Below are 57,671 nucleotides of genomic sequence, written 5' to 3' on the forward strand. Positions count from 1 at the left end.
ACTTGTTTGAATTTTCATTTGAGATGAATTCGGCGGACATCCTGGAATATATCGGAGAAAAAAAGATGAAGGCCAATACCTATGATCTTGTGTTTGCCAGTTGGGAAACGATCAAACCCTCAGCAGACTATGACCAATACATTATCTGGATCAACCAGGAAACCGGACTAATCGATAGATTTGATGCTACAGGTCGTGGAATCATGCCTTTTGCAAAAGCCAAAGTAGACTTTGAATATCCTGATGTCAAAGGAGCGGTGATTTTTCCAAATCTGGTGAGGGTAAATTCTGCAGGTTTTGATGAAAAAGAGATTATGAGACTCCGCTTGCTCTCAGTCGAGCAAAATTGATGAATGAAATCAATCTCTGCCCAGATATTGAAACATCCGTACAGACAGGATTTTATTCCCCCGAAAGCTTATTCAATTCAGATCTCGCCTGATTGGAAAACTTTCCTCCAGCTGTAGCGATCTTCATAAGAAGCTTTTTAGCAGCTGAGGATTTCCTACGTGCCAAATATACCAAAGCCAATTCCCACTGCGCATACTCATAAGTAGGAGAGTCTATATGTTTGATCGCTTCTTTCAGGTAGTCGGTAGCTGTTTTCATTTGGGAGAAATTGCGGTAAATGCTACCTGCATAATAATTGGCGGCCGGATGCTCAGGTGAGCTTTGCATAACTTCCTTTAGATAAACCAGCGATTTATCGAACTGAGCGGACTCATATAGCTTGACAGCTTCCAGCATCAAATCAGCGAGGTGCTGGCCTTTAGAAATTTTGCCAAATACACGGTCTTCTTCCGACTGCTCTGGAAATTCAGGGCCGTTGTCGTCCAGTCTTTTTTTGCGGGGTGCTGCATTTGCTTTCTGCTCACGCCCCTCATTAAAAGCTTCTGTATCAATGGCTTTTTCCTCCAAAGGAATGCTACTCAACTCTTCTTCACTGAGAACTTTGAGCTTTTCCTCATCTTTTAGCAGGCTTTCTTTTGCTTCAGCAATTTCTGATTTATTAATAGGCTTTGCAGCTTCTATTTCAAGGCTCTCTTCTTGTTTGCTTCTTCCCTTGGCGAGGACTTCTTCTTTCGCTATTTCAGAAGCAGATGCTCCCAAGTCATTCTCTTCATCATCCTTATTCCTCAGTTCGACTGGATTTTCAACAATAAAATCATCTGCCGATGGAGGCGGAGTGGCGGTAGCAGTATTGGCATCTCTCAGGATACTTGAGGCAGGAGCGTCTTCTACTCGAGCGTTAAATTGAGGACTATTATTCGCGTCAAAAACTACGATCTTCTCATCCTGAGCTTCTTCTTCTTTTGCTTCTTTCTCTTCACCTGCTGATAGGGGAGGAGCGATGATTACGTCTGGATTATTGGGAGCCTGAACCTGTGTTTCTTCTACAGTATTTGCATCAGCAAGAGAAGAGCTTTCCTGAGCAGGTTCACTCATTCTAATTACCCAGACCGTACTGATAAGTACGGCCACAGCAGCTGCCGCCGCAACATAGTAATTGGTAAAGCGAAAATTGTTGTGCTCAACACGTGAACGTCTTTTGGAAAGCTGATCCCGCTTCTTGATGTATTTGTTGAGCTTTGTTTGAGAACCTTCTGTGATCCTTCCCAAAGCCACTTTCATCGCCTCTTTGTCCTCTATCAGAGAAAGCCCTTCCATCGCATCAGCCAGGATGGGATCATTGGCAAGGTTCTCTTCCATCTCCTTGCGCTCCTCTTCACTCAAACTCCCCTCAAGGTAGCGTTCCATCAATTCAAGATTGACGACTTCTGTATCTATATGTGGAGTATAATCACTCATTTCATTTGTTCTAAGAGCTACTGGCCATGTTCTCCAGATGCTTCTTTAAATTTCTTTTACCATTCTGAATGTAGCTCTTCACTTTTTTCAGGTCATAGCCTGTCATTTCAGCAACTTCTACATAGCTCTTCTTCTGCAGGTAAAACAGCTTGATACATTCCTGCTGCCCCTCATTGAGCATGGTAATTGCTTCTTCCAGATTGCTTAGCTGAATCTCTTTTTCATCTATAAGATCAAATTCAACCCCATTTTCCACAATTCCCTGCTGCATATCCTGATAATTATCTTCCTTGTGTCGCTTGCGCTTTTGTTTATCAAGAAAGACCAGACACTGATTTTTACTTACGGTATGCAGCCAGTACTTAAAATTCCTGACTTCGTACTTAGGTAAGTCCTTCATCAGCTTCTCAAAGATCACCATAGACATATCTTCCGCCTCCATAGGATCTTTCAGATATTTCATGCATACCAGGTATACCATATGGGTGTAACGCTCAAATAATTCCCCTACATACTCAGCCTCCCCGGAATCTTTATATCCCTGGACCAACTCATCATCGGAGCGCTCTTTTATATGCTTCTTTTTGCGGAAAAACATGAATGAATCTGCTCTAATATACGAGAATCAAATGGAAAAAGCAGCTTCTCAAAATGCAAGAAGCCGGGTTCAAATAGAATCCCGGCTCCTTATATTCTCTTCAAATATCTTATTTGCGGAAAAGACCTTTACGGTAGAAACGGAACTGGCCTCCTTCGTCTCCTACACTTTTCAGTGGACTCCCTTTTGGTGTTTGAGCTGTGTTGCGCTCTACTACAGAACGAACATTGTCAATCAACTCCTGCGCACCGAAACTATCTTTACGATTGTTGGTGAGGTAACGGAGCAGGTAGCGGGCGAAAGGACTGTTTTCTCCAGGCTGTCCATCCCATACTTTCTCAATGTCTCCAGAAGTGAAGGCCCATCTTGAACGAGCTTCTTCATTGATTACGCCTCTCGTATTGGCGAAGAGAGAACCTGCATAACAAGCATCAGCGATCAAGAGGGTGTTCTTGGAGTTGATGGTGCGTAGGTAATCGTGGATGGTTGAGTTGCGGATGAAATCAGGAATCTTATTCAGTCTCGCATTTACTGGTACCCAATATCCCAACTCAGACTGAGGATCGTAGAAACCATGTCCTGCATAATAGATGAGGAGGTTGTCATGCGGTCCCACTTTGTCCTGAAGGGTTTCGAAAGTTTCGAGGATATTTTCACGAGTTGCTTCGCGATTGTAAAGGGTAATTACATCCGTAGCATTGAACTGATATTCGGCAGTCAATACTTGCGTGATATCATCACAATCTTTTACTGCATTGTGAAGACGGTTCCAATATTTGTATTCATTTACTCCGATCAGCAGGAGGTAGCTTTTTCCTTGCTTGGTGCTATTACCAATTCCGGAATTGTAGTAACTACTAGCATAGCTGTCTTTATGAGGAGTATATTTTCCAGGTCTTGTTTCCGGCTGATACGCAACTGGAGCTTGCGGCTCCGTGTATTGCATGCGGAATTTTTTGCGAGAGATATTTTCGAAACGATCTTTCGCAACGATCTCGATAGAAGAAACTCCACCTCCCATAGGAAGTTTAACTCTTGCTGAGAATTCTCCATCTTCAGAAACCGTGATATTTTGTTTGTTGATGGTCAGGGCAGAAACACCTGATACATCATATACAGTTCCTCTGATTACCTGGCTGGGATTTTCAAATTCCAGAATTCTATCATCCGTAATGTTGATCGGCTGATTCAGGGTGATTTGAGGACCATTTCTGTCTGTAGTGCGGATTTCAGAAACGCGGATGTTATCTACTTCAACTGCTGTATTTCCACCAACCGTAAAGCCAAAGCTATTTCCAAACAGCTCCTGCGCTTCCATTTCATATACTTTTTCCTGATTGATGAAGAAGTACCATTTGTCGGATACCTTTCTTACCATCAGGGTATTGTAAGCATGTTTGCTGTATCGAGACCCAAAGTATTGCCAACGCTGGAAGTCGAATGGACGATTTCCTGTAAACTTGGATACTTTGAAACGATTGCGGGGATTAGTAGGATTGAAGAAGAAACCAAATTCGTTTCCTCTTACATCGCGACCGAAGGTTAGCCCTGTTACACTTCTGTCATCTCCTTTTACAAAACGAATGCGAATTTCAATCTCATAGTTACCCGTTTGGTTCATGGTAACTGGACGATGCTTTACATACGTAAAAGAAGTCAGAGAGGCACAGTAGTATTCTCCGTCCTGAATTCTTTCCTCTAAATACATAGAGCCCAGATCCCAACGGTTCCGGTTATCGTCGAATTCATCATAAAATACATTTACCTTATCGGCTTTAGGTATACCGAAATAATCTTTAGGTTTCCAATTTCTCTGAGAGAAAAGAGAACCATTAAAGACAAGTAACAAGGAAAAGAGCAAGTAATAGATGTTGGTGAAAGGGCTTGAAATGAGTCTCATGTTACAATTTCGTTCTTCGGTCTTTGCTGCATCTATTTCCTTCAAGAATAACCATTCATTTTTGGAAGAAAAGCAATTTCCGGGTTTTATCCCTGAACTGCAAGTTCCCGTTATTTTTGATTCAATAAATAATGAAAAAAATGCGTCGAAAGCAGATGAACCTACTCCCAAAGCTTACACACTTTTCATCAAATAACTATACCGGCGGGTTCGATAGGGTAGAAAGTAGTTTTAAAGTATCTACATTATCCGCAAAATCACTCAAAGCTGGATTTTGTGCGTATCCGTATGCGGTTTTTTGACCCACGATAATTTGGATATCATCACGGTGCTTCGCCAACAGTTCTTTATCTTCTCCTTCTTGCTGAATATGTACCCCGAACATCAATCCCATACTGGCAAAAGAGAGGTGGGAGGAATTATCGACCAGTATTTTAGGAAAAGCCTTAAAATTTCCACCCAACTGCTCTAGTCTACTTCTTTCATACAAAACCCGTTCCAAATAAAATGGATTGAGTAAGTTTTGTGGATAATCATTTAATATTTCGTAGAAAGTTTGCAGATCAGCTTCGGGAAAGATCAACAAATTGCTTACGTTTCTGCAACCCAGGCCATTATATAGAAAAATATCCTTCGCCAGGCCCTTCATTTCATCTTCACTCATTTCCGCCTTTAATAAACCTACACTAAATCGATTTTTGCGAATAAGCTTGGGAGTCTGTGGGTATTTTGCTTCAATGTATCGTGCAGTATTGTTGCTTCCGGTAGAAATAAGAAAATCACATTCTTCCACTTTCTCCACTAACAGGAGATAATCCTGGATTTCCGGAAAGATCTCAATCCACAATTTGCGAACATGGCTAATGAGGACGCTATCCCGGTGAGAGCTTTTCAACAGACATCTATGTCCTGCCAGTAGCGTCATCAATATATCATGAAAGCAAACCAGTGGGAGGTTGCCCGCAGCAATTACAGCTACCTTTTTAGGGGGATATTCGTAAATGGGATAATTTGCCAAAAATTTCTCAAGCCTCTCCTTTTGCAGCCAAATTCGAATTCCTTCCAGGGAAGATTGTATATAATAAAGCGTGAACCAGGGATTCTCTTCCACTGCTTTTTGTATGATTTCTTCCGGAAATTTTTCAATATGGAGCTCTTCTCCCAGCTTTAGTAAGCTGTTCAGTATTTCTTCTCTCGATATAGATGGACGATTATTCAATTGTCAACAAAGATATCAATCGGCCAACAATATCGCATGCATGCCGTAAAGCAATTGGATAATTAGCAAAACATTCAAGAAAACAGATTGTTAATTAATCGAATAAGCTTATTTTTGCCCTTCAAATTCAAATTAGAATAAAACGGAATTATGGCCATCATTATAACAGATGAGTGCATCAATTGCGGTGCTTGCGAACCGGAATGCCCAAACAACGCCATTTATGAGCCTGGGGTACCCTGGAAATTCTCTGATGGTACAGATTTGAGCGGTTCTATCGACTTTGGCGACGGAACTTCTATTGAAGCTGACGACGAACAGGAAGCTGTATCAGATGAGGTGTATTATATCACTCCTTTTAAATGTACCGAATGTATCGGTTTTCATGAGGAACCTCAGTGTGCAGCCGTTTGTCCGGTTGATTGTTGTGTTCCTGATCCCGATTACGAAGAATCAGAAGAAGAATTATTGCAGAAAAAAGATTGGCTTCATATAGAGTAGTCTCTCTATAGGTGAAAGTCCAAAGAATATGTAATTTGCCTTCCCGAGTACTACGGGAAGGCAATTGTTTTTCAGAGCTATGTCTAATTCGGAACTATCGTCCAAATACGAGACGGTTATTGGACTGGAAGTCCACATTCAGCTAAAAACTAATCGAAAAGTTTTCGCACCGGAGAATTTCGTTTTCGGAAGTCCTCCCAATCAGCATGTATCTCCGGTAAGTATGGCCCATCCGGGAGCCCTTCCTTCCCCCAACCTCAGATGTATCGAACATATCGTAAAGTTGGGACTGGCAATCGGATGTGAAATAGCCCAAAATTCCTATTTCGCCAGAAAGAATTACTTCTATCCCGATCTTCCCAAAGGCTATCAATTGTCTCAGGATACCCTGCCAGTAGTGGGAGAAGGAAAAATGGATATATATGTGGATGGGAAAGAGAAGAAAAGTATCGAGATTGAGCGAATCCACCTGGAAGAAGATGCGGGAAAATCTATCCATGATATTCATCCTAGCCAAAGTTTGATCGATCTCAATCGCGCCGGCGTTGGCTTAGCCGAATTGGTTACAAAACCGGATTTACGCTCTGCACAGGAAGCTGGTGCCTTTTTGGCCGAAATCAGACGAATAGTTCGCTATTTGCAAATCAGTGATGGTAATATGGAGGAGGGCTCCTTACGCTGCGATGCCAATGTTTCTGTCATGCCTAAAGGATCCGATACCTATGGAACCCGGGTAGAGATCAAAAATATCAATTCTATCAGCCAGGTAATCAAAGCCATCAATTATGAAAGTGGCCGGCAAATGCAATGCGTGGATAGGGGAGAAGCTTTGGTACAGGAAACGAGGACCTGGGATGTGGCCAAAGGAAAAACGGCTCCGATGCGTGACAAGGAGACAGCGGATGATTATCGCTATTTCCCTGAGCCAGATTTACAACCCCTCAAAATCAGTCAAGCCAAGATTCTAGATATAAAAGCAGAAATCCCCCGTTTACCTCAAAGCAGATTTCTCCAATACATAGAGGAGTATAAAATCGCAAAAAATGAGGCCCAAAGCCTGGCCGATCAGCGTGAAGTCTCCGATTATTTCGAAGCTCTAATCCCCTTTACTGATAGCCCAAAAACTGCTGCCAACTGGGTACTGGGTCCGGTAAAAACCTGGCTCAATGAACATAATGAAGACATAATCAATTTCCCCATACAGGCAAAAAAACTGGGTGACCTAAGTCAATTGGTCAAGTCAGGAAAAGTGAACCTTAATGCTGCCAAGGAAGTCATTTTCCCCAGACTATGTGAAAATCCGGAAGGAATTCCTGAAACGATCGCTCAGGAAAATGATCTTATCATGGAGTCCGCAGAGAATGAATTGCAGAATGCAATGGAGAGTTTGATAGAAAAATTTCCTGCGGAAGTAAAAAAATATAGAGGAGGAAAAAAGAATCTGGCAGGCTTTTTTGTAGGACAATTGATGAGGCAGTTTAAAGGAAAAGCAAATCCAAAAGAAGTGAATGAAGTAGTACGAAAGTTGCTGGAAGGCTGAGAAAAATCAGCATTTACTTGACAATTTCGCAGTTTCTGCTTTATTCTGACTTGAGGAAAAATTTTACTCTTAGTATTATTGTAAACTCAAACATCGACTTAATATAGAAACGCATGGAAGATATTAAACTAATTCTTGACATGGTCAATGAAGGGATGGAGAAGGCTATTGATCACTTTAGAAATTCACTCGTGAAAATTCGCGCAGGGAAAGCAAGTACCAGTATGGTCGATGGTGTATCGGTAGATTACTATGGGACCTCGACCCCATTAAATCAGGTTGCGAATGTGTCTGTTTCTGATGCAAGGACACTCGCCATCACTCCCTGGGAAAAGCATATGATTCCAATCATTGAGAAAGCTATCCGGGATGCAAATCTGGGATTCAATCCTCAAAGTGATGGAGAAATGGTAAGAATTCCTATTCCCATGTTGACCGAAGAAAGAAGAAAAGATTTGGTGAAACAAGCAAAATCAGAAGCTGAGAATGCCAGAATTGCTTTGAGAAAAGCCAGACAAGATGCAAATAGTGAGCTAAAAGATCTCTTGAAAGGCGGTACTTCTGAGGATGCTGTAAAAGAAGGAGAAAAGAAAGTTCAGGACATCACCAATGATTATAATAATAAGGTCGAAGCCATTATGAAAGAAAAAGAAAACCAGATCATGACTGTATAGTTCAAGCCATCTGATTTTCTGCTTATTCGTCGCAAAGACCGATAATCAATTAAAAAGATTCACTTCAAACAAAAAGCTTAGGGATTTCCTAAGCTTTTTTTCTACTTTTGCCCGCATGAAATCATACGTTTTCGTTTTTCTGAAAGGGCTTGCTATGGGTGCTGCGAATGTAATCCCCGGGGTATCGGGTGGTACTATCGCACTAATCACCGGAATCTACGAAAAGCTGATAAACTCCTTAAAAGCCATAGATTTAGAGGTAATCAAAATGGTTTTTACTGGAAAAATCAAGCAAGCCTGGGAACACGTAAACGCTACGTTTTTGGTGCTTCTCTTCGCCGGAGTAGGAGTAAGCCTCGTCAGTCTCGCAAAACTTTTCAAGTTTTTCCTGGAGCATGAGAACCCTGCATATGAGATTGGTCTGATGGCCTTTTTCTTTGGATTGATTCTCGCTTCTCTTTTTTCGGTTGGGAAAACAGTTGAAAAATGGAATCCAGTAGTGATTCTCTCCTTTATTATAGGCGTAGCAGCAGCAGTAGGGATCGCATTGCTAACACCCGCCAGTGAAAATGGAAATTGGTGGTACCTTATTATTTGCGGAATTGTGGGGATGTGTAGTATGATCCTTCCCGGCCTGTCGGGTTCTTTCGTCCTCATCATCATGGGCAACTATAAACTCATCATGCTGGATGCAGTAAGTGAGTTTAACCTCAAAGTTTTGATGCCCGTAATGATCGGAGTGGTCGTGGGGATGGTTGCTCTATCGAGAGTTCTTTCCTGGATATTTAAACACTACCGGGATATCACAATTTCTTTGATGACTGGATTTATCCTGGGTTCACTTCTGATTATTTGGCCCTGGAAAAATGAGCTTTACTATACAGATGCTGCTGGTGAGTTTATCCTGAAGAAAGGGGAAAAGCTTGTAAGCGGATACGACTGGTACATGCCTGACTTTGGAACTAATGCCACCTGGGTAGCTATTCTGATGGCTGTACTGGGAGCCGCAAGTATTTGGGGAACTGAATATTTTGCCGCTAAACTGGGAGGAAAAGAAGAAGTCTGATTCTCAAATACTTATCGGATCAAATGGATGACACCCTGTTCCCACCAGGGAGTGGGTCCGTAGTCTATCAAAGGATTATCACTTTTGTAAATAAGGTTTAGGAAATAGGTATAAACTCCAGCCGCAGCTTCTCTCCCTCTGAATTTCCCATCCCAGGCCTGATGGATATCTTTCGATTGGAAAACGATATTCCCCCACTGATCAAATATTTTCAAATCATATTCCAGGACTCCTACTCCAAAAATCTGAAAGAAGTCATTGATATTATCTCCATTTGGAGTAAAAGAATTGGGAATATAAATGCGAGGCTTTTCGGGCAAGACGCATATCACTTGCTCTGTTGTATCCCAACAACCCGCTTCATTTTCTATATAAAGACTTACAGCATATTCTCCTATTTTCTGATAGCTATGGGTGGGATTTTCATTGGGGTAAAAGTCTGCCGAACTCCCATCTCCGAACTCCCATTTACCCTGCGAAGCTCCTTTACTCTGGTTTAAAAAGGTAATACCTGGATCTTCCATAGTTACACACTCTCCATTGGGATTGGGAGAAAAAGCTGCGAATACAAATTCATAGGAAGGTATTTCCGTTTGATCTTCTAATAAACAGCCTGAATTTAGATCTTCTACTTCCAGCTCATATTCAAAATGACTGGGAGCCCAAAGGGTATCTCCCTGAAGCGGTGGATTTGTTCTCCAGCGTACCTCATAATTTCCGGGAGGATCCATATTAGCCATAACAAATCCCAGGTCTCCTTCACAAACGGTATCTCCATGTACAAATTCAATTGAAAAACCGTCTTTGACAGCCAAAAATGCTTCCGCTGTATCCGGCATGCTACAACCATCCTCCAATAGAACCTGATATGTAGTCGAATGCTGAGGTCTGACTACGAGAGAATCTGCCTTTCCACCCGAATGCAACCAAGTATACTGATACGAATTTTCCATCCCTCCAGAAGCAAGTGCAAAAACTCCGGCAAATCCTCCTGAGCAAATGGTGTCTGTTGAAGTGAATGCCCAGACTTCCAGGCCTTCTTTCACCTGTGTTATAGATCGAGCTTTCAGGAAACAGGCACCTGATCCAAATTCGTAATTGATTATGTGCTCTCCAGGTCCTGCTATGAGGGGATTAAACATATTCCCTACAATTCCCGGCCCACTAAAAGTGCCTCCATTTCTTGTAGCGGAAAGTTCGATGAAGCTATCCTGATAACAATAGGTATCCCCTAAATTGAGGATGACAGGTGTCTCAGGAACAAAAACTTCCAGCTCAATAGAGTCCAGACATCCCTGGGGCGATTCATAATATATCTGGTGAAAACCTCTTCCTGCCAGTCCCGGATCAAAAATTCCATTTAGGCTATCCGTTATCCCAGTACCAAACCAGTTTCCTCCTGGTCGATCGGATTGCAATTGGATGGGATCAGAAAACTCACATAAGGCAGTATCTGTTGCAATAGGATTTCCATAAACCACAAAGACAATGCTATCCATGCAGCCATTTGCTTCATAGTAAAGCGTATGCGCTCCCGGGCCCGCAAATTCTGCTTGAAAAATGCCGGGATTATCGGCAACCGTTACTCCATTTCCTGTCCATTTTCCATTGTAGGGACTACGACGGGTTCGATCAAAGTCGAGCGGAATTCGTCCATCATTCATGCAAAACCAGGCCGTGTCGATGGGCACCCGGGTTTCCCTCACCTGCAATATTTTCTCGGCATAGCATCCATTTACTGTATATCGCAATGTTTGATTATAATCACGTAAACCCGCTAATCCCGGATCAAATATACCCGAGTCTGCATCAATTATGCCCATTCCTGACCAAAGACCTCCATCCGGATCTACATCTCCAAGCCAAATAGGATCAGCATCTGTGCATACACTCAAAAAGCCTCCGATATTGATATTTCTCACATGAACAAAAACAGAGTCTTTACAACCTTGCATTTGGTAGATCAATTTATGTGTACCTCCTCTCGCTAATCTGGGAGAGAAGATACCCAATAGGGTATCGAAGATTCCATTGCCTTTCCATACGCCACCTATGGGGCTGAAATCCAGGGTAAAATCCGGATCAGATTCGCAGAGGGTATCTTTAGGTACTGCTGAAGTAAGATCAATCGTTCCTACGACCACATCTTTTGTATCCGTACATCCATTTACAAAATAGCTAAGGCTAAAAATCCCACTTTGCTGGGGCGTAAACACCCCCGAATCAGCCACAAAATCTCCACTCCAAATACCTCCTTTAGGCTCAAAGTCCACAAATGCAAAAGGCGGAGCGCCTGTACAAGCAGCTTCATCCCGACCTGCATAAATGCCATTTACCTGGATTTTCATTCGATTTCGACAAGCAAACTCATCTTCATACTCAATGGTATGAATCCCATCTCCTGCACTATCAGGATGAAAAGTCCCCGATGCTCCATCAATAATTCCTTGTCCTGACCAAAATCCTCCATCGGGTATTGCTGATAAATCAAAAGGGGGAGCCGTTTGGCAGACAATGGAATCCTCTGGCAGCTGTGGGTTTTCCCTTACAAAAATATGCACACTATCCTCCGCAGTGGGCGAGCCATTTTCATCATAAACTCGGACATGATAGGTCTTGCTTTCGGAAGGACAAACTAAAATGGGATCACCAGAATCAGGAAAACCTTCCAGCCAATCAAAGTGATAGGTCTGTAAATCTCCTCCGCTTACCTCAAGCAAAATCCGATTACATTCACCCGGACATACGCTATCTCTGTCCACATAGACCTCGATCTCTATTGGACAATCTCTTACTTTCAGGGTATCACTGGAATATAATTCCCATATATCGCCGCATGCATCTACATAAGGCGAAAGAAAGGAAACATAATAATCTCCACTTTTAAAAAGGCCTTCCTCCAATACGATTTCAGCTTTCCTTGTACTATCTCCCTGACAATTAATGGGATAGGCCTGAAGTATCCTGACTGGTACAGGTCCGTTTAATACGAAAGCATTTGTATCAATATTCGCGCAGGCTATATTTCTTTCGAAATCAACCTGAAGGACTTTTGTACTACAGGAAGGTGATTTGGGGTTCACATCAATGAGAGCAGCAATTGGATCTTCTATTTCAACCGACCACTGTGCGCGCCATCCCGTACAGGTAATATTTTCATCTGATTTCCAATGAATCGTCAGACAGGATCCACTAGAAAAAACCAGGCCCGGAGATTGCACACCAGAATAGGGAACACCAATGAGGGGAGCCAGGGTATCTGGTCCATCAAATATCCGGAGTAAATCAAAATTAGATTCGGTACAAAATGAGGTGAAGATCAATTTGATCTGGCTGGCATCATCAATACAAATGTTGAAGATATATTCCTCATTATGGTCATAATTGCCTTGTATATCTCCATTTCCACTATCCAATAATATTCCTTCACATTCCTCAACTCGCTGTGTGGACATATTATAGATCGTTTGGGCATTCCCATAAATGAGAAACCCTGTTGATATACCTATCCATAATAAAATTCGCAACATATTGTGTTCCTGAACAGGCCAGATACACAAAGCATATAGAAGGGATTCTCTAAAGTAAGCAGAGCACCAGAAACTTACGAATCATTGATAGTCAAGCTCTTTCAATGAATAGCTAGAAGAATTTTTACCCCCTATTATCCAATTTTACGGATTTATGTTTAAGAAGAAGAAAAAAATCGGCTCTCAGTAAATGTATTTCACGATTATGAAATAAATTAACTATTCGTTCAATTTTTAATGCATAAAAAAATCCTCTGCGAAAACAGAGGATTTTTATTTTTTCTAACAGCTCGCTAATTGTTGAGATAGCGTATGTTATCTTCTACAATACGAGATAGGGGAGAAGTGGCAAAACCAGGCACATATTTAATGGCTTCCAGCTGACTCCGTAAATCTCTATCAGAATAGGTATTCAGTGCGGTATGCAATAAAGTCGCAATTTGAAGATCTTCTTCTTCAATACTGATATTCCCGAGGCTTTTTATCCAGGCGGATTTTTGCCCGTTTCGACTGACTGCTTTAACCATACCTTCTCTATAGTCTTCTAAAATGACTAATTCGCCAGCCTTGAAAAGCACAGCATTTCTGTCATTATTCCGCATATTGATTTTTGGGTATCCGCGGGTATTTTCCAATAAAACCGCAAGCTCTCCTCTTTGAACAATTGCTTCAGATGGAACCCATCCTGTTCTACCTCCTCTAACTTCCACCTTCATATAAGATTTTCCGCCTTTCACGACAGGAGCTTGAGATGGAACGCGAAGTGCATATTCTCCAAATCCTAAACTTTCACCCGTCAAGCTTTTTACTCCGGGCTTATCCATCAATTCAATTCTTTCATTTTTCGCGATCAAATCACCTTCCAATAAAGGTTCTCTTTGTCCACGACTAATTTGCCTGTAATTTCCTCTACTCACTCGCGCATTTGCATATTCTTCTGCATAACGAGCTCTTTCTTCACTGAAGGTATACAGGATGTCATTTTCTCGCTCGCGCGGATTGGAACGATGATTACCCACAAATTTGATGTAATCAATTGGATTTACATCGGTGATGTTTCCTACATAACCGTAAGGCTCACCTTCTTTATCGTAGGTAGGATTGGGCTTAAACTTGGGATATTTTGAGTATTCGTCTCCGTCCGCATATTGTCGTGAAAAACCGGGACTGGGCTCTGGATTTCTTTGCCCACGATCTACTTCAGCAATATCTTTTGAAAAGCGAATCACATTGGTTTTTCTCCAGGGAGAAGCATTTACTCCTCTGGCATTTTGGACATAACGATCTCTCCGGTCGAGATCCAGATCATAAGCCAGATCGGCAAGAACTACTTCCAGGCCTTCTGCACGGGTATAAAAATTTTCAATAAATCTTTCTTTGGAGGTCCAATCGAAAGCAGAAAAATAAGAAGCACATTTATCGTAATAAGAACTGGCTTTATAGTAAGCCTCTTCATCCGTCAATGAATTGGAATGATAGGCATCTACCGCCAGAAAATAATACAGGATCATATTGAATTTTTCGGAGGGATATTCGCAGCGTCTATCCAATCTGTCAAGCAGATCCATATCAACCATATCACCTGATTGATATTGCTCGAAATAGGCTTCTAATTCGCGCTCATATATGAGACATTCTCTGGAAAAAGCAGAAAGGCAAAAACATGAGATAAACAGAAGAACTAGTATTTTTCGCATTTTTATGTGATTGTCAGGTCTTTATTATCCGGAAAAAATATTACTTATTCTTGAACAATATACATACTTATCCTTTTTAAGGACTAAATATTGTAGATATTGCATGCTTTGCGTAAGAAATCAAGTCAAATCGTCTTTATTCTACTATGACTATTTCAGCCTGTCTTTGGTTTTCGTATTGATTCAGAGGATCTCCATTCAGGAAATACCTGATATACTGCCAATATTGACGGCACTCATCTAATGAAACGAGAAATTCCACCCGTAGCGTATCTTGACCAAAGGTATCTTTCTTAATAAAGTAATTGAAAGACAAAGGATTGGCGAATAAAGCTGCTCCGTTTACGGCCTGATTGGTTAGTTGAATATAGCGCTCTGTGAAATTGAATGGGCCAAATTTTCCATCCTTATATCCGGGAGTGATCAGTTCATATTTTGGACTTGAACTCTCTCCACCGGTGGTATCTAAAAAGACGATGATTCCATTTTGGTTATAAATGGATTCCAGATAATTGGTCCCCGAAGGATCCTTATATTCTACCGTAAAAAATTCTCCCCCGATTTCATCACTATCAGCTGCATCACAGGCTTCTTCGCATGATGAAAAATGAATAGAAATAATAGCAATGAAAATTAGCAGAATGTAGTTTTTATTCATGATGGGGTGATTTTCAGAGGTTTCCGTCAGTGTAGATACAACAGAAAAAATACTTAACCTACCTAAACACGCTAATATATAAAAAGTATTGTCCTTTGGGGGCGAAAGTCTTTTCAAAAGCTTAATATTTTTCTTACTGGAATAGGCATTTTGGCCTAAGGAATCTCTAAAACTAATCCCTAAATTGGGCGCCTAAGATTGTGCCCTATGTATGCAAAAATTACCGCCCTCGGGTCTTATGTGCCTCAAAAGATCGTCAGAAATGCCGATCTGGAAGAATTGGTTGAGACTAATGATGAGTGGATTCAAAAAAGAACAGGTATCAAAGAGAGAAGGTTTGCAGCTGAGGATGAGTTCGTTACAGAAATGTGTGTAAGTGCAGCTCAATGTCTGGCTGAAAAAAACCAAAAAAATCTCGAAGATGTTGACTTCATTATTGTCGCTACGATTACCGGTGAACATGTGATGCCAAGTGTCGCCAGCCAGGTCCAGCATAAACTCAATATCAAACGTGCTGGATCCATAGATTTAGGTGCTGCTTGTGCCGGATTTGGATATGGATTGACCATTGCAAGAGGATTAATTTCCATTGGTGCCTTTAAAAAAATCCTGGTTTTCGGTGCGGAAGCGCTTTCCAAGCATTTGGATTTTGAGGACAGAACTACTTGTGTTCTTTTTGGAGATGGTGCTGGCGCTGCTTTGGTAGAAGCCTCTGAAGAAAATGGCTTTTTCGGGACGGTTTCTGGAACAGAAGGAGAACTTGGACATGTCCTATATATCTCTACCATGACCAATCATATCAATGGTTTTGAGGTAGATCCCAAAAATAAAGTGGTACAAGATGGTAAAAAGGTTTTCAAATGGGCCGTTTCTACTGTTAGTCGGGAAGTGAGAAATCTACTCGAGAACTCAAATCTGGATATTTCAGATATTGACTGGTTTATCCCGCATAGTGCAAATGCCCGTATCATTGATGCCATTTGCCGGGATTTAGGATTCCCGAGAGAAAATGTATTTGAAAGTGAGGTGGTTTTTGGAAATACTTCTTCTGCCAGTATCCCGCTTGCCTTATATGAAGGTTGGAAAAGTAAGCGTCCTAAAAAGGGCGATAAATGCCTGCTGATTGGTTTCGGTGGGGGAGTTACTTTTTCCGGGACCGTTTTCTCCTGGGATATTGATGAGTTTCCGGGATAAGATTTTGACAGCATAATCGCTGTCATCTCAAGGGTTGGCTGTGGATAGGACTCAGCGAGTCGAGAGATCTTGTATTTTTGCAATGTTAAATAATACACGATCTCTTAGCTCTCATTCTCTCTCTCATCCAACCTTCGAGATGACCATTTCTTTCCTCTACTGCCTCGTACCCACAAAAAACTCAAAATCAGAGACGCCATTTTTCACGATTTCCAGGGCAAAAACCAGTTCGCGAATATCCTGATCATATCGGCCATGGGCATCTTGTTGCACACTATTCAGGGAAAAGGGAGTTCCTGAGACGCTTCCTTCTGCAAATTGCTCACTATTGAAAGTCAACATGACTCCTTCAGAATTGATAAAACCCAAAGGAGTAATCGTTAAACTAGCCGTAAAACTCATACTATCGATGGGGCTTTGGTCCGGATAAATCTGTGGAATGAGTCTCACAGAAGTATCGTCTATTTTTTCTACTAAAAATTCCTGGTTATCCACATCATTAGCATCAGGAGATCCTATTTTGAGGGTAACAGTTCCAGAATATCTTCCTACAATTTGTGTAGTAAGGTCAGAATTTTGTGGATTCTCTTCACATGAAACAATAAATAAGAGGGGGAAAAGGAGCAGATAAGTCAGATATCTCATGGATTGCTTATGAATTTGTTTTCTTTAAATACGCTGTGGCCAATGGGAGGTTTTCGGGTTTTCCAACATCAAACCAATTTGAGCTATCATGTTGATAGCCGATGATCTTTTTTTGAGCGGCTAAACGAAGGTAGACCTCAATAATGGAAAACTTTCCTTCTTCAATAATTACGTCTAAAAATTCCGGATTTATCAGATGAATACCACTAAAAGCTAATCTCCGAATTTCTCCCATTGGATTACGAGCTGGACGAACTTCACTCGTCTTTATATTTTCCCAACCCGTTAGCTGATTCGTTTCATCAAAGTGAAGATACCGGCTGGTATTTCGTTCAGAAACTGCCAGGCTGGCAAGTGCATCTTGCTCTGTATGAGATTTTATAAAAGCCTGAATATCAAGGTCTGAAATGATATCAGCATTGTGAATTAAGATGGGATCATTTCCTTGAAGGAGATCTTTCGCAAATTTCAATCCTCCGCCCGTTTCCAACAAAAATTCACGTTCATCAGAAATTCGAATATCAATATCGAAGTTTTCTTTTCTCTCTAAGAAAGCCTCAATTTTATCAGCAAAGTGATGGACATTTACTACGACTTCCCTGATCCCATTCTCACGGAGCTTGAGAATGACCCATTCCAATAAGGGTTTTCCAAAAACTTCTACCAGGGCTTTGGGGCGGTCATTGGTGAGTGGGCGAAGCCGTGTTCCCAGGCCCGCAGCAAATATCATGGCTTTCATAGGAAACTAATTTTGCCAGTTTTTTCTCTCCTGTTCTATATGAGTCAGATTTATACTCACATCATATTTCTTTTTCAGATGTGCTGCCAATTGATCAGCACAAAAGACCGAACGATGCTGTCCACCTGTACACCCAAAGTTTACCATCAAATGATCGAATCCTCTGGATAAATATTTTTCAACTGAAGAATCAACCAAAGTATAGACATGCATCAGAAAAGCATCGATCTTACTATTCTTTTTTAAGAAGTCGATGACATCCCGATCTCTTCCGGTTTGTTTCTTATAGGGTTCATAGCGACCGGGATTATGTATCGCCCGACAATCAAAAATAAAGCCTCCTCCATTTCCAGATGGATCTGCAGGAATTTCATTTTTATATGAAAAACTATTTATAGTAACTGTTAGCGATTGATTTGCAGGATCAGGTTTACCAAATAATTGTAACTCCTCTGATTCTGTAATCGCTATGAGGGCTTTATTTAGTTCCGGAACTTCTATGGGCAATTCTATCTTCTTCAGAATAGCCTTTAAATTCTTTATTGCGAAAGGAATACTTTCTAGAAAATGTGGTTTTCTTTCATAAAAACCTCTGAATCCATAAGCTCCCAGTACTTGTATGGTCCGAATCAATACATAAGCGTAATAGAATTTTCTAAATTCTTCGCGATCAATAGAAACATAACTTTCTACCTCATCCATATAATGCAACAACAATTCTTCCCGAATTTCTTCTGGAATATTTGCTTTCGCCTGGTATAGCAAAGAAGCCAAATCATATTGAAGTGCTCCTTTCCTCCCTCCCTGATAATCTATAAAATAGGGCTTACCCTCGTGGAGCATAATATTTCTTGCCTGAAAATCTCGATACAAGAAATAATTAGTATTGGTTTGAAGCAGGTAACGGTAGAATTTTTCAAAGTCATTTTCCAGCAATTGCTCATCAAAAGGAATTTTGGCCAATCGCAGGAAGTAATACTTAAAATAATTCAGGTCCCATTGAATAGATTGTTCATCAAACCGGGCTCGCGGATAACAGACTTCATAGTCTAACCCTTTTCCCGCTTCTACCTGGATATGCGCCAGGCAACTCAATGCTTCTTTATAAGTAGGCAGAATATCCATGGGGAAATCTCCTCCATTTCTCAATTCATGCAAATGAGCAAATAAAGTAGTATCTCCCAGATCTTCTAATAAATAGATATGCTGAGAAAGATCTTCTGCATAGATCTTCGGGACGGGAACCCCTTTTTCCAAAAAGTGTCGAGTGAATGTCAGGAAGGCGGTATTTTCTTTCAAATTGGCATTATAAACACCTATCGCCTGTTGATTATCACTTATGATTCGATAGTATTCTCGATAAGAGCCGGAAGGTTGAAGGGGAATGAAAGATACGGCTTTCTCATTGGCCCATCCTTTAAACAGTTCCCTCAGCAATAGTTCTTTTTCCTTGTCCAAAGTATGTTTCTATATATAAGATTGCAAACATACGTTTTTTATCGGGCTATTGGTAACGCTGTGCAGGAATCAAATACCTATGTAATTTATTCAACAATTAAAACTTTATATGCTGGAATAACCAAATGCGAAGATAACCAGACGTTATACCGTTTTTTCGTCCAGACGTACCATTGAAGTTGTATTTAAGCCCATTGGTTCATATTCAGAGAATTGCGTGATTATTAATCCTACTTTTATGATGTAAGAAAACCATAGGAAAACAAACATTTATTCACCCTCTAGCAAAACGCATCATGACTCACCAAATAACCTCGATTGATGACTACCTGAATGAAACCTCGCAGTTAGCCAAAAAAAATCAATCCAGACGAATTATATTGTTCTGTACTTTATTTTTAGCTGTTATCAGCCTGGGATTCGGAATTTACACTTCTACCGAAGTTATCCAACATCCTGATAATCAAAATAATATGTCTGTGGTTCCTGTTTTAGATCAAACAGAAGCCAAATTTGGAAAAGTATATCTCGCATTCGATCCGGATGAATTGAATGGGGTAGAGGATATAGAAGTATTTCTTGCTAAAAGAAATGGAGAGGATATAGAGGGTGAAAAAGGAAACATTGGATTTCCTGAAGAAAACTGGACCGACGATCAGGTAAGAAACCAGATTGTAATTAAAGGAAATTACTTCGCTGGCCAGTAGTCAAAAAGAATATTAATTAACCAACAAATATGAAAAGCCTGCACCATGGTGCAGGCTTTTCTTTTTATATCAAAAAATGCTTCTGATTAAATCACCCATTCTTTTTCACCAAAAATTGTAAGGACCTCATTGTCTTTGAGTCTTTGTTCAAGTCCCAGTGTTTTGGGTACTTCATAGTGGAAGAAGAATTTCATGGTATGAATCTTACTTTCCAGGAAGTTCAAATCATCTCCCTGTGGATTTTGGGTAAGCATGGCTTCTTTCGCCTTGATCCCCTGAATCAACCATTGCCATGCAACAGAAATGATAGATGCCATTTCCATAAATAAATTCGCATCAGCCAGAAAGCGATCAATTTCTCCTTTCATCGCAAATCCTACCAGGTGCATGGTTACTCCCTGAAGTCTCTGCATTTCTTCAGCCAATTTATCCGCATAAGGTTTCAAATCATCATGCGTCTTTGCGGTTTCAATGGTTTGAGTTACCTCAGCCATGAAATACCTCAAAGCTTTGCCCTGCTTCATGGTTACCTTTCTTCCCAACAAATCCATGGACTGAATCCCGGTAGTACCTTCATAGATCGGATAAATTCTGATATCACGATAATAATTTTCCGCTGGAAAATCTTCGCAAAATCCTCCCCCTCCAAATACCTGAACAGCAGTACTGATAGAAGTTACCCCAAATTCTGAGGGATAGGTTTTTACCATAGGAGTAAGAAGTTCCAATAAGAATTCATATTTCTCTTTTTCCTCTCCTTCGGTATTATGAGCCAGATCGGCATACTTAGCAGCTTGCATCACCAAACTCAATCCTCCTTCCATAATAGCCTTTTGCAAAAGAAGCATTCTCTTCACATCGGGATGCTGAATAATATTTACCTGAGGCTTGGAAAGATCACGCTCCATGATGTATCGACCTTGCGGGCGCTCATTGGCATAATGCAATGAAGCATAATAGGCAGCAGATGCTACAGCAGAACCACCAAGTCCAACAGAAATCCTGGCTTCATTCATCATTTGGAACATATAGGAAAGACCGCGATGTTCTTCTCCGAGCAAATGTCCTACACAATCATCCTTTTCTCCATACATCAAATGAAGAGCCGGGGTTCCTTTTTGCCCAAGTTTGTGATAAACACCGGCAGTTGTTACATCATTAGAAACCCAATTACCTTCTCCTTCTTCTCTAAATTTTGGAACAATGAAAAGTGAGATCCCTTTTGTTCCAGCTGGAGCTCCTTCGATTCTTGCCAGGGTAAAGTGAATCACATTGTCTATATCTGAATAATCGCCGGCAGAGATATAAATCTTTTGTCCTTTTATTTTATAGGTGCCATCTGGCTGAGGATAGGCAACTGTCGTAATATCAGAAAGTGAACTTCCGGCTTGTGGTTCGGTCAAAGCCATCGTTCCCTGCCATTTTCCTCCATACATATTAGGAAGGTAGTAGGCTTTCTGTTCATCTGTACCAAAAGAAACCAAAAGGTTGGCAGCTGCAGAAGTCAAACCGGAAAATAACATGGCGCCATTGTTGGCTGCTGACATAATAAATCCTACTGCGGCCAGAAGCATCGCAGGACTTTGCATTCCTCCCAAATCCATAGGCGCACTCATCCCTATCCATCCCCCTTCTGCCATAGCATCCAACATAGGTCGCACACTGTGATGTACTTTTACTTCACCATCTACCAATTCAGGAGGATTCCGATCCATATCCTCATAATGAGGAAAAAGGTATTTGTCTGATAACTGCTTGGCAGCATCCAACATCATATCTAAAGACTCAGCATCGAAGTGCTCAAATTTTGGGTAGTCCGTTAGTTCATTGATATTATGCACATCATTCAACATGAAGCGCAAATTTTTCATACTGACGTATTTTCTGGCCATCTATTTTTTGTTTGTTAATTATGTTATAAGAAATGCGTTTTGACAAAGATAGAAAAAATGGAAAATATTATAAAGTCCAAATTTTCCTGTATATTATACCGCTGTAAATCCTAATTGTTTTCTATGTCTACAATAATCAGTGAAGGCCCGCTACTTGTATCCCTGGAAAATGGAGTAAAGACCATTATCTTCAATCAACCTGAAAAGAGAAACGCAATCAATTCGAAGATGTCAACTCTTTTTAGAGATGCAGTTCTCGCATCCGAACATGATGATTCCCGAGTGATCGTCATTACAGGATCCGGAGATCATTTTTGCGCGGGTGCTGATTTAGCTCCCTCTTCTTCAGGGGGTGAATTTGACGTAAGCCAATTTTTACGAAGCACATATAATCCACTGGTTACTGCAATACGAAATATGGACAAACCTTTTATTGCTAAGGTAAGAGGTAATTGTGTAGGAGCTGGATTTAGTTTTGCCCTGGCTTGTGATTTGTTATACGCTTCGCCTGATGCAAAGATGAGTCAGATCTTTACGAAGATTGGTTTATCCAGTGATGGCGGCGGCGGATATTTTCTCCCAGAAAAAATCGGATATCATAAGGCTTTTGAACTAATGGCTCTGCATGAAATAATTACAGCAGAGCAGGCAGAAAAATTAGGGATTATAAATAAGGTAGTAGCTGCAGGAGAACTGGATGATTATGTAGATGGTATTGTAGATAGACTCATAAATGGGGCCTATTTAGCTATTCAACGTACAAAATCTAATCTCCGCGCCGCTATGAGTCAAGGACTTGAAGCCGCTCTCGAACAAGAAGCTGATAATCAGGGACTTAACTTCAAATCAAAGGACTTTTTTGAAGGGGTTGCGGCCTTTTTACAGAAAAGAAAAGCCAATTTTAAGGGAGAATAGGGAATTTCCCTCAAAAACAGGCTCTGAGAGTAATTTGAGCCGTATATATACCTTTCTTCGTTTTTATCACTCAAATCTCAGGCCCATTTTTATATAAAAAATGGGCCTGAGATTCTTTTATATTTTGGGAACCTGAGCCTATATACAGCTTGTAAGAATCTCAGGCCGAATAGTGAAAAAATCCTACCCCCTCAATTTTCGATGAAAGTCAATAGGCAATGCACTTATCCACAGTAAAAATGATAAGTGTCACAAAGGCCTGAAAATCAGCAAATAAAATTCCACACTAAATTCCGGGAAAATGTGAGTAAGCATCAATGATGTTTAAAAGGCTTTTCCACAATTGGCTTATTTTTCAACATTTCGGTGGAAAAGTAAAAGTTATCCCGATCGGCGGTGGATTACCAAAATTTTCTACACAGGGATATCAACCGAGCAAGTGTGACTATTTTTCAATTTTAACTTTATCCACTCATATGTTGATATGTAGATAAGTCTTAAATAATTTTTCTGAAAAATATTTTTTCTCTCATGATTTTATTGCCTTCAAATTGAGAACCCTAAAATCAGCATCCTTAATAATGAAGCATTTAGCTTCATCTCATCCACCAGATGGAATACTTTTTATCTTAACTCAATCTTAATTGAAGACAAAATTTTACTTAAAGAGGATTTGTGGAAAGAGCTTGTGAAAAAGTGGAAATTCAATGAATCAAGGAAAAATGAAAAAAGTTATCCTACTTATCCACAGCTATAACTCTTATACTATATTTATTTATAAAAAGAAGAAGATAATAATAGGGAAGTAAGACATTCATAAGAATTTGTACCTTTGATGCATCAAGTCTTAACATCCTATGTCATCAAACGAATCTGCGCTGACGGATATCTCCAATCTCGGAGAATTCGGTCTGATAAAATACCTCACGCGAAATTCCAAGTTCAAACATCCCAATGTCCTGAAGGGAATCGGAGATGATGCAGCTGTGATCAAAAATGGGAATGGAATGGCCGAAGTCATTTCTACCGATTTACTGCTCGAAGGAATTCATTTCGATTTGGCCTATATGCCACTCAGACATCTGGGCTACAAATCTGTAGTCGTAAACCTCAGTGATATTTTTGCGATGAATGCAATTCCATATGGAGTTACAGTTTCTATTGCTGCCAGTAATCGATTTCCTGTTGAAGCCCTGGATGAATTGTATGAAGGGATCAATTTAGCTTGTGAAAAATATGGGGTTCAATTGATCGGAGGAGATACTTCCAGTTCCCGACAAGGATTACTTATTTCTATTACGGCAATGGGCCGAGCGAAAGAAGAGGATATTGTTTATCGGAAAGGAGCTCAAAAGCAGGACCTCATCTGTGTTACTGGAAATTTGGGTGCGGCTTATGCCGGCTTTTTGGTTTTGGATAGGGAGAAAGCTGTTTTTCAAAAATCTCCGGAAAGTCAACCAGATCTAAGCGATTATGATTATGTCGTCGGTAGGCAATTGAAACCAGAAGCCAGGGGCGACATTATTCAAAAATTAGCATCAAGTGGCTTGAAGCCAACTTCTATGATGGACATTTCTGATGGTCTTGCTAGTGAATTACATCACATCAACAAGCATAGCGAAATGGGGGTGTCTATTTATGCACATAAGATACCGATTGATTACCAAACCGTTTCTGTGGCTGAAGAGTTCAAAATTAGCCAGACCATGTTTGCCATGAATGGGGGAGAGGACTATGAATTGTTGATGACATTGCCTTTGCAGAGTTTTGATAAGCTAAAATCCATTCCGGAAATATCTATCATCGGTCATATCACTGAAGACAAGAATCAGGTGGATATTATCCTGGAAAATGGTTCTGTTGCTCCTATCGAAGCCCAAGGCTGGCAACATTTTGATAATGCTGAAAAAATCGATCAAGAACCTACTGATAATCAGTAATTTAATCTGAAAATTGAGATGGCAAAGAATATCATTTCTTATAATGTAAATGGAATCCGGGCAGCTGCTCGGAAAGGTTTTTTGGATTGGCTCAAAGAAGAGGATCCAGATATTGTTTGTTTGCAAGAAAGTAAGGCTCAACCTGATCAACTGGATGAGGAAGTTCGAAATCCAGAAGGATATCATGCGTATTGGTATTCCGCTGAGAAGAAAGGCTATAGTGGGGTAGGGATTTTGACCAAAGAAGAACCCAAACATGTCGAATATGGGTGTGGAATTGATGCCTATGATAAAGAAGGCCGAGTGCTTCGAGCTGATTTTGAAAATTTTTCGGTCATTTCCGCTTATTTCCCTTCTGGTTCCAGTGGATCTCCCCGACAGGCTGTAAAAGAAGCTTTTTTGGAAGATCTGTTTGTGTATATCTCCGAACTGAAAAAATCTTATCCCAATCTGATCATTTCCGGGGACTATAACATTTGCCATCAGGCGATTGACATTCACGATCCGGTCAGAAACAAAAAATCATCCGGATTTCTTCCGCATGAAAGAGAATGGGTAACAAAATTTCTCGATTCCGGATTTATCGACTCATTTCGCAAGTTTAATCAGGAAGGAGACAATTATTCCTGGTGGAGTTTGAGAAGTAGAGCTCGTGATAGCAATAAAGGATGGAGAATCGACTATCATATGGTCTCATCACCTTTGGATGATAAAATAATAGGGGCTGACATTCTTCCAGATGTTAAGCACTCGGACCATTGCCCAATCAAAGTAATTCTCGACCTCTAAAATCTTTCTGATACAGGCTTTCTTTTCCTCAATAAGAAAACAATACGCCTTTATCGGCTACTTGGCTTGATTTCCTAGCCCCAGTTCAAAAAAAAATCTGAATTACAAATGCACTCCCTTATTCCTCGCGAATAAGGGAGTGTTGGCTTGAGACGGTGGGTTTTCTATACATTCCCAAAGATTTTTCCCTTGATTTCGTCGATCAGGACAAAAATAATGGAAGAGCCGTTTGCTAAAATGCTGACAAGTTCTGAAATTTATATACTACGGATTTCACACAATACTATTTTTAAGGCCAACTTGACTCTTTCTCTCTCGTAAGGGAATAGTAGCTAGCCTTATATTTTTTGTGTTTAATTTCTTTTGAAATTATCATTGTCCGTTTTAGAGCAACCTACAATGCTTATGCCCCAGGAAAAAAATCTTCTCGACCAGCGCTTGCAGGAATTTCGTTCGCAGTATTACAAAGACAGGATCCTGCGCGGTTCCTTACTACTCGCCTTATTGGTCAGCTCCATGCTGTTTGTGGCATTATTGAGTGAAGGACTCTTTGGCTTCTCCTCCAGTATCAGAACTACAATTGTTTATGGACTTGGAGGAATTTTTCTTTTGGTCCTGGGATGGATGGTCATTTGGCCTTTGACCAAATTATTCAAACTCACCCATACCATTTCCGATTTTCAGATCGCGGATATGGTGAGTCAACATTTCCCAAATATCAATGATAAACTGACCAACCTCCTGCAGCTGAAAAATAGTAATCGGGAAGACAATGCGCTGGTGCAGGCGGCCATCAATAAAAAAACAGAAACTATTACGCCGGTTCCTCTTAAGTCTGCAATTGACTTAAAAAAGAATCGAAAATATGTTGGCTACCTTGGAGTGCCGATGCTTTTGTTCCTATTGACCTTCGTTTTCAATAGTTCTTTCCTGGGGGAAAGTAGTAAGCGGATGCTCAATTATGACAAAGAATTTTTACCTCCTCCTCCTTTTAATCTTCAACTCAGTGATATCCCGACTTCTTTGGTTGCAGGTCAGGACTATACTTTCGAAGTAAAAGTTGATGGAGACAGATTGCCTGCTGAATTATTTGTGTTCATTCGAAATGATGCTGAAGAAAATTCCGAATTCATCGATTTCAACCTGACGGCAGAAAATGCCGAGACTTTTACTTATACCCTGAGCAATGTAAAAGAAGATTTCTCTTTCAGAATCGGGAATGAGGCTGTGAGTTCTGAAATCTATCCGGTAGAAGTTTTGAAGAGACCTTCTATCAAAAATTTCAGAGCCATTGTTCAATATCCAGCCTATACAGGTTTGGGAGTAGAAAAATTGGCAGATAATGTGGGCGACTTCAAAGTGATCAAAGGATCCAGAGTAACCTGGGAACTTTTGCCTCAGGGAGACTTGGCTGAAGCCTGGTTTGTAGGAAAAGATAAGATTGCTTTCGAAGAAAAAGATAATGAGACATATAAAGTGAGTCAGCGGATGATGAAAGACCTCGAGTATTTCATTTCGCTAAATTCAGTAGAAAATATTGCTAACATAGATACCGTTCGCTACAAAGTGAACATTCTGAATGATCGCTATCCTTCTATCTATGTTTTCAAGCCCAATAATGATTTCAAAGTTGACCTTGATCCGGTCATGCCTTTGGATCTCGAGATCGCAGACGATTTTGGTTTCAGTAAAATGAAACTCTTCTATCGTTTTGTAAAATCTGGAGGAACCAGTGAAGTAAGTGCAGAATTCAAAGAATACAATTTGGATATCGATGCCACTACTTTGCTACAGCCTTTGGGCTATCAAATCGATCTGACGAGTCTGGGTCTGGCCGAAGGGGACGAACTTGAATATTATATTGAAGTTTGGGACAATGATGGAATTTCCGGTGCCAAATCTACGACCAGTGCTACTTATAAAGTTCTTTATCCAACCCTGGATGCTCGTTATGACGAAGTCAATGAAAGTCAGAACGAAGTCAAGGACGATTTGAAAAATTTGAAGGAAAAAGCAGATGAGTTGAACCAGGCATACAAAAAAATGCAGGAAAAACTCCTTGAGCAGAAGAAATTATCCTTCGATGATAAAAAAGAAGCACAGAGAATGTTGGAAGAGCATCAGAAAATGCTCGAAGAACTGAAGGAGACTCAGCAAAAATTTGAAGAGACCATCGATAAAATGGAAGAAAATCAGATGGTGTCCGAAGAAACCCTCGAAAAATATGAGGAGTTGAATGAATTTTTGGAAGAGATGGATAATCCAGAGATTGAAGATTTGTTAAAACAGATCGAAGAGCAGATGGAAAACCTCAATCCAGAGGATATTCGCGAGAAACTAGAGCAGCTTCAGTCGAATGAAGAAGATATCAAGAAGTCTTTGGAGCGCACATTAGAGCTTCTAAAGCAATTGGAGGTACAGGAGAAGGCAGATGAGATTAGAAACAAATTGGATCAGTTAGAAGCCAAACAAGAGCTCTTAAATGAGAAGTTGGAACAGTCTGACGAAGCAGATGAAATGGAGAATTTGGCTGAGCGTCAGGAAGATTTAGAGGAGCAAATGGATGGCATCAAGGAAGACATGAAGGAGCTGGAAGATCTCAAAGAAAATACTGAGACTCCGGATGAAGAGAAAATGGATGAGCTTAACAAGGATGCCGAAGAAGCTCAGGATGAAATGGAGAAAGCGGCAGAGCAAATGAAGGAATCTGCGGAACAGCAAAAAGACGGTTCCAAAAAAATGAAGAAGCAGTCTCAGCAGATGAAGCAAAATGCTTCTGAATCTCAGAAGAAGGCCAAGCAAAAAATGCAGAAAATGCAGGAGCAGCTTTCGGAGATGCAGATGAATATGCAGATGCAACAGGATCAGCAGAACCTTGAGAATCTTCGTGAACTATTGGAAAATTTATTGAAACTGTCTTTCGACCAGGAGGACTTGAGAGATGATGTAAGGGAGTTGAAATACGGAGACCCTTCTCTAAAAGATAAGAGTCAGAACCAAAAGAAATTGCAGGATGATATGGGATTGGTAAAAGACAGTCTTGAGTCTTTGGCCAATAAGATGTTCCAGATTCAGAAGTTTGTATTGGATGAAAGCAAAAGTATTGAGGACAACATGAAGCGTTCTCAAACCTTCTTCCGAAACAAGCAGATCCCTATGGTTAACTACCATCAGCAGTCTGCCATGACCAGCATCAATAACCTGGCGAATATGCTATCCGATGTCATGAAGCAATTGCAGGAGCAAATGAAAAATGCGCAAATGGGTCAGGGCATGTGTCCGAAACCTGGAGACAAACCCGGCATGCAGCAAATGGGTCAGGAGCAAAGAAAGTTGAATCAGCAGATGCAGCAGATGAAACAAAATGGTGGAGAGATGGATGGTGAGAAGCTGAAAGAAATGGCTGCAAGACAGGAGGCAATTCGTAAGAAACTAAAGGATGCCCATGACCGTATGAAGAGGGGAGAAGATGGAAAACCGCTGGGAGATATGCAGAAGATCATGCAAGACATGATTCAATCTGAAACAGAACTACTCAACAAACAGTTAACTAATCAGATGCTGAAGAGACAGCAGGATATCCTGAGTCGTCTGCTTCAGGCTGAGCAGTCTGTGAGAGAGCGGGAGTTGGATGATAAGAGAGAGTCGAAAACGGCTCAGATCAAAGACAGGAAAAGCCCGGAGGAACTATCTCTGGAAGAGTATAAGAACAAGATCAGACAGGAATTATTGAAGTCCAATAAATTGGAATATTCTAACGATTTCCTCATTTTGATCGAACAATATTATAAAAAGCTTGAAGGAGCGAATGAGCAGTAGCACAGAAACTAAAAAGTCATTGTTGAAAAAACTGGAACTGGAAACGAGGCCTGATGTAATTCATGACATAGAAGTGGCCATCGAAGAGATCAAAGAGAAGCTCAATTTCCAGGATGATGTATATGGGAATGTTATGGTAGCCGTTACAGAGGCGATCAACAATTCCATTTATCACGGCAATAAAGAAGACCAGTCAAAGAAGATCTATCTGGACTTTGAAATGAAAAACGAGTATCGATTATTGGTACGGGTAAAGGATGAAGGAGAGGGATTTGATCCCGCTGCTTTGGCCGATCCTACTGCTCCGGAAAACCTGGAGAATATAGGAGGTCGAGGTGTTTTCCTCATGCAGCATCTGGCTGATGAGATCAAGTTTACAGATGAAGGGAGAGTAGTGGAGATGTGTTTTAACATCTAGTTCCGCTACTTATTTCAAGGACTACTGCATGGAACAAAGCTTGGAATTCTTCTCACAAGAAATAGAGTTTACCTTAGATAAAGAGGATTCAGTTAGAGACTGGATCCTCTTTGTCATTGACTCTTATGACAAAAAAGTAAGCCAGATCAATTATATATTCTGCTCTGATGATTACCTCCTTGAGCTCAATAGGACCCACCTCCAGCACGATTATTATACCGATATCCTAACCTTCCCGTATGCTCCTGCAGGAGTAGAGGAACTCATCTCCGACATTTATATCAGTATAGACCGGGTAAAGGATAATGCCCATTCCTATGAACTTCCATTTATCGATGAGTTACATAGAGTGATGATTCATGGTGCCTTGCATCTCATTGGTTTTGATGATCATGGAGATGCCGCTAAAAAGGAGATGAGCGCAAAGGAAGATATGGCTCTTGCTCAACGCAAATTCCTCTGATATCCTCGTATGTACCACGTGGAACATAAAGGCAAAGAACCTCTGAAAAGTATAGCCGGAAATCAGATGTTCCACGTGGAACAATCCTCCGTTTTATTGATGGAGTATCCTGTATTCTTTAGAATGTTCCACGTGGAACATCAGCAGTTTTTATTGATAGTATCCTGTATATCTATTCCTTCATAGCTCCCATTCTGTTTCTCAATGTTCGGTCTGATAAAGAATTCCATCGATCTATGGCATCAAGTAAGACCAGGTATTCGGCTCCTTCCATATCCAAATTATGGGCATCCATGAGACAGAGGATGAATATAAAACCTCTTGTATATCGCTTGATCTTGAAGCCTCTGCAAAGGGCTTTTAGTAAACAATTGGATTGAGATGTAGGAGCATGGGAAGGAAGGATAGAGCCTGAGCATGCTTCCAAAAGGAGTAGAGAAACAGATATATCAAACAGGATAATATCAACGATTCACTTTAGGATAAGGATAGTTATAAAGAAACCTATAAGTAAGGAATTGCTTAAGAAGCTCATCGGTGATTCTGGCAATGAATAAATCCTATGGAAGTATTATCGAATACAAAGGAGAAGGTTCCGATAAAGAAGATTGAAATGCTCCCTTTTGAAGGAGATAGAATAAGCCTGAAATCTTGCATTAGGATTAATGAATAGTAATAGGAAGCTTTGACATACCAGGAAAAAAGGAAGCAGAATAAGAAGAAAGGATAGGAGTTAAAGCTGACTTTCTTCCTGAAAAGGGGAGGAGCAGTAAGAGCACAAGCAGAAGGAATAGCCAGAATATTGAAAAGAAAAATTTAACGGGAACACCCTAATAGGAAGATATTCTCAATAGGAAGATCTTGTGAAGCCAGAGTTAAACTTCTCTCTGCCTATAGTTCATTCCAGATATATCGTAGATACCGGCAAAGTCAATAGATAAATCTTCCCTATAATTCTAGCTCAAATTATTCATCCTCGACTTGTTGAAAGCTAGAGTCTGAGTAGCACGAATCCTCACATATAATCCTCCGGCTAACTTCCTCCAGATATAAAAAATCAGGGCTTCCAAAGGTCTAGAGGTATAGGTTTTTATAGTAGGTAGAATGAATCCAAAACACTGAATTGCTCAGGATGCTTCGGGCGGGATTATTCTCGACTAATCGTTTCATGGTGAAATCGAAAGCTTCAGGAAAAGGTATTTAGTGAAATTAAATCCGGACAGAAATGGGACAAATAAAGATGCATTGCAATAGCGGGATAAAAGAGAAGTCTGCTATCGAACGAATATCTAAAGATGTTTACCCTAGCACCCTAGCACCCTAGCACACTTTATTGTCCCTCTCCTTCCCCTTTCAAAAAAAGCTCGTAATTTTGTGCTCCAATATTTTACAGTATAAACCAAGGAATAGATGTTTCCTGAATATGATGTAGTAGTAGTCGGCGCTGGACATGCCGGATGTGAAGCCGCAGCCGCGGCAGCGAATATGGGAATGCGGGTAATGCTTGCTACCATGAATATGAATACCATCGCACAGATGTCCTGCAATCCTGCAATGGGTGGAGTAGCCAAAGGTCAACTGGTTCGAGAGATTGATGCACTCGGAGGATACTCCGGCATCGTTACGGATAAGACCATGATCCAGTTCCGCATGCTCAACCGATCCAAGGGACCAGCCATGTGGAGTCCCCGTGCCCAAAGCGATCGCATGAGGTTTGCTGAAGATTGGAGATTACATCTGGAACAAATTCCGAATGTAGACTTCTGGCAGGAAATGATCACCAGTCTGGTCGTCAAAGAAAAAAGGGTAGTGGGAGTAAGGACTCAATTGGGCTTGGATATCCCGGCGAAGACAGTAGTGCTTACAAATGGAACTTTCCTCAATGGTCTCATACATATTGGTGAGAGGCAGTTTGGAGGCGGTAGAAGCGCAGAGAGAGCCGCAGTCGGGCTGACAGCTCAGTTAGAGGAGATCGGCTTTGAGAGCGGCCGTATGAAGACCGGAACTCCGCCAAGGATCGATGGAAGGTCTATTGACTGGGAGAAAACAGAAGAACAGCCAGGCGATGAAATCCCAGGGAAGTTCTCTTTCACCGATACAGAAGCACTCAAAGAACAAAGACCCTGTCATATCACCTATACAAATCCTGAAACTCATGAGCTTTTGAAAGAAGGATTTGACAGATCTCCCATGTTCAATGGGAGAATTCGTGGTTTAGGCCCTCGCTATTGTCCCTCTATCGAAGATAAGATTGATCGTTTTGCTGATAGAGACAGACATCAACTCTTCCTGGAGCCGGAAGGATGGAATACCATCGAGGTATATGTCAATGGATTTTCTTCCTCTCTGCCTGAGGATGTACAATACAAAGCCCTTCGTTCTGTGCCCGGTCTGGAAAATGCGCGTATGTTCCGTCCAGGATATGCAGTAGAATATGATTTCTTTCCTCCGACTCAGCTCAATCTGAGTCTGGAAACCCAATTGGTTGAAAATCTTTTCTTCGCTGGCCAAATCAATGGTACTACTGGATACGAGGAAGCCGCAAGTCAGGGCCTTATGGCTGGAATCAATGCAGCCCGAAAAGTTCAGGAAGAGGATCCTCTCATTCTGCAAAGAGATGAAGCCTACATCGGTGTACTCATCGATGACCTGGTCAACAAAGGGACCAAAGAGCCTTATCGAATGTTTACTTCAAGAGCCGAGTTCAGAACTTTGCTCCGTCAGGACAATGCGGACCTCAGGTTGACAGAAATTGGTCATAAAATTGGATTGGCGAGTGAAGAGCGATACGAAAGGATGATTGAGAAGAGAGAATCAGTCAAAGAATTGAGAAGTACGATCGAAAAGACCTCTGTTTCTCCAGATGAACTCAAACCTTATCTCGAATCCATCCCATCTTCTCCTCTCAAGCAAAAAGTCAAGGCTATTAAGGTCTTGACACGTCCGGGAGTGAAAATTGAAGGATTGATTGCCGCTAGTTCTGATCTTCAGGAAAAAATACAGACTGAAAATTCCGATATATTGGAACAAGTAGAGATTCAGGTGAAATATGAGGGCTATATTCACAAAGAACAGGAGCTTGCGAAGAAAATGATGAGGTTAGACAAAATTACAATCCCTGATAATTTCGATTATTCGAAAATTCAGAGTTTGTCATCAGAATCTCGGGAAAAATTAGCTGCGCAGCGCCCGCAAAACCTGGGACAAGCCTCTCGGATCAGTGGAGTTTCGCCGGCAGATGTTTCGGTACTCATGGTTTTCATGTCTCGCTAAAAAAGTCACCCTGAGAATCGCATAAAAAATGCTTTCCCGGGTATTGATACAGTAGCTTTTATTCTCAGCAAATAGGAGTTTCGTTTTTAGTCAACCTTTAGTGATTAAAATATTGATAATCAGTAGATTAATAAACATACCATAGAGTATGTTTTTGCTGATTTTAAATGGATTCTCCTGCAAGAAAACAGGCTGAAAATTACCTTGAATTTCAAATGACAAATCTCGTAAATTGCAAGGCCATAAAAATTTTCGCAATATGTCAAATTCACTTTCTCAGAGCCGTATTTCTTATTCAACTTGTCCGATATGTGAGTCAGCCGAAATATCGGAAGTCCTGAAGGCCAAAGATTACACGGTATCGAAGGAAAACTTTTCTATTTGGCATTGCAACAATTGCCAGGCGAGATTTACCCAGGAAATTCCCGACCAAAATACCATCGGTCCCTACTATCAATCTGAAGAGTACATTTCTCATTCCAATACTGACAAAGGACTGATCAATACCCTCTATCAGTGGGTAAGAAATTATACTTTGGTGAAAAAGCGGAAACTCATTAGTCGGCTTTCTAAAAAATCGAATGGCAATATTCTAGACATTGGTTGTGGAACAGGAGAATTTTTAGGCGCAATGAAAGATGCGGGTTGGAAGGTGCAGGGATTGGAGCCTGATCCTGGAGCCCGGGAACAAGCTCAAAAAAATCAGGGAATTTCGGTTTCTCCTTCTGAAGACTTATTCAATTTGGAAGATAGGACTTATGATGTAATCACCATGTGGCATGTACTCGAGCATGTTCATCAGCTGCATGAGTATTTCGAAAAAATCAGATCTCTTCTAAAACCGGGAGGTCTGCTTATCATAGCTGTTCCCAATTTTAAATCCTTGGATGCTAAAGTATATGGGGAACATTGGGCGGCTTATGATGTTCCTCGGCACCTATACCATTTCAGTGCCCAGTCGATGAAGGAATTATTCAAATTTCATCAAATCGAGTTTCAGCAAATCAAGGCTATGCCTTTCGATGCATTTTATGTGAGTTTGCTGAGTGAGAAGTATAGACATGGAAATGTCCGTTTGGTTTCGGCAGGGATTACAGGACTTCGCTCCTTTCTCAAATCTTCCTTCCAAACAGATAGCTGTAGCTCTATTTTGTATGTAGGCCAGAAGGCAAATGAATAATACTCAAACAATTCGTTTCATCCCGATCTCTGTCGAGAAACCTAATTCCTCCGGCTACCTTCTTTTCATTTCAGTACAAAAAAATATCAAAGCAAAGCCCGCTTTACCCTTTCCCCAATTCCTTCCAATCGATCCAGGCTTTCATTTGAAAAAACAAAGCGAACATATTTATTCGCACGTTCTGATCCCCAATTGATCATAGGAGTAGCAGCAATCTTCCCTATTTCCAATAGTCGTTTCGAAGCTTCAGTACTTTCCATTCCCAAAACTGATACATCCAAAAATAGGGACCATCCACCCTGTGGTTTGATTAAGCGAAAATCTTTCAACTCCTCAAGAATCAAATCTCTTCGCTTTTGCAATTCTTCATTCATTTCCTGGATTCCATCTTGCTCATCTTCCATTGCAACCGCAACTGCTCCCATCGCAATTCCCGTTTGGCAAACCACATTGGAAATACTCACTCGGGCAACATCTGCCATAATTTCCTCCGGCCCCACAATCCAACCCACACGCCATCCAATCATCCGATATTCTTTCGAAGCAGCACCCACGGTAATGGTTTTTTCCCTCATTCCCTCAAATGAAGCCGGATGAATGACCGATAAGTCATCGAAAAGAATTCGCTCCATGGCAGAATCATAAATCAGCCAGCAATCTGCCTTTTTTACAAAATCTGTAATAGCTTTCCATTCTCCCAGCTTTAAAACTGCACCACTCGGCATAGAAGGACTCATGATGAGTGCCGCCCGAATATTTTCTGTTGAAATTTCTTCTAATTCTGCTGTATTCAGGCGCCATCCCTCCTCATTCGCAATTAGCGAAACAAAAACAGGTACTCCTCCTGCCAATCTTACCCTATTGATCAAACCAACATAAGTTGGGTCTGTCATCAATACTCTATCACTCGTTTCAAGCGTAGCAAGTAATACATTCAAAATTCCCGAAAGACCTCCAGCGGAAATAAGACACTCAGTTTTCCAATTGTAAGAATTGCCGGAAGTCTCAGAAACCAATCTTGCTGCAGATTTTCTTATGCTATCCAATCCGAAAAATGGCAAATAGCTATTTGCATCATCATCCATGATGGCTTCTTTGCTGTAGGCGAGGGCAGAAGCGGGTGGGCGAATATCGGTATCCAGATTTTCCAAACGGAGAACTTCAGGATCAGAGAGACTATCGGCGAGATCTCCCATTTGTTCAACTCCAATTTTACTGATATGAGTTAATCTTGAAACGGACATACAAATTGACGGTTAGAAATGAGCTAAATGATTGCTGAACTTAGGCTTGAATGAAAATAATAATTTTTATTTCCCGGAACTCATAGCTGGAACGTTCTTCGCTTTTCCTTGATTTCCGAAAAGGGGGGAATAGAAAGTGAAATTGATGATTTAGCATATGAATATGTAATACTAATACTCTCCCTAAGCACTAGCTTTTGAATTTTGGTGGCAGGGAAGGGATTTATAAGCTGGTATAAAAACTTGCCCGTTTTTTTGAGGCTGTTTTCTGTAAAAAGGCTTCCCCGGGACTATTATTAGCTCTAGAAAAGTTTAAAGATTAAATTCTGGATAAAATTTCATTTTCCTCTAACAGATTCACTTCATCTCCGTTCAACAAGAGAGAATCTAATAGGGAAATATGAACGAAAATTATTCTCTCCCGGCTCAGACCCGGATAGGACATGTGCACTTGAAAGTAGCTGATCTGGATAGGTCGATGGATTTTTATTGCGGCTTATTGGGCTTTGAGTTGATGGCAAAATATGGAACACAAGCTGCTTTTATTTCTGCAGGGGGATACCATCACCATATCGGCCTAAATACCTGGTTTAGTAAAGATGCTCCTCCCAATCCCAAAAAATCTGTCGGACTTTTTCATACGGCTATCCTTTATCCTACACGAAAAGACTTAGCGGAGATTTTCCTAAGACTCAATGAGCATAAATATCCATTTTCAGGTGCATCAGACCATGGAGTATCTGAAGCGCTCTATTTGGATGATCCGGATGGAAATGGGGTAGAACTTTATTGGGATAAACCTAAAGATCAATGGCCACTCAATTCCGACGGCTCTATACAGATGTACACCAAGGCCCTGAATTTGCAGAGTTTACTTTCTGAATTGAAAATATGAGCTTTTACGATGATTTATTAGCACTTTGTATATAGACAAAGCCCAAAATCATGAATCGTCGAAATTTTCTTCAAAAAACTGCTATAACTACTACTTGCCTAAGTCTTGCTAATCTTTCCTGGATAGGAGAGGAGGAAAAAATCCGATTTGGGATAGTGGCCGATGCGCATCAGGATCTCATGCCTGATGTAGAACAAAGAATGGAGCTCTTCATAGAATCTTCTTCTAATGCGAATAGCGATTTCATCCTTCAGCTCGGAGATTTCTGCCATCCCATAGAGAAAAATCGGAATTTCATGAAGATATGGCGTTCGTATGAAAAGCCTTCTTATCATGTCCTGGGAAATCATGATATGGATTTGGCTTCGAAAGCAAAAACCCTGGATTTTTGGGAGATGCCGGCTCGCTATTATTCATTTGAACAGGGAGCCTTCCATTTTATCGTGCTAGATGGCAATCTTATCAATCAGGATGGAAAATACTCAGATTATGATACCGCCAATTTTTACATAGATAGCGGATTGCGAACCTGGATGGATCCTGAGCAATTGGAATGGTTGAAAGATGACCTTCGGAAAACGGATAAGCCTACCATTGTCTTTTCTCACCAAAGTCTGGTCAACGATCTTTGGGGAATCAAGAATAGAAGCATAGTTCAACAAATTTTTGAGGAAGAAAATGAGCGTTTTGGCAAACAGAAGGTCCTGGCCTGTTTCAATGGACATAATCACATCGACTACCTTCGAAAATTAAATGGCATTTACTATATCGACATCAATAGCCTCAGTTATCAATGGTTGGGGCAAAAATATTTGTGTAAAACTCGCTATTCGCAAGAAGTATATGATGCCTATCCCCTTATGGATAGAATGGCTCCATATCAGGATCCCATTTTTGGTTTGATAGAAATAGATGCTGAAAATATCCGGATAAAAGGCAGGATGGGGAAATATATTGGGCCTAGTCCTCAATCTCTTGGATTAGATGATGAAATCTATGGATTTCCCTTTACGCCTCATTTGTCATCAAGGGAATTGAAAAGGAAATGACCGGAATCTAAAACTCCCCTCAAAACAGGCCCTGAGAATCTGATAACTGATACATAGGCCAGCAGCCAGATATTCGTTTAATTCTCAGTCCCCATTTTCGCTGATTTTCGAGTAAAATAGATAATAATCATCCTCAATGAGGATAAAACCGCTTTAAATGCTGCGTATAGGCATGTATTTATAGAAAACTCAATTTCTCCGAAACTCAATTTCTTCCTCTTTCCCCCAATTCTCCTCCAATAAATCTTGAGTCTGTCCTTTGAGGTATTTGTTGAAAAAGGCGAGTAGATATCGATTGCTGATTTCTGTAATCTCCTTCGCATCTCTTGAACCCAATTGGCCAAGCTGTAAAAATCCATGATCCCGAAAATTGGAATGCATGCTTCCGTCTATGCGAATTCTGTATACCTCCGTTTTCGATAGCTTCATCAGCTGATCTTCGTATTTGGTCTGCATTTGCTCTCTTTCTTCAAATGTCTCTTTTCCAATGCCCGCTATCAGGAGTTCCTTCCAGCTAACTTCCTTTCGATCTGATTGGACATACATAAAAGGAGTTTGAAAATGCGTATTAGCAGGTAATTCCATCCAATCCCATCCATCCAAATTTACACCTGCTCTTATCTCCGGATAATTCGTACACAATTCTCCTACAGCTGCACCTCCTATGGACCATCCAAAAAGGCCTATATTTTCAAAATCAATTCGATTGTAAAAAGAAAGACTAGAATCCTGACTCATTTTCCTGACTTTTTCCAGGCTGGTAAGCATATCCTGAAGTCGAACTCCCAAAGAAATCTTTCTCATAAATTCCTCTTTCTTCAAATCTGAAAAGTCTGTATCAAAATCAAAAGCTTTAATCTTTCGGCCATCTGGAAATTGAGTATCAACTAGAAAAGTATGATCTATAGCCAATACGAAATAGCCATGACTTACCAATTCTTCAATTTGCTGGGTATTTGAGAATCTGTTTCCTCCAGCCCCGGAAGAGTAAATGATCAAAGGAAATTTCTCTTCATTATCGACCATGGATTCATTTTCGATTGATTGCGTCTTTAGCCTTTTGGAGTTGGGATAAAAAGAGGAAATCAATCTGCTCTGCTTTTTTATAGGAAAGGAAAATTGCAGCATCAATTCCCGAAAATCGGACTCCTTTGTTGTAAGAATCTCTTTTCTATCTGAATCTATGAAATGAAAGGGGCTAGTTCCGACAGCATAAGAGCCAGAGGGTCCTGGAAATTGTTCCTTAACAGGAAAATCATTCAAAACTCCAATCATTCCTGCTAGCAAAAAAGGAATAATCAACATATTCCAATTCTTTCTATCAGTATCAGGCGCATACCATTGAGTATGAAAAATTCCCAAGAGAATGAAACTGATCATGGCTAGTGCCAAAAATTCTTTTCCATTTAAGAAAGCAATAGGGGAGAATGGCAAAAAGTGAAGAATAGCAGCTGCCAATACTGAAAACAATCCATATCCTGCCAAAAAAGGAGCTGCTAAAGTTCGGAAACTTTGCTTTTCTCTAAATGCAGACCATAAAGCAAATAGACAAAAGTATAGGGTAGTGGAAATAAGATATAGCTTTTGATGATCCCAGGGCATTAGGAAAATAAAGATCATCAGGAAGATCCAAATGGCAAGTATGCCCAGATATGACCGAATAATATTAGCCATGTGTTTCCATAATGGATTGGATTCAAAAAGCTACAGGAAAATAGCAAAAGCGATGAAGAATAAGTATCATCGTAGCAAAATGAGCATTCCATGAAAATAGGAATCTTCACAGACATACACGCTAATCTGCCCGCTTTAGAAAAATCTCTTCAATTTTTTGAGAAGGAAGGATGTGACCAAATCATCCATATCGGAGATATGATCGGCATTGGGCCCTATCCAAAAGAATGTCTAGAACTAGCCTTTACTTATCCTAACCTGGAGTGCGTCATGGGAAATCATGATTATTACTTTGCGCATGGATTGCCGGATAAAAATTGGATGAGCGAGGAAGAAATCGCCCATCAAAACTGGACGCATGATCAACTCAAGGATGAGTTAAAAGAAGAAGTGGCTAAATGGCCATTTCAGATTGATATCCAGCTAAAGGATGATTACAAAATTTCATTTCTTCATTATGCGCTAAAGGAAAATGGGTGGGATTTTAAGAGCATAGCAAAAGATCCTGATGAAAAGTCAATGGACGAAGTCTTTGCCGAGGTAGATGCGAATCTCATTTTGTTTGGTCATCACCATATCTATCACTATTTCAAAACTCAAAAGGAGTATTTCAATCCTGGATCAGCAGGCTGTTGGAATAAACCCATTGCAAGGCTTGCCATACTTCAGTTGAAAGAGGGAGAACTAGATCTAAAACGAGTTTTTTCTCCTTACAAAGATGGAGATTTGATGAAGGCATTTGATGATAGAAAGGTTCCAAGTCGAGATTTTATCAGAAAGGTTTTTATAAATAGATAAAGCATGAAATTTCTATATATTTTATTTTTTTCTATAATTTTTGTTTCCTGTAAGTCTCCTGAAAAAGAAACTATGAAAAATCGAGACTATTTCATGCCTGCAGAATATGAAGAACATGAAGCTGTTTGGCTGGGCTGGCAGGAGTTTCCTCCGTATCGCCAGGCTTTTTTGGATGTAGCAACGGCACTTATGGATAGAGTAGCTCTGAAAATGATTGCCAATGATGAACTTTCTCTGGAAAATTTGAAAGATGCGTTAGGGGAAAGGGATTTGGATACAAATAAAGTCGAGTTTTTTATCATGGAAGATAATCGACTTTGGATGAGAGATCATGGAGCGACATATTTATTGAATGAGGCTGGGGAGAAAGCGATTGTTGATTTTCAATGGTCGGCTTATGCCTTTTATGATTTTCAATTGGTGAAGCAAAAGGGAAATAAAAAGAAAGCCCAGGAAGAGACCGATAAAGAATTGGCAAAAAAGACAGGAATCATTGACCGTAAGATGGCTGAATCAGCAAATCTTCCCATCATCGATACGGATGTGGTGATGGAGGGGGGATCTATAGAGGTAAATGGAAAGGGGACTTTGATCTTGTGTGAGAAAGTTACCTTTCAACGAAATCCAGGAAAGACTAAAGAAGAATTAGAATCAGCATTCAAAGATGCCCTGGGAGTAAATCATATCATTTGGCTTCCAGAAGGTCTGGCTGATGATCCTCATTTTTTCAGTCAGATTGAAGGCGATTTATATGGATATGGAACAGGCGGACATACGGACGAATTTGTTCGATTCATTGATGATAATACGGTATTTCTGGCTTGGGTAGAAAAGGAGGAAAAAGATGAAAACCCCATCAATCGTATCAATTATGAAAGAATGAGCAAGAATCTGGAAATATTGGAAGCTTCTACAGATCAAGATGGAAACCCCATAAAGGTCATCAAAGTAGCTATCCCCGATCTCTCCTTTCAGGAAGTAGAGGTAGTAGAAAAAATGGAAGGGGAATATGATTTAAATATTCCACTGGAAATGATCGGAAAGTCAGATAAAGAATTACAATTGGGAGATAAACTAAAGCGGGTACCAGCATCCAGTTATTTAAACTATTTGGTCACAAATGGGGTAGTGCTGCTACCGACTTATTTATCAGAAACAACCTCAGCAGAGAAGGAGGCCAAAGTAAAATCTCAATTTCAAAAAGCCTTTCCTGATCGAGATATCATCTTCTTAAATGCTATGAAGCTCAATTATTTTGGCGGAGGCATTCATTGCATCACGCAACAAGAACCCAAATCAAAAAAGTAGAGAAAAAAAACAGCCTGAGAATCGCATAAAAAAAGCTCTCTCAGGTATTGGTACAGGCTATAAAATTCTCAAAGGGATTTTTAGGCACTAAAATATGCTTTTTTATTCGTTAAATATCTGAAAATCAATTATTTATAACACATACCAACCTGTGTGTATAATTCCTTTTTTGCTTGGCGTAATTTGCAGATTTTGGGCTTTTGGAGGAAAAATGGGAAGGAATTGTGCAGATTTGTATAAAATCAACAATCATGAAAGACAAACAAATCTCCTACTATGCTCAGCGAGCGCATGAGTATGAAAAAATCTACCACAAAGCAGAGCGGCAGGAAGACCTCAGAAAATTGGAATTATTGTTACCCCAACTGGTAAAGACAAAAAGCGTGCTGGAAATTGGATGTGGTACAGCTTATTGGACTCAGTTCATGAGCCAAACAGCAAATTCAATCCTGGCAAGTGATATAAATGAATCTGTACTGGAGATCGCCAAAACGAAATCTTATCCAACTAATCCGGAATTCATCTTAGGAGATTATGAGCAGCTCGATGAATTGGAGGGACAATTTGATCTCATTTTTGCCGGCTTTGTTGTATCTCATATTCGAAGAGAACATCTGGAAAATTTCATTTCTCGCCTTAGCTCGAAACTCAAAAGGGGAGGGGAGATCATTTTTATGGACAATGTTTTTGTTGAAGGGAGTAGTACACCCATTTCGGAAAGTGATGAATGGGGAAATACTTTTCAGGAACGGAAATTAGATGATGGAAAGGCTTTTAGAGTTTTGAAGAATTTCTATCAGAAAGAAGATTGGAAGAAACTCTTGAAGAAGCCTGTTGAATTTAACCAATTGAAATTCACCTATTTTTATCTCCTTCAGATCAAGCATGTAAAATGAGTATGCTGATAGGAGGAGCAGCTGACCTCTACCCAAAATCTGTGGAAACATACTATGCATACAGACCTTCTTTTTGGAAGAAGTTGAGAGAATAAAAAGAAATTGACAGGATATATCGTATAAATAAGATAAATTCTAAAATTGGAATTTGATTGCTCTCTTATGAAGTGGAAATATATAAAAATAGGGATATTGGTTCTTTTGGCCATACTCATTATCGTTCCTGCTTACCAATATTATGGATCGATTGATTGGGCGAAGAAGCATAGTGCGAAAATAAATGCCCTTCCTGTTTTGGGACAGGCAGATGACAGCGGTTTATTTCGCCTTCCAGTAGGAGATTTTGAGTTTTTTGCACGAGTTGCAGGTCTTCAAAATGACGGACCTGGATTAATTCTTCTTCATGGCTTCCCTGAATCTTCAATTGCCTGGGATCCTTTGCTGGAAAAAGCCGCCGCCGAGGGATTTCGAGTCATTGCTTTTGACCAAAGAGGCTACAGTCCAGGTGCTCGGCCCGAGGAGTTAGAAGAGTATCATATCGATAAATTGACTGAAGATGTATTGGCGGTAGCAGATAAAGTAGGCTTTGATCAATTTCATTTAGCCGGACATGATTGGGGATCTGCTGTGGGTTGGAATGTGAGTATGAATCATCCGGAAAGGGTACTTTCCTGGTCAGCTTTATCTATTCCTCACATCGGGCTGTTTTTTGATGCGGTGCTCACGCATCCCGAACAACAGAAACGGAGTAGCTACATTCATCAATTACGAATACCCATTATCCCCGAATATATGTTTGTGTCCAATGGACAAAAACGTGTTCGAGAAGGTATGGCTAAAATTCCCGCTAAATATCTGGACGAATATCTCGCTATCCAGGCAGAAAAAGGTGCAACAACGGCTATGCTAAATTGGTACCGTGCGCTAGAAATAGATGAAGTTGAGGGGATTGAAAGCTTAAAGCAAAAAATCAAAGTTCCGACTTTATTTATTTGGGGAACGGAAGATGGAGTAGTGGCCCCGGAAATTATCCCCGATCAAAAAGAATTGATAGAAGCTCCTTATGAGGAAGTAGCATTAGAAAGCGGTCATTCTCTTATGCAATTTGAAGAAGAAGCTGTAGTCCGTGCAATCTTATCTCACCTCAAACGAAACTCATCAGAAAAATCAAGCGAAAATAGCCCTGAGAATCTCATAAAATAGAGCTGTTCGGGTAATGGTCCAGTTCGGAAAAATCTCAGGCTGAATGTGTCCACGGAAATAACCACGTTTTTGTTTCAACTATCTCTTTATCAATACTTTAAAGTAAATACCTTCTGGTATGTATATATCAATTCTTGCTTCAATTCTCCTGCAAATTTCAGCTTTTTAGCCCATTTTCCACCAGGAATTGATAACATTTTTCCAATCCTGATTTGCACAGTGATTGAGTTGAATTTCTTCACAGCCATTAAAGCGGGCATAAGCTTCTAGGGCCTCTCGAAGACTTGTGTAAAAGTGCTCACTTTCATCCGAAAAATTCTCTTCCTTCCAAAGATGCTGAATCAAGAAGATTTTTTGCTTTCGATCCGCCTTGACATCCACCCTTCCTGCAAATTCATCCCCCCATAATATAGGCAAGGAGTAGTATCCAAACTGTCGTTTTTTCTGAGGGACATAGACCTCTATTTGATAGTTGAAATTGAAGAAATTACTTAGCCTCTTTCTTTGTATGACTGAATTGTCGAAGGGATTGAGTAAATAAATCTTTTTATTTACGATTCGTAATACTTTATTGTCAAAATTATCAGAAAGTATGTAAAAAGGATCACTTTCTAATCCTTTGATTTTCAATTGAATAATCTCCTTACCCTCTATTTTCTCCTGGATCCTACGCTTTATCGAAGCTTTTATCCCTCTTCTTAGGTAATTGATCTCCGAAATCTGTGCTAAACCATGTGAATCGAGGGCTCTTTTTATCAGGTAATCAGCCATCTCATCCTCACTGGGTTCGCTCCTGTCTATGTGCTCAGGAAGGGTCCTTTCTGTCAGGTCAAAAACCTTCTGAAATTTCTTGCGCTTAGAGATCATAAGCTCTCCTTCAATGAATAATTGTTCCAACGCAATTTTTGCAGGTTTCCAGGTGTACCAGCTAGGCTTTGTTCCCGAAGGATTTCCGAAATTTTTGGATTGCATAGGCCCCTCAGCTCGAATACGATCAAGGACATACTTCCTCATTTTGTGATCTCTTTCAAACCAGTGTTTATCCATGGCCTTTACCTGATTTTTTTTCCAATGGCTGTATCGAAAATCTTCAATGGGTAAAAAGGCTGCAGCATGGCTCCAGTATTCAAAAATCTCCTTATCCTTTTCCAGCAATCTCCATATCATATCCGGATGATAATCTGGAACGCGGGTCCAAATCGTATGGTGATGCGCACGTTGAACTACAGATATCGTATCGATCTGTATGTAGCTCAATTGCCGGATGGCCTGTAAGGCTCCTCTTTTTCCTTTGTAAAATTTTTGGCCCAATAATCCCTGTGCTTTGAGGGCAATTCTTCTTGCCTGCTTTTGGGATATCTCTATTTCCTGTGTATTTTTTATCAAAGCCTTAGATAAATGAGTAGTGTAGAAAGCTATATAGAAAATCTTGCCGAAGATCGAAAATCAGCCATTAATTCTATCCGGGATCGACTCATGCACCACCTTCCCGAAGGCTCTCGGATCAATATGGATTATCGGATGCCGACCTTCATCGTGGATGAGCATATCCTTTTTGCCCTGGCCAGTCAAAAACATCATATGGCCCTTTACGTTATGCCCTTTGATTTGTTGGATGATTTGAAGGATGACTTAGCCCATTTCGATGTGGGCAAGTCTTGTATTCGTTTTCGCAAACTCAGCGATGAACGCATGGAATCACTCAATCGGATCATTCAATACGTAGTGGCGAATCAGGACCAAAGCGAAAATTACAGGCGTTACCCAGCGAAATCATGAGAATGAAATTTGGCAGCCTATATTTTTTCATACTCATTGCTATAATTTTGTTCTCCGCCCAAAATTTATCAGCTCAAAAAGAAAGGTATTGGGGGAGAACCTCAATTTCACTTAATGCCAAACAGGCTTATTATAAAATAGTTGTTTATCAAAAGGAGAATTTATCCTTCTTCTTTGACTTACAGGCATTTAAGGAGTATTGCTATAAAGAAGAATATATAGACCAAAATAATAAAAGGATCGTTCAGGTATTTCAGAAAATGGAGGAAGAAATGAAAGGAGATACTCTTTTTCTTAATCCTTATACATCGATTTCTCCTATAAGCGGATTAACGTATAATTTTTTGAATAAAAAGATTCGATCAGGAGATCTAATGATATACGATCGGAAAACAGGACGATGGGAAACCAAACTGATTCGTAAAAACTTCAGGTACTATTGTGGAACTAGGTGCGGTCGGGGAGGAAAAAAATATTTTCTTAGTAGTACAGGTCAGGAGGTTTTTGAATGGATAGAGTTTGTTAATTGAATGAAGTGTAGAAAATGGAAAGCTACAAAGTCATTCCCTTTCGATGGAATGTAGATAAGCTAAACGAACTGGGCTCTTTACTCGATTATTCAAGCATAAAGCTGGATGATGAATTTCTCGGTGAATTGATTTCATCCGCAGCTCGCATACTCGCATTTTCCGGCAATGCCTATTGCTATTTCGTAGGAAGATCACCCGAAAACTATTTCGATCTACTTACTGCTGCTTTTTATGAGCAGAAAAACCTACGAGATCGGATCAATCTTTTTCAATTCTCTCGAGGCTATTCGACTTTCGAAGAACTCCTTGCTCAAAACAAAACTGAAGTCGAAAGCCTCTTTTCCTATATGAAAGAGATCGGTTTATCTCCCCAACAAATTCTGGGAAGAAAAGAGAAAACGGCTTTCATCGACCTGGTTTATTCTGGCAGCACTTTCGAAGCATTGCTCTCTTTGTATAAATACTGGACCGAAAGGGAAAAGGAAAATTGGCCGGAAGTGCGGAAGAAAATGCGAATCGTGGGGATAACAGAACGGACCAAAAACAGCCCCAATACCTGGCGTTGGCAGCAACAAGCGGATTGGATAGATCTTATTGGAGAATCCCGAGTGAAAAATGTGTCCATCACTTATGGGCTTTGGACCTATTTGGGAAATCATCAAAGTAAGACGACCCTTTCACATCATCCCGATAAGTGGGGAAAGGAAGCTGCTGAAAAACCGGAAAGAAGTACTTATAATCGGGAGGGCTTACAAATTGCACGGAAAATATTTCTGTTAGGGAGAAGTAAAAAGGGCCGAGAAGAACTACGTAGGCAGCTGATCAAACAAAATGAGATGAAATTTGATTGGTTTAAAGCTTATCAGCAGGCATTAAAATCTTAAGCTATGTTGTTCAAACAGAAAGATTTAGCATTGATAAAAAGCGGGGAGATACAACTGGCTTTTAGAAAATGGAAAGGAGTGAGGGCAAAAGAAGGTTCTTTGATTAAGACTTCGATAGGTGAGTTAAAAATTCTTTCTGTGGATGAAATAGAGGAAAATGAAATAAGCGAGCAAGAGGCAAAAGCAGCTGGATATCAATCGAAAGAGGCCCTTCTGGAAATCCTTCAAAAACGAGAGGAAGGTCTTATTTATAAAATTGCTTTGGACTATCATGGAGAAGATCCACGTATTGCCCTTCGTAATCAGGAAGAATTTTCCACTAAAGAATTTGAGGAATTGAAAAAGAAGCTGGAGAAAATGGATGCAAGGAGTAAAAGTGGAGCCTGGACCCTGAAGATTCTACGCGCTATCCAGGAAAATCCGGAACTTAGGGCTGCTGATCTGGCCAAGCTCACAGGAAGAGAGAAAGATTGGCTTAAACCCAATATTCGGAAGCTGAAAAATCTGGGTTTGACCATAAGTCTGGAAATTGGGTATCGGATATCAAATAGGGGAGAAGCTTATCTAAAAAGACTGAATTAATCATCAAATATTATGGTCGACGTATTCACAGAAATCAAAATTGACAGGCCTCTTGAGGAAGTTGCCAGCTATGCTTCCAATCCCGAAAATGCTCCGGAATGGTACGTCAACATAAAATCAGCAGAATGGAAAAGTGCTCCTGAAATTAAATTAGGAGCTCAAATAGCCTTTATTGCACATTTTCTCGGGCGAAAGCTGTCTTATGTATACGAGATCGTAGAATTGGTTCCCAATGAAAAAATGGTCATGCGTACAGCAGACGGACCTTTCCCTATGGAAACTACATACGAATGGGAAGCCCTCGATGAAAACCATACGCGCATGAGCCTAAGGAATCGAGGAAAGCCTTCGGGATTTTCAAAACTTTTTGCTCCCATGATGGCGAAAAGCATGCGCAAGGCAAATGAAAAGGATTTGAGGATGATAAAGAAGATTCTCGAAGAAAAAGAAAAAAATAAGTAAGCAGTGTTTTCCTTTTCTGAATTTTTGTCGTTCATAAAATAAACACAAGAATTCTTTTAAGCGAAAACCATGAAAACACAATTTAGCTTTCTACTTATTATCCTGTTTCCTCTTTTTTCTAGTAGCCAAAATTTTGCCAGCAATGATACCGAATGGGTTTATGATGATTCTGGCTTTTGGGCTTCAGGCATTTCTACCTTTTCCTTTGATTCTGATACTACGATCGCCAGCCGAACAGTAAAAAAATTCAGGCGAGACGTACAGTCGTATTTCAATGGGACAACCGATACCATAAGAAGAGAATTATTCCCTGTTTATTATTATGAGAACAATGGGATCGTAGAGTTCTCCAGAAATGCCATAAACTTTGATACCTTATTAAATTTTCAGGCAGACCCGGGCCAAAACTGGATAGTTTATTTTGGCTACAATCCCAATAACAATTTTCAAGCGACAGATTCCTTTATGATAACGGTCATAGATACCTTGAGTATCAATATGTCAGGGCAAAATGTTTTTGCCCAGGCGCTTTTATACGAATTTGAAAATGATGGAAGGACGTTCAGCCTGCAGGATACTGCTATTGAAAATATTGGTTTACAAAGGGCATTTATTTCGCCAGAGGATCGACTTTTATCAAACATTATCGCTGATGGATCCATTCTCACCCTACGCTGTTTTAAAAACCCGCAATTCGGGATCGTTGATTTTGAAAATGATGCTGACTATGGCGATTTCAATTATGACTGTACTCAGTTGAGCACAAGTATTTCGGAAGAAATAATTCAAGAACTAATAAATGTATATCCAAACCCTGCTTCTCAGCGCTTGCAAGTAGAAAGTAAATGGAACAAAGAGCTTTCAGTAGAAATTTTTGACTTGAGTGGCAGAAAACTGAGAGAAGCTATTATATCTGAAGGACTAACAGAAATTGATATTTCTCTTCTTTCGTCAGGTATGTATGTGCTTCTTTTGGATCAACAATACGCAAAAAGATTCTTTAAAGAATAGCAGATAATATCCAAAAAGAACAAATTGAAGAACCTATTCATTTGCCAAAAAGCAGATATTTAATACGTAATCGAAGTAAGCACTCAGCCATTTAAAAAATAGGCAATGGTACTTTTAAGATCTATCCCTAATTAAAATCTAATGAAAACTCTACTACCCCTTTTATTTCTTTTATCTTTTTTTCAAAGCTCTTTTTCCCAGAAGTTTGTCAGAAATGATGCCCAATGGGTCTATAATTTTCATGGTGCCCATGGGGTTGGATATACCCTTATTTCCTATGAACAGGATACTGTCATTGGGAACAAAACTGTAAAACAATTTGGAAGATTTCATACCCAGGCATTTAGTGTTACCGATACCATAAACATAAGAACGGGAGCTATATTCTTATTTGAATCAAATGGTATTGTTGAATATTCTATAGAGGGGATGGATTTTGATACCTTATATAATTTCAATGCAGCTTTAGGAGAAGTATTTGATGTGGATAGCCTATTTACTGAAAGAGATACGGGATTATACCATTATTCAACCATTTTTTCGACAGTAACTGATACTTTTTCTTATCAGATAAACGGAGAAAGTCTTTTTGCCAAAGAGATTGAATATGAACAACAATACTTTGATGGCCGCCAGGATGGTATTTCTCATGACACGCTGGTGCAATATCTTGGCTTGATGCGAAGATATATCGATCCTGCAGATCTTAGTCGAAGAGTGGTAGATGGGGGAGAGGGAGGCTATTTGCGCTGCTATAAAAACAATGACTTAGGAACTACCGAATCACCAGGCCGGGGAAACGTAGGCTCCTTTGTGTATGATTGTGAAGATTTAGTGGCTACAACTTCTATAAAGAATGCCATAGCAAATCTTTATATTTCTTCTTTTCCTAATCCTGCGAAAGAAAATTTAAAAGTAAAAAACACAACAAATCTGAGTTTATCAGTAGATCTCATAGATGCACAAGGGCGGCAGCTTAAGCAGCTCAATATCCATCCAGGAGAAAATGAAATTTCAATTTCTCATTTACCTGCGGGCATTTATTTTTTGATGGTTGAAAGGGGAGGATTTCAGAAATTCTGGAAAGAATAATACTAGGCATAGAGCCCCATTCCTTCCCCAACTTCCAGCACTTTGGCAACTGCTTTTCGGCCTTTTTCGCCTAAAGAAAGGGAAAACTCATTTACATAGAGATCAATATGCGCTTGCATAACTTCGTCTTCCATTTCCTGGGCATATTCCCGGACATAAGGCATAGATACTGAAGGGTATGTAAAAGCATGTTGTACACTTTCGCGCATATGTTTTTGCAGCACTTCAAAAACTTCAGGACCAAGGGATTTTTTGGCTACAATGGCTCCTAAGGGGATAGGAAGGGAAGTTTTTGCTTCCCAATGTTCGCCTAAATCCTGGATGAGTCGGAGTCCCATTTTCTGGTAAGTAAAGCGATTCTCATGAATGATCACTCCGGCAGCCACTTTATCCTCCAGAATTGCCGGCATGATTTCGTCAAAAATGAATTCCTTTTTGTGCTGAATTTCCGGAGCAAAATATCCAAGAAGTAAATTGGCCGTTGTATTAGCGCCGGGAATACCGACGGGAAGATTCCTGTTGATGATTTCCTCGACGGTGAGTTCTTCTTTCGAAATGAGAAGAGGTCCGCAATTATGGCCGAGTGCACTGCCTGCATCAAGCAAACGATACTGATCTCTGAGTCTGCCATAGGTATTGTAGGAGATTTTCACCATATCCAATTCCCCCTTCATGGCCATTTGATTGAGGTGGAAAATGTCCGCCATGACGATCTCGTATTCAATATCGCCTAGATCAATACGCTTGTGCGCAATGGCATCAAACATAAAGGTATCATTCGGACAGGTGCTAAAACCCAAACTAATTTTCATCAGGAATCATATTTACTATATACAAACTTAGGCAAAAAAGCTTTGTTTTTAGCCAGGCTTATAGAAATGATACGAATGAGAAGAAATGGATACCTAAATGAGGAGTTCTGGCATATTGGCTACCAATGGAATGGTATTGTCCTTGGGTTCTTTGCGAGGATCCAGGTGATAGGCGTAAATGTCAAAGTCTTTTTGGTGAGGCATCAGGTCTGTATAGCAGGAGTGAACGCCATCAGAAGGGGTGAAACACATTTCGTGAAAGACTCGGATTTTTTTCTGACTATTAAATTTTGCGAGATGCTCAAATACGATATCCGGGTTTCCGAGATCTCCAGAATAAGCAACTATTTCATCCTCATCCTCAAAGAGATAGGCATAGGATTGCATGTGCTGGATGTGCATCCCAAAAGTATCAATAGCACTAATACCTTCTACAGAGTCAAGGGGGATAAAATCCACATACTTCTCGGGATGAGGCATCCCAAAGCTGATAAACCAGCCCAACAAATCTTGAAATTCTGGTGAAGGAATCAGGATTTTTGCAGGACGTGGACTTGGAAGGAGGTATTTGTGATGAAGAACGGTTGTAATCAGACTCCCCACATGGTCATCATGAAAATGAGTGAGCAGAATATAATCGATATGATTTGCGAGCTTGGATTCCCTGAGTTTTTTGTAGATGCTATTTCCACAATCGACCAGGATATTCTTACCACGGAAGCGAATGAATGCAGCAGAATTGCCATATTCATATGTAAAAGCTCCACCAGTTCCCAAGAATTTAACCTCCATGATCAAATTTGTTCGTTTCTAAGGCATTTGATTTTGTGCCCTGAACACTCCGAGATACGCAATTTACAATGAGAAATTAAATTTTTTACTTCTTATTAAGATTATTCAAAACAAATCGACAAAATTAGGCTTTTCGTTGGAAGGGTATATTATTAACTTGTTGCCTAATTTTAAAAAATATCCATGCTTCAATCCATGACGGGATATGGCTCGTCGACTCAGTCGAGTCAAAACTATTCAGTTACTATTGAACTTAAGGCCCTCAATAGTAAATACCTTGAACTTGTAATGAAATTGCCAAAGGTTTATGTCAAGTATGAACATAAACTCCGGAACATTCTATCCAAACGTTTGGGGCGTGGTAAGGTCCTGGTACTTCTAAATGTAGATGTACTCAATCCGGACAAACAACCCATCAAAATCAATCGCGCCCTAATCAAAGGCTATCTGACCGAATTCAAATCTGTAGCTGATGAGCTGGGGATGAAGGAAGATATCAGCCTGGAGTTTCTTTTGGGTTTGCCAGAAGTTATTCCTACTGAATCCGAGAATGAGGATCCAGAGGAATGGGAATTGATCGAAAAGGCATTGGCAGAGGCGATTGAAAGAATGATCGAAAGTCGTGTCGAAGAAGGTAAATCCTTGAGTGCTGACCTTGATAATCGGGTCAAAGGGATCAGGCATGAACTGGAAATCATCAAAGGGCTGGCTCCTAAGCGTATGGATATCATCAGAGAGAGATTGGATAAGTCTCTGGATGAAATTCGGACGAAAGTAAAGGATCTCGATAAAAACCGATTTGAACAAGAATTGATCTTCTATATGGAAAAGCAGGACATCAATGAAGAGATCGTTCGGCTGACCCAGCACCTCAATTTCTTTGAAGAAATGCAGGCCCTCAATAAAAGCAATGGGAAAAAGCTGCAATTTATATCTCAGGAAATGGGGCGTGAGATCAATACCATTGGCTCAAAAGCCAATAATGCCGACTTGCAGCGACATGTCGTTCGCATGAAAGACGAGCTGGAAAAGATCAAAGAGCAGGTGCTCAACGCGGTTTAATCTCATTTTTATGCAGCTTTTATTCCCAACTCAACATCTAAAAATGGAGCGTAGGGAAGAACAGGACTATATATGGGGTATAGTCCGAAAGAAGTGGTATGTCTTGCAGCCAGAAGAACTGGTCAGGCAAGCTATGCTGGATTGGATGATTAGGGAGAAAGGGGTTTCGGCTTCTTTAATCAGCGTTGAAAAGGGGATTAAATATTTAAAACTGCAAAAACGCTTCGATGTCGTAGTATATGACAATACAGGAAAAGCTTTCATCCTATGTGAATGTAAAGCTCCCGATGTTCCACTCAGTCAGGATACCCTCAACCAAATCGCCCGATATAATGTCAGTATCAAGGCTCCTCATCTTCTTTTGACAAATGGACGGGAACTTTTGTTTTTTTCCCAAGAAGAAGGAAAATATGTACATAAAAAAGGGGGATGGTGGAAATGAAAAAGCCACGCACCGGAGACCGGCACGTGGCATATAAAACAAGCGTTCTTACTATCTTCTAATTATAACTGTCTTTCCTTTTGATCTGAAATTCTCCGTTTCCAGACTTATATGGTAGATACCAGCTGGTATTTGGCTCACTTCAAACTCCGCTCTTCCTTCTATCAAACTCTTTCTGCTAATTTCTTTTCCCGTATGATCGAGGAGTTTTACATCCATGACTTCATCCGTAACAGGACTGCTGATTGAGATAAAGTCAGTCGCTGGATTTGGATATACCTTGTAGCTGAAGTTTCCATTTTCAAAGCTGAAATTGACACTTTTCAATTCGGAGTATTCAAACTGCCCATCGAAATCGATCTGTTTCAGTCGGTAATAGTTCACTCCTTCCTGAGGATTGGTGTCGATAAAGCGATAGTTTGTTTTACCGTAGCTATTACCGGCTCCTTCCACGCTTCCAATGCTTGAGAAGATTATTCCGTCTTGAGATTTTTCGATTTCAAAACGATCATTATTCAATTCTAGTAGCGTTTCCCAGTTCAGTACCGCTCCGAAATCGTTGGCTTCTACTTCAAAGTAGCTAAACTCTACCGGCAAGGTATTGGGGACCAGGAAATTGTTGATCAGACAAGGATCGAAAAAGAAAGAAAACATTCGATCCGTAGCATCTGAAAGATCTCCGTATATATCTCCATCATCGATGATGCGAGTTCTGATCACAAAGGAGGAAGTTCCTCCAAACTCAAGATATACCATGTGTTGGGTGTCATCCGTGGTGATTCCGGGTAAGTTATCCACGGAAGCTGCTTCAAAGATAGTCATAGTGGCGGTAGACTGATCTGACAGATTCAGCTTTGAATTTGTTTCTATGGTATATGCATTGAAGTTGCTGAATCCTACAGATTCTCTCATTCTATGTGAATCTCCATCCACATCAGCAGCAGTAATCGTCCAATTGTTTACTACATAAGGAGTCGAGCTATTGGCCTGAACGAAGGTAATTTCGAAATCCATGTAGCCTTCAGTCCCATTATTGTTTTGGGTAGTCAGATTTACTTGTGGTTGAAAAGCTAGTTGATCTCCGGTATCAATAAGGTCGATGGAATATAAACTCGTGTTGCTTGAGCCAATGATCTGAACAACAGCATCAACTCCGGGCAGGACAGAGGGGAATCGGTAAGTGTTAGAGGCTTCCCAGGAGGGATTTGAGAAGTCGAGTTCTGGAATGTCCAGGCAAGTTTGCGCCTGTAGATGAGAATTGAATAGAAGAAAGCTAGAGATAACGAAAATAAACTTCGCAAAAATCTTCATGAATCCTTTTTTTGTTTTTTGATGATGTTACAAAGGTAGGGGAGGAGATGTAAGATTTTGCCGAAAAACTGATGATCAGAGAGAATTATCGCACGAACAATATATTTTAATGTTTGAATTGTACTATGTTTCTAACAATCCAATAAATGTACTAAATAACTGTATTTATGCACTATACATGCCTATATAGCCCGCATGGGCATATAGGGAGCAATAAAAGCTACAAAAAGAGGCAATAGACTTACATCCAGACATAGAAGTAATAAAAAAGTCGCAGATGTTATCTGCGACTCTAGTGAAAGATCTATTTAATTAAAAAACTTTTAATCTAACTAATTCTATCTAATGACAATCTTGTGCGTAGGGAGATAATAATGACTGGATTGCAAGTCGAGCTGATAAATGCCTGCAGGTAGACGCTGTACATCAAGAACATTGATTCCCGATCCCATATCCTGGCGCATGACCAATTGGCCTTGCTGGTTGAAGATCTTAATAAATGAATCACTGAGGTCTCCATTACTGCTGATATGTAAATAGTCAGTAGCTGGATTAGGATAAACCTTCATTTGTACCAAATCCTTTTCAACCGAATAAAAGACTTCCTGAGTTGAGGAGTAATTAAATTCCCCATCGAAATCGATCTGTTTTAAACGGTAAAGGATTTTGCCGAATACTGGATTAGTATCAATGAATTGATAGGCTTGTGTTTCATCGCTATTACCATATCCCAAAACCATCCCAATCTGCTGAAAATTCTCTCCATCAAAAGAGCGCTCAATTTCAAAACGATCATTGTTGATCTCAAGTGCTGTTTCCCATTTCAATTCAACTTTATCATCTAGCTTTTGGGCAGAGAAGAAGTTGTACTCCACAGGAAGGGTGAGAGGATTGCTGTAGCAATTGATCAGGCAGGGATCAAAGTTAAAGGAGAATAAGCGCTGACATGACTTGGAAGGAAGCACATCACCATCATCGATGATGCGGGCTCTTACTATAATTGACGAGCCACCATTGTAATCGAATAAAACGCTATTACTTGTCGAGTGTGTGGCAATTCCTGATAGTTGATTATAATTTGAAGTTTCAAAACTCGTCATATTCGTCGCAGCATTGCTTGAATAATTGAGTACTGAGTAGAGTCCATCGAGGGTAAAGGTACTGAAATCGCCCAGGCCCACAGATTCTCTAAGACGATAGTCGTCTCCATCTACATCAACAGCAGAAATAACGAAAGGGTCCATATCAATGGGCGTTTCTGTCCCTGTATGAACAAAATCGATTCGAAAATCGATATATGCTTCTGTTCCTGATGGATCTTGGCTGAGAATATTTACGGTTGGCTGAAAGGCATTGCTGACACCATCTCTGGTATCATCAATATAGACCAGGCTTGCATTGAAGCTGGAATGGATGCTAACAATAGCATCTGCAGTTGAATTAATTTGGGAAAATCGATATGTATCGCTTGTGCCGGTTACAAGGCTTGGGTTGCTAAAAACGAGTTCTGTTATGGCAGTGCATTGGGCCTTGAGAGAAATGGCGAAGCTCAAACATGCAAGGAATAGGATCACTTTGCGAGTAAGGGCACTCATTTTTTCGTAGGTGTTTGGTGTTGGAATTCATGATAAAGGTAATTCTCTAAATATGAGATAATCGACTCCTTTCACCTGAATAGCCTGTATTTCAACCTCAACCACTTATTTCTGCTCCCCAATAGAATTTTTTCGCAAAATGTTCAATTTCTGATTATTTTATAAGTTGTATTATTTACGACACCTTAAAATTATTGCCAACTGTAGCGAATCTTACTCCCATTTGTGGGGTCATTTTCGATATGAAGAAAGGTATCTATCTCCTGATGAAGCTCTTCAACATGAGAGATCACCCCAACTATGCGACTTTCCTTACGCAGAGATTTTAGGGTTTGAAAAATGATCTGAAGGGATTTCTGATCTTGTGAGCCAAATCCTTCATCCAAAAAGAAGAAATTTTGTTTGGTCATGGCTTGTTGCTGAACCTGATCCGCCAATGCAATAGCGAGTGATAATGCGGCTTGAAAGGTTTGTCCTCCAGATAAGGTCTTTACCGAACGCAATTGCCCATCATTGAGCATATCCCGGACTTCAAAACTATTACCTTCTGTAGGCTCGAGGCTCAAACTTCCTCTCGTTAGTTTTCTGAATCGTTCATTGGCTGCCAGACATAGGTTTCTCAGGAAAATCGAGGATACATAATTCACAAAACCACTTTTGAAGAATAACTGCTTGAGGGTTCGGATATCTTCGGCTCGCAATTGAAGCTTTTGCAATTCCTTTTCTACCTCCGCTTTTCGTTTAAGCTCATTTTCTACTCGCTTGATTTCTTTCCGCTGACCGCCAATTTCCAGAGATATATCTTCTATTTTTTGACTTAATCCTCTCAATTTTTCATTCAATTCGTCATATTTATCTAAATCAACCGAATTATTCTGAATTCGATCTACTAGATTTTTTAACGTATTCTTTGCTGTGAGTAAATCCTGTCTGAATTGATGAATCTGCTGTTTCTCCGAATCTATATTTATATTTTCTCCCAGCAATGACTCAATACTTTCCAGCTCCTTGAAGCTTGATTTTTTGAGTCTTTCCTCCAATTGGAGGTTGCTATCAGCCATTTTTCGGGTCAAACTTTTCTCCTGCTTCTCCAACTCTGCGATTTCTCCCTTTAAAACATCCACCCGAGACCTCTTTTGAAGGATTTGCTGCTCAGTGATGCTAAAAAGATCTTCTATGCCTTTGTAAAGTTCCTTTTCCTGCAAGGCATTTTTTTCAAGTTCCGTATTACTTTGATCAATAAATTTTTCTATCTCAATATGAACGATCTTTGCAATTTGAGATTCATATTGAATTCGTTCCTTTTCACGCAGTTTCTTGATTTTTTCTAATTCTGTCAGGTAGCGATCCCGAGTTTGATCTTCTTTTTCTATGCTTTTTTCCAGGGCTTCCCATTCCTGGTTGAGGAGGTTTATCTGAATATCTGTAGCAGAAAGCTCTTGCAAAATCTTTTGGCTTTGCTCTGGATTGCTTTTGTCAAAGTCCTTCCAGACAAATTGCGCCTCATGTTTATCTCTTTCCTGTTCTGACTTGCTCAAAACAGCCTCTGCCTCGATCTTTTTTTGCCTGAGTTTGGATTCTTTATCTCCCAGCACTTGCAGTTGTAGCTGTGCTTTTTCTTCCAAT

General features: G+C 40.2%; 49 protein-coding genes (2 of these 49 running past the window's edge). 29 read left to right on the forward strand and 20 right to left on the reverse strand.

All coding sequences use genetic code 11. The features are described from left to right. Positions 1–350, forward strand: partial view of a hypothetical protein gene (locus R8P61_27000; GenBank protein MDW3650753.1) — the final stretch only. 457 nt of this gene lie to the left of the window's left edge; the window shows 350 of its 807 coding nt (coding positions 458–807); its start codon lies beyond the left edge, outside the window; the stop codon is at positions 348–350. A 52-nt stretch (positions 351–402) separates the two neighbouring features. Here R8P61_27000 and R8P61_27005 read toward each other — a convergent pair whose 3' ends face one another. The 4 genes from R8P61_27005 to R8P61_27020 all read right to left on the reverse strand — a co-directional run bounded on the left by R8P61_27005 (position 403) and on the right by R8P61_27020 (position 5,526). Continuing rightward, positions 403–1,809: a hypothetical protein gene (locus R8P61_27005; protein MDW3650754.1), complete on the reverse strand. Its 1,407-nt coding sequence runs from the start codon at positions 1,807–1,809 to the stop codon at positions 403–405. A gap of 10 nt (positions 1,810–1,819) precedes the next feature. Next, on the reverse strand, positions 1,820–2,407 hold the full coding sequence (locus tag R8P61_27010; GenBank protein MDW3650755.1) for a sigma-70 family RNA polymerase sigma factor: 588 nt from the start codon (positions 2,405–2,407) through the stop codon (positions 1,820–1,822). Between the two features lie 109 nt (positions 2,408–2,516). Continuing rightward, positions 2,517–4,307: a caspase family protein gene (locus tag R8P61_27015; GenBank protein ID MDW3650756.1), complete on the reverse strand. Its 1,791-nt coding sequence runs from the start codon at positions 4,305–4,307 to the stop codon at positions 2,517–2,519. A 196-nt stretch (positions 4,308–4,503) separates the two neighbouring features. Further along, positions 4,504–5,526 carry an acyl-CoA reductase gene (locus R8P61_27020; protein MDW3650757.1) on the reverse strand — a complete coding sequence of 341 codons (1,023 nt, stop codon included), beginning with the start codon at positions 5,524–5,526 and terminating at the stop codon, positions 4,504–4,506. Between the two features lie 150 nt (positions 5,527–5,676). Between R8P61_27020 and R8P61_27025 the strand changes: the two genes are divergently transcribed. The 4 genes from R8P61_27025 to R8P61_27040 all read left to right on the forward strand — a co-directional run bounded on the left by R8P61_27025 (position 5,677) and on the right by R8P61_27040 (position 9,307). Then, positions 5,677–6,027 carry a 4Fe-4S dicluster domain-containing protein gene (locus tag R8P61_27025; GenBank protein ID MDW3650758.1) on the forward strand — a complete coding sequence of 117 codons (351 nt, stop codon included), beginning with the start codon at positions 5,677–5,679 and terminating at the stop codon, positions 6,025–6,027. 79 nt (positions 6,028–6,106) lie between these two features. Next, a complete protein-coding gene (gatB, locus tag R8P61_27030; protein MDW3650759.1) occupies positions 6,107–7,567 on the forward strand; it encodes an Asp-tRNA(Asn)/Glu-tRNA(Gln) amidotransferase subunit GatB in 1,461 nt (486 codons plus the stop codon). Between the two features lie 113 nt (positions 7,568–7,680). Next, entirely contained in the window at positions 7,681–8,241 is a 561-nt protein-coding gene (gene frr, locus R8P61_27035; protein ID MDW3650760.1) for a ribosome recycling factor, read from the forward strand. A 115-nt stretch (positions 8,242–8,356) separates the two neighbouring features. Beyond that, on the forward strand, positions 8,357–9,307 hold the full coding sequence (locus tag R8P61_27040; GenBank protein MDW3650761.1) for a DUF368 domain-containing protein: 951 nt from the start codon (positions 8,357–8,359) through the stop codon (positions 9,305–9,307). Between the two features lie 11 nt (positions 9,308–9,318). Here the strand turns inward: R8P61_27040 and R8P61_27045 are convergent, their stop codons facing one another. From R8P61_27045 to R8P61_27055, 3 genes are all read right to left on the reverse strand, one after another. Beyond that, complete coding sequence (locus R8P61_27045) at positions 9,319–12,762, reverse strand: gliding motility-associated C-terminal domain-containing protein (GenBank protein MDW3650762.1); 3,444 nt, start codon at positions 12,760–12,762, stop codon at positions 9,319–9,321. 368 nt (positions 12,763–13,130) lie between these two features. Continuing rightward, the gene (locus R8P61_27050) at positions 13,131–14,534 is read right to left on the reverse strand and encodes a hypothetical protein (GenBank protein MDW3650763.1); all 1,404 of its coding nucleotides are present in this window, start codon (positions 14,532–14,534) and stop codon (positions 13,131–13,133) included. Between the two features lie 136 nt (positions 14,535–14,670). Next, positions 14,671–15,192: a hypothetical protein gene (locus tag R8P61_27055; GenBank protein ID MDW3650764.1), complete on the reverse strand. Its 522-nt coding sequence runs from the start codon at positions 15,190–15,192 to the stop codon at positions 14,671–14,673. Between the two features lie 207 nt (positions 15,193–15,399). Between R8P61_27055 and R8P61_27060 the strand changes: the two genes are divergently transcribed. After that, positions 15,400–16,386, forward strand: coding sequence for a ketoacyl-ACP synthase III (locus R8P61_27060; protein MDW3650765.1), 987 nt, complete (start codon positions 15,400–15,402; stop codon positions 16,384–16,386). 156 nt (positions 16,387–16,542) lie between these two features. Here R8P61_27060 and R8P61_27065 read toward each other — a convergent pair whose 3' ends face one another. Genes R8P61_27065 through R8P61_27075 form a run of 3 tightly spaced genes read right to left on the reverse strand, consistent with a single transcriptional unit; the run spans position 16,543 to position 19,228 of the window. Further along, the gene (locus R8P61_27065; GenBank protein MDW3650766.1) at positions 16,543–17,031 is read right to left on the reverse strand and encodes a hypothetical protein; all 489 of its coding nucleotides are present in this window, start codon (positions 17,029–17,031) and stop codon (positions 16,543–16,545) included. Positions 17,032–17,038: 7 nt separating this feature from the next. Further along, positions 17,039–17,770, reverse strand: a complete 732-nt coding sequence (locus R8P61_27070) for a nucleotidyltransferase family protein (protein MDW3650767.1) — start codon at positions 17,768–17,770, stop codon at positions 17,039–17,041. Between the two features lie 6 nt (positions 17,771–17,776). Beyond that, entirely contained in the window at positions 17,777–19,228 is a 1,452-nt protein-coding gene (locus R8P61_27075) for an RNase adapter RapZ (GenBank protein MDW3650768.1), read from the reverse strand. Between the two features lie 296 nt (positions 19,229–19,524). Here R8P61_27075 and R8P61_27080 point away from each other — a divergent pair, with 296 nt between their 5' ends. Beyond that, a complete protein-coding gene (locus tag R8P61_27080; GenBank protein ID MDW3650769.1) occupies positions 19,525–19,935 on the forward strand; it encodes a hypothetical protein in 411 nt (136 codons plus the stop codon). A gap of 86 nt (positions 19,936–20,021) precedes the next feature. On the opposite strand, the gene R8P61_27085 is transcribed toward R8P61_27080, so the two are convergent. Further along, entirely contained in the window at positions 20,022–21,806 is a 1,785-nt protein-coding gene (locus R8P61_27085; protein ID MDW3650770.1) for an acyl-CoA dehydrogenase, read from the reverse strand. 144 nt (positions 21,807–21,950) lie between these two features. Between R8P61_27085 and R8P61_27090 the strand changes: the two genes are divergently transcribed. The 6 genes from R8P61_27090 (at position 21,951) to ybeY (ending at position 30,171) form a co-directional block, all read left to right on the forward strand. Continuing rightward, entirely contained in the window at positions 21,951–22,742 is a 792-nt protein-coding gene (locus R8P61_27090) for an enoyl-CoA hydratase-related protein (protein ID MDW3650771.1), read from the forward strand. Positions 22,743–23,599: 857 nt separating this feature from the next. After that, positions 23,600–24,682, forward strand: coding sequence for a thiamine-phosphate kinase (gene thiL / locus R8P61_27095; protein ID MDW3650772.1), 1,083 nt, complete (start codon positions 23,600–23,602; stop codon positions 24,680–24,682). An 18-nt stretch (positions 24,683–24,700) separates the two neighbouring features. Then, positions 24,701–25,471, forward strand: coding sequence for an exodeoxyribonuclease III (locus R8P61_27100; GenBank protein MDW3650773.1), 771 nt, complete (start codon positions 24,701–24,703; stop codon positions 25,469–25,471). A 405-nt stretch (positions 25,472–25,876) separates the two neighbouring features. Then, the gene (locus R8P61_27105) at positions 25,877–29,290 is read left to right on the forward strand and encodes a DUF4175 family protein (GenBank protein MDW3650774.1); all 3,414 of its coding nucleotides are present in this window, start codon (positions 25,877–25,879) and stop codon (positions 29,288–29,290) included. Continuing rightward, positions 29,280–29,708, forward strand: a complete 429-nt coding sequence (locus R8P61_27110) for an ATP-binding protein (protein ID MDW3650775.1) — start codon at positions 29,280–29,282, stop codon at positions 29,706–29,708. Before R8P61_27105 ends, R8P61_27110 begins: the two co-directional genes overlap by 11 nt. Positions 29,709–29,736: 28 nt before the next feature. After that, positions 29,737–30,171: an rRNA maturation RNase YbeY gene (gene ybeY, locus R8P61_27115; protein ID MDW3650776.1), complete on the forward strand. Its 435-nt coding sequence runs from the start codon at positions 29,737–29,739 to the stop codon at positions 30,169–30,171. A 172-nt stretch (positions 30,172–30,343) separates the two neighbouring features. Here ybeY and R8P61_27120 read toward each other — a convergent pair whose 3' ends face one another. Then, positions 30,344–30,466, reverse strand: a complete 123-nt coding sequence (locus R8P61_27120) for a hypothetical protein (GenBank protein MDW3650777.1) — start codon at positions 30,464–30,466, stop codon at positions 30,344–30,346. Between the two features lie 1,115 nt (positions 30,467–31,581). Between R8P61_27120 and mnmG the strand changes: the two genes are divergently transcribed. Together mnmG and R8P61_27130 are read left to right on the forward strand one after the other, a co-directional pair. Then, positions 31,582–33,444 (forward strand): tRNA uridine-5-carboxymethylaminomethyl(34) synthesis enzyme MnmG, encoded by a 1,863-nt coding sequence (mnmG, locus tag R8P61_27125; protein ID MDW3650778.1) that lies wholly within the window; start codon positions 31,582–31,584, stop codon positions 33,442–33,444. Positions 33,445–33,703: 259 nt separating this feature from the next. After that, on the forward strand, positions 33,704–34,624 hold the full coding sequence (locus R8P61_27130; GenBank protein ID MDW3650779.1) for a class I SAM-dependent methyltransferase: 921 nt from the start codon (positions 33,704–33,706) through the stop codon (positions 34,622–34,624). An 86-nt stretch (positions 34,625–34,710) separates the two neighbouring features. Here R8P61_27130 and R8P61_27135 read toward each other — a convergent pair whose 3' ends face one another. Then, positions 34,711–35,868 carry a pyridoxal phosphate-dependent aminotransferase gene (locus R8P61_27135; protein MDW3650780.1) on the reverse strand — a complete coding sequence of 386 codons (1,158 nt, stop codon included), beginning with the start codon at positions 35,866–35,868 and terminating at the stop codon, positions 34,711–34,713. Between the two features lie 400 nt (positions 35,869–36,268). Between R8P61_27135 and R8P61_27140 the strand changes: the two genes are divergently transcribed. Continuing rightward, the gene (locus R8P61_27140; protein ID MDW3650781.1) at positions 36,269–36,763 is read left to right on the forward strand and encodes a VOC family protein; all 495 of its coding nucleotides are present in this window, start codon (positions 36,269–36,271) and stop codon (positions 36,761–36,763) included. 50 nt (positions 36,764–36,813) lie between these two features. Continuing rightward, positions 36,814–37,812: a metallophosphoesterase gene (locus R8P61_27145; GenBank protein ID MDW3650782.1), complete on the forward strand. Its 999-nt coding sequence runs from the start codon at positions 36,814–36,816 to the stop codon at positions 37,810–37,812. A gap of 189 nt (positions 37,813–38,001) precedes the next feature. Here the strand turns inward: R8P61_27145 and R8P61_27150 are convergent, their stop codons facing one another. After that, complete coding sequence (locus R8P61_27150; GenBank protein ID MDW3650783.1) at positions 38,002–39,486, reverse strand: hypothetical protein; 1,485 nt, start codon at positions 39,484–39,486, stop codon at positions 38,002–38,004. Between the two features lie 90 nt (positions 39,487–39,576). On the opposite strand from R8P61_27150, the gene R8P61_27155 reads away from it, so the two are divergent. The 4 genes from R8P61_27155 (at position 39,577) to R8P61_27170 (ending at position 43,691) form a co-directional block, all read left to right on the forward strand. Further along, positions 39,577–40,284, forward strand: a complete 708-nt coding sequence (locus R8P61_27155; protein ID MDW3650784.1) for a YfcE family phosphodiesterase — start codon at positions 39,577–39,579, stop codon at positions 40,282–40,284. Between the two features lie 72 nt (positions 40,285–40,356). Then, the gene (locus R8P61_27160) at positions 40,357–41,592 is read left to right on the forward strand and encodes an agmatine deiminase family protein (protein ID MDW3650785.1); all 1,236 of its coding nucleotides are present in this window, start codon (positions 40,357–40,359) and stop codon (positions 41,590–41,592) included. 251 nt (positions 41,593–41,843) lie between these two features. Beyond that, positions 41,844–42,488: a methyltransferase domain-containing protein gene (locus tag R8P61_27165; protein MDW3650786.1), complete on the forward strand. Its 645-nt coding sequence runs from the start codon at positions 41,844–41,846 to the stop codon at positions 42,486–42,488. A gap of 162 nt (positions 42,489–42,650) precedes the next feature. After that, positions 42,651–43,691, forward strand: coding sequence for an alpha/beta hydrolase (locus tag R8P61_27170; protein ID MDW3650787.1), 1,041 nt, complete (start codon positions 42,651–42,653; stop codon positions 43,689–43,691). Positions 43,692–43,856: 165 nt separating this feature from the next. Here the strand turns inward: R8P61_27170 and R8P61_27175 are convergent, their stop codons facing one another. Then, positions 43,857–45,077, reverse strand: a complete 1,221-nt coding sequence (locus tag R8P61_27175) for a crosslink repair DNA glycosylase YcaQ family protein (GenBank protein MDW3650788.1) — start codon at positions 45,075–45,077, stop codon at positions 43,857–43,859. A 12-nt stretch (positions 45,078–45,089) separates the two neighbouring features. Here R8P61_27175 and R8P61_27180 point away from each other — a divergent pair, with 12 nt between their 5' ends. The 6 genes from R8P61_27180 to R8P61_27205 all read left to right on the forward strand — a co-directional run bounded on the left by R8P61_27180 (position 45,090) and on the right by R8P61_27205 (position 50,031). Further along, positions 45,090–45,470: a DUF1801 domain-containing protein gene (locus tag R8P61_27180; protein ID MDW3650789.1), complete on the forward strand. Its 381-nt coding sequence runs from the start codon at positions 45,090–45,092 to the stop codon at positions 45,468–45,470. 544 nt (positions 45,471–46,014) lie between these two features. Next, positions 46,015–46,884, forward strand: a complete 870-nt coding sequence (locus R8P61_27185; protein MDW3650790.1) for a hypothetical protein — start codon at positions 46,015–46,017, stop codon at positions 46,882–46,884. A gap of 3 nt (positions 46,885–46,887) precedes the next feature. Continuing rightward, the gene (locus tag R8P61_27190; GenBank protein MDW3650791.1) at positions 46,888–47,466 is read left to right on the forward strand and encodes an ASCH domain-containing protein; all 579 of its coding nucleotides are present in this window, start codon (positions 46,888–46,890) and stop codon (positions 47,464–47,466) included. 12 nt (positions 47,467–47,478) lie between these two features. Further along, complete coding sequence (locus R8P61_27195) at positions 47,479–47,928, forward strand: SRPBCC family protein (protein MDW3650792.1); 450 nt, start codon at positions 47,479–47,481, stop codon at positions 47,926–47,928. Positions 47,929–47,997: 69 nt separating this feature from the next. Further along, positions 47,998–48,939, forward strand: coding sequence for a T9SS type A sorting domain-containing protein (locus R8P61_27200; protein MDW3650793.1), 942 nt, complete (start codon positions 47,998–48,000; stop codon positions 48,937–48,939). 141 nt (positions 48,940–49,080) lie between these two features. After that, entirely contained in the window at positions 49,081–50,031 is a 951-nt protein-coding gene (locus R8P61_27205) for a T9SS type A sorting domain-containing protein (GenBank protein ID MDW3650794.1), read from the forward strand. A 2-nt stretch (positions 50,032–50,033) separates the two neighbouring features. On the opposite strand, the gene R8P61_27210 is transcribed toward R8P61_27205, so the two are convergent. After that, positions 50,034–50,843, reverse strand: coding sequence for a 1,4-dihydroxy-6-naphthoate synthase (locus R8P61_27210; GenBank protein MDW3650795.1), 810 nt, complete (start codon positions 50,841–50,843; stop codon positions 50,034–50,036). Between the two features lie 93 nt (positions 50,844–50,936). Continuing rightward, positions 50,937–51,635 (reverse strand): MBL fold metallo-hydrolase, encoded by a 699-nt coding sequence (locus R8P61_27215; protein ID MDW3650796.1) that lies wholly within the window; start codon positions 51,633–51,635, stop codon positions 50,937–50,939. Between the two features lie 183 nt (positions 51,636–51,818). Between R8P61_27215 and R8P61_27220 the strand changes: the two genes are divergently transcribed. Together R8P61_27220 and R8P61_27225 are read left to right on the forward strand one after the other, a co-directional pair. Then, positions 51,819–52,697, forward strand: a complete 879-nt coding sequence (locus R8P61_27220) for a YicC/YloC family endoribonuclease (GenBank protein ID MDW3650797.1) — start codon at positions 51,819–51,821, stop codon at positions 52,695–52,697. A 10-nt stretch (positions 52,698–52,707) separates the two neighbouring features. Next, positions 52,708–53,139, forward strand: a complete 432-nt coding sequence (locus tag R8P61_27225; protein ID MDW3650798.1) for a type I restriction enzyme HsdR N-terminal domain-containing protein — start codon at positions 52,708–52,710, stop codon at positions 53,137–53,139. A 51-nt stretch (positions 53,140–53,190) separates the two neighbouring features. Here the strand turns inward: R8P61_27225 and R8P61_27230 are convergent, their stop codons facing one another. The 3 genes from R8P61_27230 to R8P61_27240 form a co-directional block, all read right to left on the reverse strand. Next, the gene (locus tag R8P61_27230; protein MDW3650799.1) at positions 53,191–54,450 is read right to left on the reverse strand and encodes a T9SS type A sorting domain-containing protein; all 1,260 of its coding nucleotides are present in this window, start codon (positions 54,448–54,450) and stop codon (positions 53,191–53,193) included. 338 nt (positions 54,451–54,788) lie between these two features. Further along, positions 54,789–56,045, reverse strand: coding sequence for a T9SS type A sorting domain-containing protein (locus tag R8P61_27235; protein MDW3650800.1), 1,257 nt, complete (start codon positions 56,043–56,045; stop codon positions 54,789–54,791). A 191-nt stretch (positions 56,046–56,236) separates the two neighbouring features. Then, on the reverse strand, positions 56,237–57,671 hold the 3' portion of the coding sequence (locus tag R8P61_27240) for an SMC family ATPase (GenBank protein MDW3650801.1). The gene runs 1,640 nt beyond the window's last position; the window shows 1,435 of its 3,075 coding nt (coding positions 1,641–3,075); its start codon lies off the right edge, out of view; it ends in the stop codon at positions 56,237–56,239.

The organism is Bacteroidia bacterium (genome assembly GCA_033391075.1).
GTDB lineage: Bacteria > Bacteroidota > Bacteroidia > J057 > J057 > JAWPMV01.

What these genes read in the sequence shown, in the direction of transcription:
- R8P61_27065 (MDW3650766.1), bottom strand. Translation starts at nt 17,031, where the DNA reads ATGAGATATCTGACTTATCTGCTCCTTTTCCCCCTCTTATTTATTGTT.
- R8P61_27045 (MDW3650762.1), bottom strand. Translation starts at nt 12,762, where the DNA reads ATGTCCACACAGCGAGTTGAGGAATGTGAAGGAATATTATTGGATAGT.
- R8P61_27170 (MDW3650787.1), top strand. Translation starts at nt 42,651, where the DNA reads ATGAAGTGGAAATATATAAAAATAGGGATATTGGTTCTTTTGGCCATA.
- R8P61_27050 (MDW3650763.1), bottom strand. Translation starts at nt 14,534, where the DNA reads ATGCGAAAAATACTAGTTCTTCTGTTTATCTCATGTTTTTGCCTTTCT.
- R8P61_27015 (MDW3650756.1), bottom strand. Translation starts at nt 4,307, where the DNA reads ATGAGACTCATTTCAAGCCCTTTCACCAACATCTATTACTTGCTCTTT.
- R8P61_27005 (MDW3650754.1), bottom strand. Translation starts at nt 1,809, where the DNA reads ATGAGTGATTATACTCCACATATAGATACAGAAGTCGTCAATCTTGAA.
- R8P61_27225 (MDW3650798.1), top strand. Translation starts at nt 52,708, where the DNA reads ATGCAGCTTTTATTCCCAACTCAACATCTAAAAATGGAGCGTAGGGAA.
- R8P61_27080 (MDW3650769.1), top strand. Translation starts at nt 19,525, where the DNA reads ATGACTCACCAAATAACCTCGATTGATGACTACCTGAATGAAACCTCG.
- gatB (MDW3650759.1), top strand. Translation starts at nt 6,107, where the DNA reads ATGTCTAATTCGGAACTATCGTCCAAATACGAGACGGTTATTGGACTG.
- R8P61_27120 (MDW3650777.1), bottom strand. Translation starts at nt 30,466, where the DNA reads ATGGATGCCCATAATTTGGATATGGAAGGAGCCGAATACCTGGTCTTA.
- R8P61_27150 (MDW3650783.1), bottom strand. Translation starts at nt 39,486, where the DNA reads ATGGCTAATATTATTCGGTCATATCTGGGCATACTTGCCATTTGGATC.
- R8P61_27205 (MDW3650794.1), top strand. Translation starts at nt 49,081, where the DNA reads ATGAAAACTCTACTACCCCTTTTATTTCTTTTATCTTTTTTTCAAAGC.
- mnmG (MDW3650778.1), top strand. Translation starts at nt 31,582, where the DNA reads ATGTTTCCTGAATATGATGTAGTAGTAGTCGGCGCTGGACATGCCGGA.
- thiL (MDW3650772.1), top strand. Translation starts at nt 23,600, where the DNA reads ATGTCATCAAACGAATCTGCGCTGACGGATATCTCCAATCTCGGAGAA.
- R8P61_27130 (MDW3650779.1), top strand. Translation starts at nt 33,704, where the DNA reads ATGTCAAATTCACTTTCTCAGAGCCGTATTTCTTATTCAACTTGTCCG.
- R8P61_27040 (MDW3650761.1), top strand. Translation starts at nt 8,357, where the DNA reads ATGAAATCATACGTTTTCGTTTTTCTGAAAGGGCTTGCTATGGGTGCT.
- R8P61_27165 (MDW3650786.1), top strand. Translation starts at nt 41,844, where the DNA reads ATGAAAGACAAACAAATCTCCTACTATGCTCAGCGAGCGCATGAGTAT.
- R8P61_27100 (MDW3650773.1), top strand. Translation starts at nt 24,701, where the DNA reads ATGGCAAAGAATATCATTTCTTATAATGTAAATGGAATCCGGGCAGCT.
- frr (MDW3650760.1), top strand. Translation starts at nt 7,681, where the DNA reads ATGGAAGATATTAAACTAATTCTTGACATGGTCAATGAAGGGATGGAG.
- R8P61_27110 (MDW3650775.1), top strand. Translation starts at nt 29,280, where the DNA reads ATGAGCAGTAGCACAGAAACTAAAAAGTCATTGTTGAAAAAACTGGAA.
- R8P61_27155 (MDW3650784.1), top strand. Translation starts at nt 39,577, where the DNA reads ATGAAAATAGGAATCTTCACAGACATACACGCTAATCTGCCCGCTTTA.
- R8P61_27160 (MDW3650785.1), top strand. Translation starts at nt 40,357, where the DNA reads ATGAAAAATCGAGACTATTTCATGCCTGCAGAATATGAAGAACATGAA.
- R8P61_27220 (MDW3650797.1), top strand. Translation starts at nt 51,819, where the DNA reads ATGCTTCAATCCATGACGGGATATGGCTCGTCGACTCAGTCGAGTCAA.
- R8P61_27085 (MDW3650770.1), bottom strand. Translation starts at nt 21,806, where the DNA reads ATGAAAAATTTGCGCTTCATGTTGAATGATGTGCATAATATCAATGAA.
- R8P61_27200 (MDW3650793.1), top strand. Translation starts at nt 47,998, where the DNA reads ATGAAAACACAATTTAGCTTTCTACTTATTATCCTGTTTCCTCTTTTT.
- R8P61_27105 (MDW3650774.1), top strand. Translation starts at nt 25,877, where the DNA reads ATGCCCCAGGAAAAAAATCTTCTCGACCAGCGCTTGCAGGAATTTCGT.
- R8P61_27025 (MDW3650758.1), top strand. Translation starts at nt 5,677, where the DNA reads ATGGCCATCATTATAACAGATGAGTGCATCAATTGCGGTGCTTGCGAA.
- R8P61_27210 (MDW3650795.1), bottom strand. Translation starts at nt 50,843, where the DNA reads ATGAAAATTAGTTTGGGTTTTAGCACCTGTCCGAATGATACCTTTATG.
- R8P61_27145 (MDW3650782.1), top strand. Translation starts at nt 36,814, where the DNA reads ATGAATCGTCGAAATTTTCTTCAAAAAACTGCTATAACTACTACTTGC.
- ybeY (MDW3650776.1), top strand. Translation starts at nt 29,737, where the DNA reads ATGGAACAAAGCTTGGAATTCTTCTCACAAGAAATAGAGTTTACCTTA.
- R8P61_27190 (MDW3650791.1), top strand. Translation starts at nt 46,888, where the DNA reads ATGTTGTTCAAACAGAAAGATTTAGCATTGATAAAAAGCGGGGAGATA.
- R8P61_27140 (MDW3650781.1), top strand. Translation starts at nt 36,269, where the DNA reads ATGAACGAAAATTATTCTCTCCCGGCTCAGACCCGGATAGGACATGTG.
- R8P61_27195 (MDW3650792.1), top strand. Translation starts at nt 47,479, where the DNA reads ATGGTCGACGTATTCACAGAAATCAAAATTGACAGGCCTCTTGAGGAA.
- R8P61_27090 (MDW3650771.1), top strand. Translation starts at nt 21,951, where the DNA reads ATGTCTACAATAATCAGTGAAGGCCCGCTACTTGTATCCCTGGAAAAT.
- R8P61_27185 (MDW3650790.1), top strand. Translation starts at nt 46,015, where the DNA reads ATGGAAAGCTACAAAGTCATTCCCTTTCGATGGAATGTAGATAAGCTA.
- R8P61_27235 (MDW3650800.1), bottom strand. Translation starts at nt 56,045, where the DNA reads ATGAGTGCCCTTACTCGCAAAGTGATCCTATTCCTTGCATGTTTGAGC.
- R8P61_27135 (MDW3650780.1), bottom strand. Translation starts at nt 35,868, where the DNA reads ATGTCCGTTTCAAGATTAACTCATATCAGTAAAATTGGAGTTGAACAA.
- R8P61_27230 (MDW3650799.1), bottom strand. Translation starts at nt 54,450, where the DNA reads ATGAAGATTTTTGCGAAGTTTATTTTCGTTATCTCTAGCTTTCTTCTA.
- R8P61_27060 (MDW3650765.1), top strand. Translation starts at nt 15,400, where the DNA reads ATGTATGCAAAAATTACCGCCCTCGGGTCTTATGTGCCTCAAAAGATC.
- R8P61_27215 (MDW3650796.1), bottom strand. Translation starts at nt 51,635, where the DNA reads ATGGAGGTTAAATTCTTGGGAACTGGTGGAGCTTTTACATATGAATAT.
- R8P61_27180 (MDW3650789.1), top strand. Translation starts at nt 45,090, where the DNA reads ATGAGTAGTGTAGAAAGCTATATAGAAAATCTTGCCGAAGATCGAAAA.
- R8P61_27070 (MDW3650767.1), bottom strand. Translation starts at nt 17,770, where the DNA reads ATGAAAGCCATGATATTTGCTGCGGGCCTGGGAACACGGCTTCGCCCA.
- R8P61_27055 (MDW3650764.1), bottom strand. Translation starts at nt 15,192, where the DNA reads ATGAATAAAAACTACATTCTGCTAATTTTCATTGCTATTATTTCTATT.
- R8P61_27010 (MDW3650755.1), bottom strand. Translation starts at nt 2,407, where the DNA reads ATGTTTTTCCGCAAAAAGAAGCATATAAAAGAGCGCTCCGATGATGAG.